The sequence below is a fragment of the Janthinobacterium sp. GW460-12-1-14-LB5 genome (assembly GCF_059423585.1).
The window spans coordinates 1-44,693 of record NZ_JBWKYD010000038.1; the positions used below are offsets into that span (position 1 = coordinate 1).

Genomic DNA, 44,693 nt, shown 5'->3' on the forward strand with positions numbered 1-44,693 from the left:
GGGCAGCATCAGCATCGGCGGGGCCGCCACTTCGCGCTTGGTGGCCGCCGTGTCCGACAGCAAATACCAGACCAGCGCGGCCAGACCAGCGGCCAGCAGCGCGCCGCCGGCCACGCCGCCCCAGCGGCGCCACCACTGCGCCGCGCCCGACGGTTCCGAGGCGGCCATCTTCATCATGTCGTCACGCTTCACCTTGTGCTCCTCATGCCGGCTTGCCGGTCACCAGGCCCACCTGGTTCAGGTCGATGCGGCGCAGCAAGTCGAGCACTTCGACCACTTTCGCGTATTGCACGGCGGCATCGCCGCGCACGATCACGGGAAAATCGGGCGTCAGGGCCTTTTCCGTGCGCAAGCGCTCTTCCAGCTCGGGCAGGGTGACGGGATAGGCGTCGAGGAAGACCTGGCCCGCGTTGTCGATGGTGATGGCCTTGGTCTTCGGTTTTTCCAGCGCCATGGCCGAACTGGCCTTGGGCAGGTCGACCTTGATGCCCGGAATGCTGGCATTGCTGGTCAAGATGAAGATCACCAGCACCACCAGCAGCACGTCGACGAAGGGCGTAATGTTGATGCCGCCGCTACGCTTGCGGGGGGTAAACTTGGCGGAGGTGGCCATGGTTATGCGCCCCTCACGCCTGTTGCAGCACGGGACGCATCTGGCGTCCGTCGCCCTGCTCTTCAGCCAGGCGCGTGGCAAATTCATCGACGAAGACGGCCATATCGGCGACGATAGCATCAGAACGCGACGACAGCCAGTTGTAACCGAACAGCGCGGGAATCGCCACGCCCAGGCCCGCAGCCGTACACAGCAGCGCTGCCGCCATGCCCGGCGCCACCGAGTTGATGTCCACGGCGCCGGCCATGGCCGCCACGACGAACACCAGCATGATGCCGATCACGGTGCCGAACAGGCCGACATACGGCGCGCCTTCGATGGTGGTCGAGAGCCAGATCATGCGCTTCGACATGCGCTCGCTTTCGCGCACCATCACGCCATCCATGGCGGCGCGGATGGCGCCGATGGTGGCGTTCGAAACGGCGTTCAGGTCGTAGCCGCGGTCGTGGCGGCGGCGCATCTCGTCAATGGCCACGTCATACAGGCGCCACAGCGAGGAATCCGTCTTCACGGAAGCGCTCAGCTTGCCGTTGCGCGCCAGGTGGTCCAGCGGTGCGCCGGCCGCTTCGTGGAACGATTGCATGAATTGCGCATTGGCGCGCGAGATGGCGCCATAGCTGCGGCCCTTGCCGATCATGATGATCCACGACAAGACCATCATCAGGCCCAGCACGCCGACGACGATCCAGGCGTCGAGCGGCATGGCGGCGATGATGAAGCCGAAATGGCTCTTGCCGGCCTGCTGTTCATCGGCGCCAAACACGGCCAGGCGCGATTCGGAACCTTGCGAGACGGCGTCGGCCAGCAGCAGGGCGTCGGGACGGGCCGTGCGCGACAGGCGCAGCTCGTCGATGGCGCCCGTGAAGTTGTTCAGGGTGGAAGTACCGGAAGCGGCCGGCGGCGCATCGGCGCCCACCGAGGCCGCCGTGCTGAACGCCGGCAGAGCGGTGGCCAGCGAGACGGCCGGACGGCCGCCCACGTACAGGGCCACGTTGTTCTTGTCGGCCTTGACGGCCAGGTGCGACCATTGCGCGGCCTGGATAGGCTGGCCCGGCTTGCTGCGCTGACCATTCACCTGCACGAAAGGCACGCCCTGGTCTACGCCGATCAGCAATTCACTGGCGCCATCGCGGCGCGCATACAGTACTTGCTGCGCGCCCAGGCTGTCCGGACGCACCCAGGCGGAAAAGGTGAATGGCGCACCGGCGGCCAGCGCCAGCGAAGGCGAGGCGGGCAGCATCAGGGGCGCCGTGCCCAGGCGGGCACCGGCACCGATGACGGAACCGTCGAGTGCCGGCACGGCCGTCTGGGCATGGTTGCCGTAGGCGGTGCTGTCGCGCGAAGGCACGCCAGGCTCGCTGAAGTGGTACACCAGGCTGTAGTCGGGGTCAAACGTGCGCTGGCCGTTGCCGGAAGCGGGCGCCTTCGGATTGCCGTAGTACATCCACAGCTGCTGCGGCGTACCGGCCGTCAGGGCCGGCACGTCGACCCAGATCAGGGCGATGCCCAGCAGCGGATTGAACTGTTCGATCTGGTGGTTCAGCACCGTTTTATCGTCGCCCGCCACGAAGCGCAGGTCGGCGCCGTTGTCGCTGACGCCTTCGAAGTTGAAGTTGCCCGAATGCAAGCGCAGCAGCACGGGAATGCGGCCGGGATCGCCGCCCACGGCGCCCGCCTTCGGGCCGGCATCGACGGTGACGGGTTTGCGGTAAGCCCAGTCGGGCTGCCACCAGGCATGCGCCAGGCCGGGAACGAGCGTGCCCAGGATCGTGAGCAGAAAAAGAAAACGTTGCATGACAGTGATTCTCCGAAGAAAAGTCTAAAAAAGTGCAGTGCTGTTGAGCTGGCCCGTCAGTAGCTGGCCGACAGGTTGAAATTGATGCGGCGCACGTGTTTGTGCGTGCGCGGGCCATCGCGCAGCGGATACGAAAAATCGATGCGGCCATTCAGGTAGCGCAGGAACTGGAAGCTGCTGCCCACGCCCACGGAGGCCAGGCCGAACAGGTCTTTCTGCTCGATCATCGGATCGCGCAGGCGCAGGCGCGCGCCATCGGCAAACGCATACAGGCGCCAGTTTTCCAGACGGCTGAAATACGTCAGCTGGGGCGTGCGCCATTCGACGGTGCCGGACACGCCGTAGTCGCCCGTCGCCTCGGCCGACAGGTAGCCGCGCACGGAGTTGGCGCCGCCGGCGGCCATCTGCTCGCCCGATACGAGTGCCGCGTCGGCCAGCTGGCCCGACATGCGCCCGTGCAGCTGCGCGCCGCTGCCCAGGGTGTAGGTGGCGTTGGCGTCGCCCTTCAGCACGAGGAAGCTGGGCGAGGCCTTGTAGCGCTTGTTGTCATAGGCGGCGCTGTCGCTGCCGTAGCCGAACGAAGCGCGCGTGCCGGCCACCAGCGACAGGCCCAGGCCGTAGGTTGCCGCCTCCGTCTGCGCAAAGCCGTTGTACGACACGCTCAGGGGCACGTACTTGAGCGGAATATTGCTGCCCGTGCCATTGAGCTTGAGCGCTTCCTGGTTATCCTTGAAGTCGATGCCGGCGGAAAAGCTGTGCCACCAGATGCCGCTGTTGGGCACCGTATAGTTGACTTTCATGCCCAGCGCATGGCCCTTGCCCAGCACGCTGGTGCCGCCCGTGCTGGCCACGTTGCTGTTCGACTGGTAGCCGGTCGCTTCCACGCTCCAGCCCTGCGTGCCGATCGGCGCCACGTACGAGGCGGACCACACCTTGGTCTGGTTCAGGTCGCCCGGCGTGCCGAAAAAGCTGATGGTGGCGCTATGCCCGAGCTGCCACAGGTTGTCGTGGCCGACCGACATGCTGGTACGCAATTTCTTCGTATCGGCGCTGTAATCGTTGTTCAAGCCCACGCTGGCGCGCCACGGGCTGCTGTCGTCGACTTTCAAATCCACGTCCATGGTGCCGGGCAGGCTGCCCTGCTTGACCAACGGCATCACCTGGCGCTTGGGACCGCGGTTCAGGGCCGTCAGCTCCACTTGCGCCTGCGTAAAGTCGGGCACCTTGCCTTCCGTCAAGGCCGGCACTTGCTGGCGCACATCGAGCGGCGAGTTGTATTGCGCGCCGACGACGCGCAAGCGTCCCACCTTCGTTTCGCTCACCTGCAGCACCACCACGCCCTGCTCCACCTGCTGCTCCGGCAAATCCACGTAGACGGACTGGTAGCCGCGGGCTTGATATGCCGCAACGAGGGCGTCGCGCGCCCCTTCCACGTCCTTCAGGGTGCGGCCCGGCCCCAGGAAGGGCGTCACCGCCTCTTCGATGGCACGCGCATCGAGCACGGTATTGCCGCGCACCAGGTATTCCTCGATCGTCACTTGCCGTTCCGGCGCGGCCACGGGGGCCGCCGCCGGGACGGCGTCCTGCGCGCGCGCCATGCCGGGCAGCGCCAGCATGGCCAGGCACAGCATCGTCAAGGCGGTCGCAGGGGCCGCTGGCGGCACGTCCCTGCCCTGTTTTTTCATCTCACGCATCTTCCATTCACCTTAAAATCAAACGGTTGCCCTGTGTTGCGGCGCTGGGCCGGCGTATTGTTTGTTGCTAATGCTGATCTACTGATGCCTAGACAGCCGCCGCGCGCGGCGACTGCCGAATGTCATCAAATGTTCATAAAACTCCGCTCAAGGCTGTAAACCGCGCCGTTCATTCGGCGTGAGCGCCTGCAGCTGCGGCGCCGTCAACGGCCCCGCCCCCAGCACCTGCACCACGCCGGCCGGCTGGTAGCTGGACGCCTGCGGTTCGCCGCCCGTGTGCTTGCCAACACCGGCTTCGTCCGCCTGCTCGTTGCCAAAACCCAACACTTTCACCGTGAACAGCGACGGCTGCGCCTGGCGCGTGGCGGCCCGTTCGCGCTGCAGCACGTCCTGCGCCGCCGTCACGGCTTGCGAGGCGGCCGCGCTGGCATTGCTGAGCGCGCCCACGTTCACCGAGGCGATGGTCGGGATGCCCGTCGACTTGCCCTGCACCTGGATGTTTTCCGCGTTGACCACCTGCAGGGCGGCCAGGTTGACGTTGCCCGAGACGCGGATGCCCGCCTCGCCCGCGTCGATGCTGCCCAGCGGGGCGATCAGGTCGATGTCGCCGGGCGGCACCTCCGGGATCGGGTTCAGGGTGGCGATGCCGGCGCCCGTGTTCGGCGTGGTCGGCGACAAGGTCACCATGCCGATGTCGTCGTAGACCCGGCGCTGCGGCGCAAACACCACGGTGGACTTGGAGCCGCGCCCCGCATTGATGTCGCCCTGCGCCGACCAGGCCAGGATGTTGCCGCCGAAGGTGGTGAAGATGCGGCTCTGGCCCAGCAGGATGCTGTCCCGGGCGTAGATCTGGATTTCACCGGCGCCCTGCGTCAGCACGCCCGAGCCTTCGCCCGGCACGAAGCCGCCATCGACGCCGACCAGGGTCCGTCCGCCCGGCGTCAGGATGTCGATGTTGCCGCCGAAATCGGTGTGGATGCCGGCATCGGCCAGGTCGAACACCGGCGCGTGGGTGTCGCCCAAACGCACATACTGCTCACGCGTCAGGTAATTGACGCCCTTGCGCGGCCGCTTGGTGCTGCCGCCTGAGGCGCCGTCCAGATAGTAGGTGGCGCCGCTGAACATGGTCAGGTCGCCCGCATAGGTCACGGGCTTGCCCTGCGCATCCTTGCTCGGGAACAAGGTGGCGATGGCTTCGCGACCGCGCAGGTAGCTGCCTTCGCGCACGCCGCCCGCTGCCGTGTACTCGCGCCCGCCAGCCTTGAGTTCGGCGAAATACACGTTGCGCAGGAAGACGCGCTGCTGTTCGGCCGGCAAGGCCGCGAAAAACTTGCGCGCATCCATGCTGGCGGCATCGAAGGTCAGCCCGGCGCCATTGCGCTGTCCGTCGCCATAACGGGTTTCCAGCCAGTTGACCAGGTGCAACTGGCTCGACAGGCCGTATTCGCGCTGCAGGTCGCGCCTGGCGCCGCCGCTGGCGCTGGCCTGGAGAGACTTGTCGAGCTCGCCTTGGCGCGCCGCCAGGAAGGCGGGCGCGCCCGCCGCGTCGCCGCTGTAGCCGAATTCCGCGCGCAACCAGTCGGCCAGGCCCAGGCGGCCGCCATACACGGCCACCGCTTTGCCGGGCTGGTCGGCCAGCGGCTTGCCTGGATCGATCAGGTTGGCAGCGTCGAGATAGCGCGCGGCAAAGGCGTCATAGTTGGGGCCATGCGCCCCGACCCCGGCCGCCACCGCGATGCTGGCGCCGCTGCTGCGGTCGCCAGCCGTGATATGCGTCACCGCGCCGATACTCTTCAGTTCGGCCTTGTCGGCCATGTCGATATCGCGCCCGGCCGTCACTTCCAGCGTGCCCGGACCGCCCACGTAGAACGTGCCGTAGCGGATGTCGCGGCCGGCACGCACGACCGATACCTCGTCCGGATTGTTGTGCAGTATCAAATTGCCGCGCGCCGAACCGACAAAGTTTTCCGTCGGCCGCAGCGGCAGCGACGGATTGGCGTACGCTATCTCAGACGTCCAGCCCAGCAATCCCTGTGGCGTGGCTTCGACCAGCCCCAGCGCCGTGCCGGAGTTGACGATATCGCGGCCGGCACGGATATCGACGGGACCGGCGCCCTCGTACCAGGTGCTGTGGCTGGCCGCATTGCCGCCGCCGCGCGTGATGATGGAACCGGTGCGCAAGCCGATGATGTCGCCCGCCAGCGCGTAATAGCGCGCCGGCAGCTGGTCTTGCACCGCGTAGCCCGAGGCGGTGGGCGGCGTCAGCGTGAACAGCGGATAACGCTGCGGTGAAGCGCCCGCTTCGCGCGACGCGAACAGCACGCTGGGCGCCTGTGCCTCCTGGTTGACGTTATGCGTGTACATGTCGCCATACGCGGTGGTGCCGGAAACGCCCGCGAAACCGGGATTGAACGGGCTTGGCAGCGCGGTCGGATCGGCGCCCGACGCCGTCACCGTATAGGCGCCGGCGTAGATCGAATCGGCGGCCAGCAATTCCAGCTGCCCCGGCGTGCGGCGGGTGAAATGCGCATTGACCGGCGATGGTGCCAGCAGCAGGCCGGTGGCCGGCCGCGCCGGCGCATTAGTGCTGGTGTCCATATCCCTCGCCCCTTGGGCGGAGTTGCCGACATACAGGCTGCCGCTGGCGGCCACGGCGCGCAATTGCGACGGCATCACGAAACGCCCGCCGCTGGAAGCCTGATTGCCGCTGGCGCGGTCGTCGCTCCAGGCCGTGGACGGCGTCAGGTTGCCGCCCGCGCTGAACAGGTCGATGGCGGTCGACGGCGTCCACAGCGAGAACCAGCTGTAGCCCTCGCCGTCCTGCGCCACGCCCTTCGCGGTGAACGGCGTGCCGTTGTTGATCTGGGTGACGCGGCCGGCGTCGCCCACGCCGCCCAGCACCAGGTCGCCGCGCGCATCGATGCGCACGCCGGAGTCGCCCGGCACCACCACCGGCCCGCCGCCCGCGATGGACGAGGTGGCCGTGTAGACCTGATAGGCGCGCGACTCCTGGCTGTCGCCCATGTCGAAGCGCAGCTCGATGCCGCCCACCGATCCCGCCTCCATGCGCAAGGCGCCGCGCAGGTTGACGAAGGTGCTATTGAGGTCGCCACGCGTGCCGGAAAAACGGGTATCCGGCGTGATCTCGCCGATCGTGTCGGCAAACGAGCGCACCTCGGCCACCGGATTGAGGCCGCCGCCAATGCGCACGTCGAGATCGCCGCCGCCCGTGAGCGTAAGCACGGAACCGTCGGCCGATACCCGGCCGGTGCTGGCCACCGCCAGGTTCAGGCCCTGGCTGCGCGAGACGAATTTCGCGCCTGGATCGGTACGCGGCGACAACATACCGGCGGCCCTGCCCGCCTCGAGTACCAGGTTGCCGCCGCCCAGGGTGCCGATGCCGGTAAAGCCGGTCATCACGGGCTGGGTCTCGTACAGGAAGTTCGTGCCAAGACCGCCAGCGACATAACTGCCAAAGTTGATCCACCAGGCGGTGGGCACGCCATCGCCCTGGGCGACCGCGCTGCCGGTGCCCTGGCGCCACAGCCAGGTGCCGACGGCGCTGCTGTCCTGCTGCGGACGCAAATAGCCCACATCGTCGGGACGACGCTCCGTGGTGTAGCCGCCACCCACCAGGTCGCCGGTGACGTCGCCCTGCGCGCGCACCAGCACGTTGCCGCCATGCTCGGGATACCAGGCCTGGTACAGGCTTTGCGCGCCACCATCGACGTAGGGCTTGAAGGCGTCGCCATCGGGGCCGAGGATGGAACCCTTGCGATCGGCCGCGCGCGGCAGCCGGTAAGCCGCCGCCACGTTGGCCGCCTGGGTACCGGCCGTGTACACGCCGTACGGCGAATTCTGGCTGAAGTTGCCGCCAGCAAGGAGGTCGAGGTCGCCCGTGCCCGTGCGCAGCACGCTGAACAGCTGTTGCCGCGCAGGCAGGGCTACCATCGGGAAACTGGCGCCTTCGGGCAGCCAGGTCACCAGATCGCCCACATCCGGGCCGAAATTATTGTATTCCAGCAAGGCTTCCACGCTAGTAAATTCGGCGAGATTAACCAGCGTGCCGGGAGGATAGCCGAACATCTCCGAGTTGCCCATCCAGTAGAAATTGCCCGCCACGCCGTCGATCGGCGGCGCCGCCACCTTCGGCAGACTGAGCCCCAGGACCGCGCCGTAGTGGTGGTCGGCCAGCAGCAGACTGCGGTTGTCGCCCATGGGGCGCAGCGCGCGGCTATCGGCCGCCTGCATATCGGCACCGGCCACCAGGCGCATCGACCACGACTGCGAACCGCTGACCAGCATCGGCGCCAGCGCCCAGTTGCGGCCCTGGTTGCCGTCGGCATCGGCCGGACGCAGGGCCACCGAATCAGCGCCGCCAGGCAGCCGCACCCAGGTTTCGCTCGGCACCAGCGCGCCCTTGCGCAGCTGCAGTTCGCCGGCCAGCGCCACGCCATTGGCAGGCGTATCGGGGGTGCCATCGCCATCGTAGTCGGGGCTCGGCGTGTCCCTGACCGCGCCCACCGGGTACGGCAGCGGTACGCCGCCGGGCCAGGTCATGGCCGCCACGGACATTCCCACGGGCAAGCGGGTGCCGGCATCGAGCCGCGTGCCGCTGCCCAGCGTGACGGCCTTCGCCAGCACGGTGCCCGCCGCATACACGATATCGCCGGCGGCATTGCGCACGGCGCCGCCCAGCACCGTGCCGGCCGGCAATTCCACGGCGGCAGTCAGGGTGGCTTGCGACGGCAGCGCCGTGCCCGCCCGCAAGCTCATCGGTTTCATCGGCAGGTCGTAGTTCAGGGTGCGGCCGGACTGGAAGAAGGTGTCGTCGGCCAGCGTGACCAGCTGGCCATGCGGCACGATGACGTCGGCGCCGAACGGCACCCGGCCCTTGGCCAGCATCCAGCCCTTGTCGTCCGGCGTGACCGGCAAGGCCTTGCCATCGAAGCCGTCATTGATGCTGCCGAAGACGTTCAGGTTGCCGCCGGCGCGCAGCACCAGCGCGCCCGCTTCGCCGGAGCCGGCCACGCCGGTCTTCTGCGTGTGCGGATTGACGCTGGCGTAGCGGTGGCCCGACAGGTCGATGTCGCCATCGACATGCAGGTCGCCGTCCGGCGTGGCGCTGAGGATGGCCACGCCCGGACGCAGGTGGAAGGCGTCCTTGTAGTTGCGCAGGCCGGACAGGCGGCCGTTCATCAGTCCGTCGTTGGCCAGGGCGCCCTTCATGAAATCGACGCTATCGTCGTGCTTGCGGTCCAGGTAAGCCTGGTCGATGACCTGGTAAGGGCGGCCGTCGGCCGTCGTTTCCGTGCCCGGGCGGGCGTCCGTGTACGACCAGAAACCGTTGACCGTGATGGCGCGGGCGCCGTCGATGGCCAGCGGACCGGCCGCATCGATGGCGACGTCGTTGCCGGTGGCGCCGCCGAGGCGCCGGGCGCTCAGTTCCAGCGTGCCCAGCGAGGCGATGCGCTCGGCCTTGCCGGCCGTGCCGGCGCGCAAGTCCATGCGCGCGCCGGTATCGAGCACCAGGCGGCCGCTGCCGGCATCGATGTCGATCACGGCGCGGTTGGGCGCCTCGATCACCTGGCCGTAGCTGTCGACCCGCAGCACGCTGCCGTGGGCGTCGAGCAGCGCGCTGCCGGCCACGCTGACGCCGTCGCGCGCGGCCAGGCGGATGCTGCCCACCTGCTCGCCGCTGGCGTCGACGGTGCCGTTGACGGCCAGACGGCCGCCATCCACCGAAACCGTGATTTCGCGCGCCTTCAATTCATTCTCCAGCACCAGGTCGCCCTGCTTGAGCTGGAAGCTGCGGCTGCCGAACACGCCGCCCTTGCTCAGGCGCTGGTTCAAGCCCTTGAAATCCTCGATATGCTGGCCGCGCACGTCGAGGCCGCCCGCCGCGAACGGCACGTCGGTGCCGCCCGCGTCGTAGTGGCCGCTGCTGCCGCCGGTGATGCTGCCCAGCAACGCCACGCTGCCCGCCTGCGCGTCCAGCGCGGTGGCGGTGAGCTTGCCGGCGCGGTTGGAGACAGCCGAGAAATCGATGCTGGACGCGGCCGCCTGGCGCACGTCGCCGTGGCGGCTGTCGAGCACCACGTCGCCGCCCCAGCTGTACTTGGGCACGCCGTTGAAATCGATCTTGCGGCCGGCCAGGTCGAGCCGGGCACCGTCGCCCAGCACCACGTCTTGCTCAGCGGACACGCTGAGCTTGCCGCTTGGCAACAGCACGGCCGTGTCGAGCGTCACGCTGCGCCCGTCCAGCGCCACTTCGGCGCCCAGTGCGCCGGCCAGCGCGGCCGCATCCGGGGCGGTGGCGGCCGCGCCGGACGGCCTGGCGACATGGATGTCGCCGCCCGCCTTGATCTTGTTGACGGAGCCGGCGGCGCCCGTGAGCAGCGCCGTGTTCAGCGCCAGGTTGCCGCCGCTGCGCAGATAGCCCTTGCTGGCCGTATCCCAGCCGCTTTGCGACTGGTACACCGACAGCGAACCCGTATGGTTGGCGGTGATGCGCTCGCTGGCATTGATGGCGACATCGGCAAAGCCGAGGATCAGGCGATCCATGCCGTGAATGGTGTCGGGCCGGCTGTTCGGGCCATAGCCGAACTCGACCTGGCGGGCGTCGACCTGCAGGCGTCCGCTGCCGCCGCCGGCACCGCCGCTGGCGACCAGGCCGGGCGCCGTCGTGGCGCCGTTCCATACCAGCACATCGGTCTTGATGCGCGCCACGGCGTCGCTGCCGCCGGCGCCGTAGATCGCCGGGGTGCCGATCACCAGCCGTTCCAGCGACGATTTTCCCGTGCTCGCATTGATGGTCGACAATTCGACGCTGTCATAGAAATTGATGGCGTCGCGCGCCGTCAGCGCCAGGCTTTCCAGCGCCGGCGCGCCCGCGCTGGCGTCGCCGCGCAGCAGGCGGTCGAGGATGCCCTGGTTCAGGGTCAGTCCGGCCGGCAACGCGTCGCGCGCAGCCATGGCGGCCAGCGACGCTTCGCTGCCCACATTGATGCCGCCCACGGCCAGCACCAGGTTGCGCGTGCCGTAGGTGGTGGCGTCGCGCAGGTTGAAGCTCTGGTCGGTGGCGGCGACAATGCTGCCTTCCGAATACAGCGGCGTGCTGCCGCTGCACACGGCGCCCGCCGCGCAGGCGCCGATGTCGATGCGGCCCGGTCCGGATCGCGGATCGGTACTCACGCCGGGCGCCAGCATGTCCAGCCGGCCATTCGACACGGCCAGCACGCTGGACTTGCCCGGCGCATACACATAGCCGTTGCCCGAATCCCAGGCGGCGGCGCCACGGCCCAGGGTATTGATGCCGCCCCCCTGCTCGATGACGATGCCGCCTGCCTTGCTATTGGTCACCAGGAACACTTCGCCAGCCTTGAGCACGGCGCCGTCGCGCACCACGATGTTATCGACGCCGCCCTGGAACTGGGCGATATTGGCTTGCTGGTTGCCGTTGGTGCTGCTGTAGTTGACGGTAGGCAAACCGCCGATGCCCAGGCGCGGGGCGCCGATGGCGTTCAGGGCGTCGACCCGCACCGCCATGCCCTTGAAGTCGACGGTGGGCGCGCTGGCGCCGCCGATAATTTCGTAGTTCTTGCCGGAGCCGCCCAGCAGCAGCGCGCTGCCGCCGAAACCGTCCTTGCCTGGCGTGTAGTTGGTCGTGCCGGCAAAGCGCAGCGCATCTTGCATCACGCCCGTGCCGCCAGCACCCGCATTGGACTGCACCAGTTCAATGTGCAGCGCCTTGGCGTCGCGTTCGAGCAGCGGCCGCGGCACGCCGTCGCGCACCGCCTGCGCCAGCGCGAATGCGCCGTAGCTCGTTTCATTGTATTGCGAATAGCTGCGCAGCACGTCGGCCGGCGTCAATACCGCCTGCGATGGCAGCGCCGCGCGCCGGTCGGTATTGCTGGTGCCCAGCTGCACTGCGGTGGCAAACGAGCCGTTGCGCATGGCCGTGGCCGACCCGACGGGCAAGCCGCCGGCGGCCAGGCCGTTCAATTCCACCCGGAACGCGCCGGGCAGCAGCGCAAAGCTCGACGGCAGCAAGGTATAGGTGCCGGCGGCCAGGCCCGGCACGCCGGCGCCGATGGTGATCTGGCGCCCCAGCGCCGGATCGCCGGCGCCATTCTCGGCCACGATGGGCGCATACCCCGGCTGCGCGCCCGGAACGATGGCGTAGACGGGATTGGTGGCCAGGCCCGGCAGCACGAAGCTGCCTTTGCCGGACGTCTGCACCAGCGGGTTGAGGCGGGCGTCCGTCGAGCCGCCGCGTCCGGCCAGGAAGGCCGCGCCGGTCAGGGTGCCGCCGCCTGACAGGTCAAGCACGGCGCCGGCGCGCACATCGACGTGTTTGCCGGTGAGCACGACGGCCGGGTCATTGCCCACGCCCTTGTACACGACGTCGACGCCGTCCATCATGTAGCTCAGGCCATCGAGCGAGCCGCCGTACGGCATCACCAGGCCGTTGGCGCTGACCGACGTCACGCTGCCAGGCAGCAGATTGGTGTGGCCGGTCACTGCGCCATTCGTATTCTGGCCCAGCGTGATTTTGCCCAGCGGCGCGCGCACCACGCCCCCCTGGTTCACCATGCCGGCACTCAGTTCAAGCGAACCGAACACCGAGTAGGGCAGGGCCGGCAACGGCGCGGCAGGGTCGCCGCTGCGCTCGATGGTCAGCCTGCGGGCCGGATCGAACTCGGTCGCCAATTGCCCGAATTCGTTGATCACGTTACGTTTGCCCACCTCCACCTTGCCGGTAGCGCCGCTCACCGGATAGATTTGCGCGCCCGCCAGGGTCAGATTGCCGGGCGTGTACAGCGCGGCCGCCGTGCGCATGCGGATGTCGCCGCTCGAACGCAGCGCCAGCTCGCCAAAGGCATCGCGCTTGACGTCCAGGTCGGCGGCGGCGTTTTGCCCGATCACGCCGTTGCTGCCGACATTGACGGCATTGGCGAGGTCGATCATCGCGGCATTCAGCGTCAGGCTGGCGTGGTCGTCCACGTTGGGCACGCCCAGCTTGCCGGCGCCGACGCCGCCGTTGCCGGAGCCGCGCACCGGATTGGGCATCAGGTGGTCGTCGCTCTGGGTGCGGCTGGTGCCGGCCAGGCGGATGTAGGGCGCCGCCAGCTTGACTTGCGCGCTGGCGCCGTCGGCATGCCCGGCCAGGGCCAATGCACTGGATGTCAGGCGCAGGCTCTGCCCCAGCGACAGGTCGAGGTTGCCATCAAAACTGATCAAGCCGTTCGACAGCAAGGCCAGGTGGTCGAAGCCGCCGGCGGCCACGCGATCCGCACCGAGGCGGGCCACGCCGTAGCGCAGCGCAGGATCGCTGTCGCCCACCTGCAGGTCGGCGGCCAGGCTGCTTTCGCCCTGCAGGCGCGACAGCACCAGCTCGCGCGGCACGCGCACCGCGTCTTCCACGCCCAGGCCCTTCAAGTCGAGCTTGCCGACGATGCCGTAGTTCGGCGCTTCGAGGTTGAGCGCCAGCGTGCCGCCGGCAGCGCCTGTCCCGCCCGCTGCCGCATGCATGGTGCCGTCAAGCAACAAGCCGCGGAAGGAGCTCAGCGCGATGCTGCCGCCGTCGCTGGCCACCTGCACGCTGCCCTGACCGGGCAAGTCGAGCAAGGCGGCGGCGCCGGACGCTTCCAGGCGCGCGCCGGGGCGCACGATGACAAAGGCGTCGGCCGCCTCGACCTGGGTGGCGTCGAGGTTATGCCTGGCGCCGATCTCGATGGTGCCGCCGGCGCCCACATGGCCATACACGCCGCCCTGGGCGTCGGTGGCGGTGGCCGCCCGTCCGGCCACGTCGAGTACCGCGCGCTCGCCGATCCAGATCGACTGGGCATTGGCGCTGCCGTCTGGACGGTTGATCTCGCCACCGGTGATCAGCATGCCCGGCAACACGGAAATGCGGCCGCCGGCCGCGCTCAGCGTGCCTTCCACGGTGATCTGGCCATTGCCGGTCAGGCTGATGCTCTTGCCGTCATCCACGCGCAGCGTGGCGCCCTGGCCCACCACCAGCGGCGCCTTGGCGCTGCGGGTGCCGGCCGACAGCGCGATATCGGCGCCGGCGCGTTGCTTGAGCACGCCTTTTGCGGCATTTTCCTGCCACAGCGGGGCCAGCCACGGTTGCAGGACGGCGGCGGAATCGGCGCCGGTCGGCAATTGCGCCGCCAGCGCCAGGTCGGCGCGCAGCAAGGGCATGCTGACGTCGATGGTGGCGCCCTGCGCCACCTGCACGCCCTGCTGGCCGTTGATGTTGTAGTGCGCGAAGCCGCGCTGGAACAGCTCGTTGTCCAGCACCAGCAGCGGCTTGACCACCAGGTCCTGCGGCGCACGGTTGCCGGCCAGCAAGCGCTCGCCCGCCTGCAAGGTCACATCAAACGCGAACGCGGTACCGGCGGCCACCCTGGCGTTGAAAGCGGGCACCGGCATGCCGTTCGGGAAGGCGTTGGCCGGCACCAGGTAGCCGGAACCGAGCTTGCCGCGCGCGCCCGTGAGCGTGACGCCGGCCGGCACGGTCATGCCGCTGGTGTAGACGATGCCTTTGCTGTCGGTGATGAAGATGAATTCATAGCTGATCGAGGCGGGCGGCACCACCCAGGCGACCGGCAGGGTGTAGGGGCGCGCCGCGCTGAAATCCGGCAAGTCCAGCAAGGGCTGGCCGGCAGGGACCAGGGTACTCACATAGCTGAAGTCGGCATCAAGTACGGTGCCGGCCTTGATGGTGAAGGCTTCCGCCAAGGTCAGGTGCACAGGGACGGACTGGCCTGCAAGCAACACGCCATTGCCGGCCAGCACGCCGCCGCCCAGCGCCACGCCGGTACCGCTGTCGATGGTCAGCGTGCCGCCGCCGTTGACGCCGTAGCCGCGCAGTTCGCCATCGAGCACCAGCGTCTCCGACTTGACGCCGTTGGGATCGTTCTGATTCGAGCGCAAGCTGATGTCGCCGCCGCGTCCGCCCTTCAGTTTGCCATCGGCCAGCACGGCCGCGCCCGAGGACGTGTCGATCACGCTGCCGGCCGCCAGGTTGACGGTGCCGCTGCTGACCAGCGCCACCGCGCCGCCGTTGACATAGGGCAAGCCGGACGTGTTGCCCGGATCCAGCTTGAGCTGGCTCCACAGGCCGCGCGTGTCGAGCGTCACGCCGGCCGTCACCTCGATGCCCACCTTCGCTCCGGCCGCCGGCGTGGCGACCGGCGTATCGAGCCAGGCGGCGGTGCCGGTGGTCGGCTTGCTGACGATGTCGCCCAGCGCAATGCTGCCGCCGCGCGCCGTCAGCCCGGCGTTGACCTTGACCTGGGGCGCATGCAGCGCGATTTCGCCGCCCGGCGTGACCTGCACCGCCGCATCGACCTCGATGGCGCTGCCGGCGTAGGCCTTGATGCCGCCCAGGTGTTGTGCGTTGAGCCAGCCGGCGTCCAGGTAGGTCTTGCCGACCAGATTCTCGGGCAGCGCGTCTTCGCGCAGGAGATCGCCGGCGCTGGCGCCGCCGGCGCCGATATGGATGGCCTGCAGCAGCGCCGCGGGATTGTCGCGCAGCTGCGCGCTGGCGGCGTCATACACGGGCGCCAGCTGGCCCAGCACCAGCTGGCCGCTACGGGCGGCGGCCAGTTGCGACTGGCGATAGCCGTCGAGGGTGGCGTCGCGCGCATCCTGCTGACGCTCGCCCTGGAATACGCTCGATTCGATCGCGCCTTCGAGCACGGCCGATGTGGTTCCCACCACCACGCGGCCCGCATCGCGGCCCACGGTATAGCCGTTTTCCAGCCGTTGCTGGGCGCCGATCAGGGGATTGGCGAAATTTTCCGTCGTTTCCGCGCCCCAGCGCTGGTGGTGCGCGGCGTAGCCTTGGTACACGCCCGTATACAGCACGTCGCCGGGCGCCGTCGACAGCCTGTACAGCTGGCCATCCTTGCCGCTGAGCCAGCTCTGGCGAATCATGCCCGTCTGGACGTCGAAAGTGCCGCCGGACACGTTGAGCTTAGAGCCGGCCTGGGTCACCAGTTCGCCGCCCTGGAAGGCCACCGTGCCGCCCTGCGCCGCCCATTCGCCGATGCCGTGGCCGCTGGTGTTCAGATAGCCGCTCACTTCGAGCAAGCCGCCGCCCGTGTACCAGCGGTCGGTCGGATAACCGTTGGTGCCGGCCGCCACCCGCACCAGGTCGCGCCGGTCGACCCACAGGTCGGTGCTGTTGAGGGCCTTGCTGTCGCGGTTGCCGGGCGCATCGCGCTGCTCATTGCCCTGCGCATTGATCAGCACGTTGTTCGAAGCCATCGCCACGTTCACGCCGACGGCGCCGGAAACGTCGATGCTGGCGCCGCGCGCCACTTGCGTGCGGCGCGTGGCCAGCGCATTCACCTGGCCGCCGGTGGCCAGGGTCAGCGAGCCGCTGTCGAAGGCGATATCGCCGCCGGAGGCAATCTGGATCAGCGACAGGTCGCGGCGGTTGTAGGCGCCGTCGCTGGGCAGCGCCGAATCCTTGATGAGCGCGTCGCGCTGCACGTCCAGCGCGGTGGCGCCGCTGTCGTCAAGCAGCACCGTGGTAAGGCTGTCAGGGGCCAGCGTGACCAGGCCTTCGCTGCCGTCGGCCTTCAGGTGCACGGTGCCGCGTGTCGTCACGCTGGTGCTGCTGAGCAACACACCGGCCTGCTTCACGTCGCGGCCCGTCAGGGTGACGTCGCCGGTCAGCGCCTGCACCAGACCCGCATTCGTCACCTTGCCAGCGCCGCTTTGCGCGTTGAACTTGACGTCGACCTCGTTGCCGCGGGTGCTAGAAGTCTGGTTGGCGTCCGTCCCCAGCCCCTTGCGGATGACGAAGCTGTCGCCGGCGGCCAGCGTGACTTGACCGTTCGGCGCCGACAGGCTGCCGCCGTTATGCACTTCGCGGCCGGCCAGCAGCACGTAGCCGCCGCCTTCCGTCACCGTCTGCGGCTTGCGCGTGCCGATCTGCGCGCCGGCCTGCACCACCACGTCGGCCGTGGCGTTGGCGTGCGTGACCACGCTGCCGTTGAGCACCAGGTCATTGGCCAGCGTGGGCTTGAAGCCCGAGCCCTGCGTTTCGCTGTAAATACCCTTGCGGAATTGACTGTCGCTCATGCCCACGGCGGCGGCCACCAGGCTGCGCGTGTCGACCTGGCTGCTGCCCGTAAACACGATGCCGTTGCGGTTGACCAGCATGACCGTGCCGTCGGCCTTGATCTGGCCACGCACCTGGCTGGGACGGGCCAGCGGATCGTTGACGCGGTTGAGTACGGACCAGTTCGCCAACTGGTCAAATTGCAGGGTGGTATTCTGGCCGATATTGAACGTTTCCCAGTTCAGGATCGCCTTGTCGGCCGTCTGCTTGACGGTCACGACGGTCTTGCCGTCGGCCTGCGCCTGCGTGGGGCCATTCGCATTGAACCAGCCGGCCGTCAGGCTGTTGCTGTCGACTTTCAAGCCGCCTTCGGCCAGGCCTTCCGGTACCTTCGAGCCGGCGGCGATGGCCGCCTGGCGCGCCGCCTGCTGGGCCGCCTGCTGCACGGCGATGGCGCGCGCGGCCAGTTGCAGATTGTTCAGCGAACTTTGCAGCTGCGCATTGGCTTTTTGCTGCTGCGCCTGCTTATTGTCCGTCGCGATGATCGGCTGGCCATTCGGCAAGCGTCCCGAACTGGCGGCAGCACCCTGGTTGGCGCCCTTGCCCGCAAACCAGGCGCCGCTGAACGGCTGCTGCGCCTGCGCGCCGCCCGCCTGCAGCAGCATGGCGATGGCCAGCGCCAGCGGTTTCAATCGCACCGGGCGACCGCTCCGGTTGCCCGCCATGGCGGAGGAGGATGCGTGTTTCGTGACCGACTTGCTTCGCTGCATGGCGACATTCCCTTTTCATGTTCCGTTGCTGACCGATATCGCGAGGCGGCGCGCACCACGCACGAGGGCGGGCGGCAAGCACTGATTCGCGGCTTCCAGCAGCATTGACAGGGAACAAGGTCCGGGACTGCAAAAGGTCATCAAAATGTCATAATTGGCGAGATGCCATCGGCGTGCATCGCTAGCCAAACAGCACGATGCCGCCCGGCAAACGCGTCACGCGCGCGCCGTACGCGTCCTGGATCAGGGCGATCACGTCATCGAGGCGGTCGAGCGAAAAGCTCGCTTGCACACGCGTCAGTTTCAAGGCGTCGCCATTGAGGATCAGCTTGCCGGGACGGTAGCGGTTCACCTCGTCCACCACCTCGGCCAACGTGCTTTGCTTGAACACCAGCAGCCGGTGGCGCCAGGCGCTGACGTCGCTTTTTGCCACCGCGCGGGCGATGCCGAAATGCTCGGGCCGGTAGCGCAGCTGCTGGCCGGCCGCCAGCTCCGCATCGTTGCCGGCCTGCGCCACGCGCAAGCGGCCCGCCAGGCACGTCACGCACACTTCCTGGCCAAACAGGCGGATATTGAAGCGCGCGCTGCCGGCCGACACCATGCCATCGCCCGCCTGCACGCGCACGCGCGCCGCGCCGCGCAAGCCGGCCTGGAATTCCGCCTCGCCCGCCAGCAGCACCAGCGACGCGGCGCCGTCCTGCACGGGCGCCGCATCGAGGCGCGTCTGCGTATTCATCTGCACCAGCACGCCGCCGTCGAGCGCCACTTCGCGCTGCTCACCCGTGCCCGTGGCATAGTCGGCGGCAAGACCCGCCACGGCCGGCCACAGGTCCGTCGGCGGGCGCAGCACCAGCAAGCCCAGCGAGGCTGCCACGGCACCGCCCAGCCAGGCGCGGCGCGCCACGTTCACGGGCGGCTGCGCCCGCTTGACGGCGCGCGCGGCCGGCGCCATCGCGCCCCACACGGCGCGCGCCTCGGCAAAGGCATTGGCATGCCGGCGGCTGCGCGCGCACCAGTGGCGAAACACTTGCGCATCGCGCTCGCTGACCTGGCCCGAGGCCAGGCGCACGACCCACGCCTGCGCTTCCTTCTGGATGACACCCATGTCGTCTTCCGCTTGTTCAGTCATGATGTTTAGACGTTTTTCCCGCGCCGGGACCGAAGCGCTGGATGAAATCGCGTCCCATGCGCTCGCAGCAATGTTCGAGGCCGGCGCGCAATTCCTTCTCCACGGTGCGGGCGGAAATGCCGAAGCGCTCGGCGATGTCGCGGTGCGGCAACTGGTCGACGCGGGCGGCGATGACGATGGCGCGCCGGCGTTTCGGCAACTCCTGCAAGGCCCGCTCCAGTTCTTCCAGTTCGGCACGCGCGCTGAAGGTGCGGGCCGGGTCGGCCAATTCGTCGGCCATCTCGTACAGATCGTCGATATCGGGCAGGCTGAGCAGGCGCGCATTGTCGCGGCGTTGATCTTCCGCAATATTGATGGCGATGCGCATCAAATACGCGGACGGATAGCTGATCGCTTCGGGCGCGTTCATCCGTTCCACGCGCAGATACGTTTCATGCAGCGCGTCATTGGCCAGGTCTTCCGAGCCCAGGCGGCGCTGCAGGTGGCGGCGAAACTGTCCGTAGCGTTCCAGGAACAGCTTGCGCAAGGAGGTCTTGAGTAATTCCGGCATGCTCAGGGCGCCCCGGCCAAGGCGAGATACGGTGCGCAATCGGCGTCCGGGTCGGGCCGCGGCGTCAGCAGGATCGTCAGCGGCTGCGGCAAGCCCGCCGGCGGCGCGCCATCCATCAGCAGGCTGCGCAAGCGCTGCAACACGGCGCGGTCGCGCTGTTCCACGCCGCTCGCTTCGAGCACGTGGACGGCGCGCACCTTGCCCCGCTCGTCGAGCCACAGCTGGAAAGCCAGGCGGTAGCGGCCGAAGGCGTCCGGATGCAAGCGGCACAGGGCGCGCGTAAGCGAACGCTGCAGGATGGCCGCATAGCCTTGCAATGGTGCGGTGGCGGGGGCAGCTTCGGCCGGCGCGGGCGCCGGCGCCACGGGAGCGTCGGCCAGCGCCAGCAAGGTAAACGCATTGCTGCCGCTGAAGCGCGCGCCCAGCTGGGTACCGGCCAGCAGGCGCTGCAGCGCCTCGGCCGGCGTGTAGTCGCCGCGCACGGGCGCCGCCGTGCGCCCCGCCGCCAGCTGGCTGCTGACGAGCACGGAATACCCGGTCACTTCGCCGAACGCCACCAGGGCCGCATCGAGCGGCTGGGCAGGCAAGTCGAAGCGCACGGTGGCCGGCGCGCCCGCATCATTACCGGCCGCGCCCGCCGCCGGCCGCATGAATGTCATGAATGTCATCAGCAAACAAGCGGACAGGGCCAGGGCATTGCCTGTTGCGGTGCGGCGGTGAGTTCGTGTCATTTTCCAGGGGAATCAACGAAAAATCCTGCTCATGAAGTGTCTTGACTGCAATGTTGTCTGCAGAATGGCAAGATGGTAGCTTCGTAAAATGACAACTGCATGACATCGGTCACATAGTTGGCGGGCTGGCGTGTCATCACTGCGACACATGGCTTTGCTATGCTGAACGCTTCCCCACCGCTCCGGGAGCCGCCATGGCACGCCTGTTATCGCTGTTGCTGTTGACCTGTGCCGCCCTGCCCGCGCAGGCGGACGAGCACACCGTCGTCGTGACGGCCGCCGCACCGCAAAAGGGCTGCGTGGAAGTGGAAGTCGATGGCAAGCGCGCGCAATCAATGTCTTGCCTGAGCGAAAAATTACTGCCGCCGGCCAACGCCGCAGCGAGGCCGCCGCCCGCCCTGTCCGGTGCGGAAGCGACCATGCAGCGTCCGTCCAACCAGCTGGGCCTGTACAACCGCGCCGCCCTCGAACACCGCATGGGCAATGCCTTCGGCAAGTCCGTCACGCCGCAGAGGCCGGCACCTCCGCCGCCCGCCAGCCCGCTGCTGCCGCCCCGTTAAAGGTGTTGTCAACGCACAGTCCATTTGCGCTGTCAAGATTGCGCAATCGCGCCGATTGCGTATCATTCCAGGCTTGATCGCTCTGGAAACAACCATGCTGCCCACTATCGAACAACGCCTTGCCCTTGAACTTGCCGCCAAACCGGTGCAGGTTGCCGCCGCCATCGAACTGCTCGACGAAGGCGCCACCGTGCCCTTCATCGCCCGTTACCGCAAGGAAGCGACCGGCGGCCTCGACGATATCCAGCTACGCCTGCTCGAAGAGCGTTTGCGCTACCTGCGCGAACTGGAAGAGCGGCGCGCCGCCATCGTGGCCTCGATCACGGAACAGAACAAGATGACGCCCGAACTGCTCGACGCCGTCATGCACGCGGAAGACAAGACGCGCCTGGAAGACCTGTATTTGCCATATAAACAGAAGCGCCGCACGAAGGCGCAGATCGCCATCGAAGCGGGCCTGATGCCGCTGGCCGACGGTTTATTGGAGAACCCGGAACTGACGCCGGAAATGGAAGCGGGCAAGTTCCTGCGCGAGGCGTTTACGAGTGCCGACGGCAACAACCCGGGCGTGGCCGACACCAAGGCGGCCCTCGACGGCGCGCGCCAGATCCTGATGGAGCGCTTCGCCGAAGACGCGACCCTGCTGCAAACCTTGCGCGAATATGTGCAGGAACACGGCATCGTCGAATCGAAAGTGGTGGAAGGCAAGCAGGACGAAGGCGAAAAATTCGCCGATTATTTCGACTACTCGGAAACCATTTCCACCGTGCCATCTCACCGCGCGCTGGCGCTGCTGCGCGGCCGCCGCGAAGGCATCCTCGACGTCACCCTGCGCCTGGACACGGAAGCGGAAAAACCGAAATGGGATGCGCCGCACAACCCGTGCGAAGGCCGCATCGCCGCCCGCTTCGGCATCAAGCAGCAAGGCCGCCCGGCCGACAAGTGGCTGGCGGACACGGCGCGCTGGACCTGGCGCGTGAAAAGCTTCATGCACCTGGAAACGGAACTGATGGGCGCGCTGCGCGAACGCTCGGAACTCGACGCGATCAACGTCTTCGCCACCAATCTGAAGGCGCTGCTGCTGGCCGCGCCGGCCGGCCAGCGCGCCACCATGGGCCTCGATCCCGGCCTGCGCACGGGCGTCAAGGTCGCCGTCGTCGATGCCACCGGTAAAGTGGTCGACACGGCCGTGATCTACCCGCACCAGCCGAAGAACGACTGGGATGGCTCCTTGCACACCCTGGGCCGTCTTGCTGCCAAGCACAATGTGTCGCTGATTTCGATTGGCAACGGCACCGCCTCGCGCGAGACGGACAAGTTGGCGCAAGACCTGATCAAGCAGCACCCGGAAGCGAAGATGACGAAGATCGTCGTCTCGGAAGCGGGCGCGTCGGTGTATTCGGCGTCCGAATTCGCTTCGAAAGAGTTGCCGGACATGGATGTGTCCCTGCGCGGCGCCGTGTCGATCGCGCGCCGCCTGCAAGACCCGCTGGCCGAACTGGTCAAGATTGACCCGAAATCGATCGGCGTGGGCCAGTATCAGCATGATGTAAGTCAAAGCCAGTTGGCCCGCTCGCTCGATGCCGTGGTGGAAGATTGCGTGAACGCCGTGGGCGTGGACGTGAACACGGCGTCCGCTCCCCTGCTGGCGCGCGTGTCCGGCCTGTCGGCCAGCGTGGCGCAAAGCATCGTCACCTACCGCGACATGAAGGGCGCGTTCACCTCGCGCGCGGCGTTAAAGGCCGTGCCGCGCCTGGGCGACAAGACCTACGAACAGGCGGCCGGCTTCCTGCGCGTGATGGGCGGAGAGAACCCGCTCGATGCCTCGGCTGTCCACCCGGAATCGTACCCGCTGGTGGAAAAGATTTTGGCGGACATCAAGAAGGATATCAAGGCCGTCATCGGCGAAACGGCGCTGCTGAAAACCCTCAGCCCGGCAAAGTACGCGGATGAAACCTTCGGTGTGCCGACCATTAGCGATATTCTGAAGGAACTGGAAAAGCCGGGCCGCGACCCGCGTCCGGAATTTACCACCGCCACCTTCAAGGAAGGCGTGGAAGAAATCCGCGACTTGCGCCCGGACATGATTTTAGAAGGCGTCGTCACCAACGTGGCCGCCTTTGGCGCCTTCGTCGACATCGGCGTGCACCAGGATGGCCTCGTGCACATCTCGGCCCTGTCGAACACCTTCGTCAAAGACCCGCACACGGTGGTCAAGGCCGGACAAGTCGTGCGCGTCAAAGTGCTGGAAGTCGACGAGAAGCGCAAACGCATCGCGCTGACCATGCGTTTGACGGACAGCGCGCCGCAGGCGGGCAGCAAGCCGGAGCAGCGTGGCGACCGCAACGACCGCCGCAGCATGGCGCAGCACCAGTCGCAGTCGCGCAACGCGCCGGTGCCGGCCGGCAGCATGGCCGCCGCCTTCGCCAAGCTGCGCGGCTAAGCCCATGGCCGCCGGGCATGACCTCGTCATCCTGGCGGTGGATGCCGCCGGCCCGGATGCCCGGCTGCTGCTCGACGCATTGTCGGACGCGCTGCTGCGCATCAATGGCGACAGCGGCCGCTCCTCCTTCGACGTGGAGGCGGCAACGCCGCGCGGCGGCTTTTATCTGGCCCGCGACAGCGCCGGCACCCTGCTCGGTTGCGCCGCCCTGCGGCCGCTGGGCGAAGCGGACAGCGCCATAGGCGAACTCAAGCGCATGTATGCGCACCCCGGCCAAGGTGGCCTGGGCGTGGGCGCGGCCCTGCTGGCCCATGTGGAGGCGCAGGCGCGTGGACATGGCTACCAGGCACTGCATTTGTCCACCCGCGTGGCGAATGGCCGCGCGGTGGCGTTTTATGCCAGGCACGGCTATACACCCGTCGTTGCCTGGGGCAAATACGTGGGCGCGGCACAATCGACCTGCCTGGGCAAGACCTTATAAGCGTCAACGTGGCTGACTTGCCCGATTTATGACCTGAGCGCATACCCGTGCCGTCGTTTTCTTATAAAATGACGGCATCTATTTATTTACCCATCAGAGGCAGCTATGAGCGACGTACAAACCTGGATCAAAGAAACCGTGACGAACACGCCAGTCGTGCTGTTCATGAAGGGCACGGCCCAGTTCCCGCAGTGCGGCTTTTCCGGCCGCGCCATCCAGATCCTGAAAGCATGCGGCGTAGAAAACATCGCCACCGTCAACGTGCTGGACGACCCGGAAGTGCGCCAGGGCATCAAGGATTACTCGAACTGGCCAACCATTCCACAGCTGTATGTCAAAGGCGAGTTCATCGGTGGTTCCGATATCATGAATGAAATGTTTGAATCGGGCGAACTGAAGTCCCTGCTGGATGCCTGATAGCCAAACGCAGCGGCCGCGCCGTATCGTCGTGGCCATCACGGGCGCCACGGGCGCCGTGTATGGCTTGCGGCTGCTGCAATTGCTCGGCGCCATCCCCGGCGTCGAGACGCATCTGATCCTGTCCGATGCCGCTGTTTTGACCCTGCACCAGGAAACGGGCGTGGGGCGCAAGGACATCGAAGCGCAGGCGCACGTCGTGCACAAGCTGCGCGATATCGGCGCGTCAATCGCCAGCGGCTCGTTTCAATCGGATGGCATGGTCATCGCGCCGTGCTCGATGAAGACCCTGGCGGCCGTCGCGCATGGCTTGTCGGATAATCTGATCACGCGGGCAGCCGATGTGGTGCTCAAGGAGCGCCGGCGCCTGATCCTGATGGTGCGCGAAACGCCGTTCAACCTGGCGCACCTGCGCAATATGACGGCCGTGACCGAAATGGGCGGCATCATCTTCCCGCCATTACCGAGCTTTTACCACCACCCACAGAGCATCGCGGACATGGTCGACCATACGGTGGCGAGGGTCATCGACCTGGTCGGCATCGAGCATAGCCTGGCACCGCGCTGGAATGGACTTAAGTCCGCTGGCGACACCCCTATCCTCTAGTTGGCATCACGAATTAACTGGCATCACGATGCCTGACAAAAGCGTAGCGAGCGGCAGTGAGGCTCGGCGCCCCCTTGTGGCCAAGAAACGCAACCGTGCTCTAGCACGGTGAGCATCGCAGACTACCTATGCCAACGCGCAGCAGCTTTGGTCAGGCATCCACCACTAGCGTTTTTCGAACTGCAGGGCACTGGCCTGCTTCAAATCCCTGGCTTCTTCAACCATCCTGCGGTGGGCGATCCGTTTGCGCATCACTTCCGCATGTTGCGCGGCAGTCATGGGGGGCACGGTCATCAAGTCTTTCAGCTGCGCGGTATTGCTGTAGTTACTTTTCATAAGACGGCTCAAATGCTCGGCTCCGTAGTGGATGAACTGGCTGCTTCTGATGTGATTATGCGCTGGTATTGGCCGCTGCGCCGCTGCGTGCGGGATTATTGTCAAATAATTCCGCTGCAGCGCAACATGCGAGGTCTTATTGTGCGGCAAAATCATGTCTCCAGTATGACCTTGCGCAAATAAAAGAACAGGAAGAGCACCGTCAGCAAAAAGCGGACGGCGCCGGCCGGGGATGGCCTGAATGCTTACTTTTGGTAGTTGACTCTCACCAGCATGCGAATAAATTCTCGCGCGATTTGACGATGATGTTCATCTAATCTTTGCAAATCGGCAATTAATTTCACATCAGCGGACTCAAAACGCGACAAAGCGCTGCCCGCTTCGCCATTCGGCGTGGCGCTTTCCGGACCGCCAAAACGCAACCATTCCGCCGGAACGCCCAACCATTGGGCAATCATGCGCAATTTCTCTTGCGTGGGAATTGCTTCACCTACTAACCATTTCCTAGCTGCATGCACAGTAATCGGGCGTCCGTCGAAACGGATGTTGAATTCCCGGGCCAGTCTGGTCGGGCTGTCTGGAGAGTAATGGGCGTTTTTGAGAGCCAACTGAAGTCGCTGGCTGAAGCTTTCGCGTTCGTTAGAAGAATTCATAGGTGTACTATTTCATGTTGTAACATGAAAGTCAGTTTCTTGAATGACCATACAGATTGTTACATTTGAAAAGAGTATCAATTAACAATTAACACTCCGGCCGGCCTTTCCGGGTGAAAATGTGGGCCGAATTTTCTCTTGCGATTCTGTGTGGCTTCGGGTCAAATTCGCGGCTAGCCTTGATTTTCGCACTGCAGCACGATTCAAAGCCTCGGTTTGGCATTACAACGTACGGTATCGGATAATGCCCTCCTCTATCGATACGCGCAATGCCTATGCCATACAATTTCTTGTAGACAAAGTTTTCAGAAGGGCCATTTTGTTTTCAATATAGAAACAATCTGAACAGCGTGCTCATAGTGGAACGTTGTTTTTTGATCGTGCCTAATGGAAAGAATCTGCGCCAAAAAAATTTTACTGCCATCGTAGCGAAAAGAATGTCGCAGTTATGCCAGGAAAGCTCTTTTTGGTGTCATCTTGGCCACCAACTCTCGATCTTAAGCGCGTTTGCGCAAGAAGAATCAATTTATTTTCAGTAATTGTTGTCTTATTCGCCAAATAGCCCTCTCTGCGCCTTCTTTTGTTGCAGCACGGGCAGGGCACGCTACAATAGTATTGACGTTGACGTAAACGGCACTTTGCCCCCTTTTCTCGCAGTACCCATCGAGCTACCGATCACCCATGCAACCGACACCGCCCGCCCCCATGACGACCTATACCATCACCGAACTGGCGCGGGAATTCGACATCACGGCGCGCGCCATCCGTTTCTATGAAGACCAGGGCTTGCTCAGCCCGAAACGCGAAGGCGCGGGCGGGCGCAGCCGCGTCTACACGCCGCGCGACCGCACCCGCCTGAAGCTGACCCTGCGCGGCAAGCGCCTGGGCCTGGCGTTGTCGGAGATCAAGAGCCTGGTCGACATGTACGAGTCGCCGAAGGACACGCGCGCGCAGATGGACCGCTTCCTGGGCGTCCTGGCGCAGCACCGCCAGACCCTGGAGCAGCAGCGCATCGATATCGAAATGGCACTGGCGGAAATCAGCGCGCATGAAGACGCGTGCGCGCGCATGCTGGCGGACTTGAACCTTGATAAGGCGCAAACAAACTAAAGACGCAGGCAGGTGACAGTTGCCGCGCGCAGCGCTTTACGTTTACGTAAACGTCACAACTGAGTATCATAGCTTCACTGACCCGGCACCCATGACCGCCACACTCATACTTATAACGACGACGAGGACGACATGCTCCATCTCCCAGGCTTGACCTTTGACCACGGCGACGACATCGCCTCGCTGCGCGAAGCGATCCAACAATTTGCCGCCGCCGAAATCGCGCCGCGCGCGGCCGACATCGACCGCACCGACCAGTTCCCCATGGATCTGTGGCGCAAGATGGGCGACATGGGCTTGCTCGGCATCACCGTCAGCGAAGAATACGGCGGCGCCGGCATGGGCTACCTGGCGCACATCATCGCCATGGAAGAAATCTCGCGCGCCTCGGCTTCCGTCGGCCTGTCCTACGGCGCCCACTCGAACCTGTGCGTGAACCAGATCAAGCGCAACGGCACGGCCGAGCAAAAAGCCAAATACCTGCCGAAACTGATCACGGGCGAGCACATCGGTGCGCTGGCCATGTCCGAACCGAACGCCGGTTCCGACGTCGTCAGCATGAAGCTGCGCGCCGACTTCAAGGGCGACCGCTGGGTCTTGAATGGCACCAAGATGTGGATCACCAACGGCCCCGATGCGGACGTGTTGGTGGTGTACGCGAAGAACGACCTGGAAGCGGGCCCGCGCGGCATGACGGCTTTCCTGATCGAAAAGAATTTCAAGGGCTTTTCCATCGCGCAAAAACTCGACAAGCTGGGCATGCGCGGTTCGCACACGGGCGAACTGGTGTTCCAGGATTGCGAAGTCCCAGCCGAAAACGTGCTCGGCGGCCTGGGCAAGGGCGTCAATGTGCTGATGTCGGGCCTCGATTTCGAGCGCACCGTGCTGTCCGGCGGCCCGCTGGGCATCATGCAGGCCTGCATGGATCTGGTCGTGCCCTACGTGCATGACCGCAAGCAATTCGGCCAACCCATCGGCGAATTCCAGTTGATGCAAGGTAAGCTGGCCGATATGTATTCGACCATGATGGCGTGCAAGGCCTATGTGTATGCCGTGGGCCAGGCTTGCGACCGCGCCACCACGCCGGAAGCCGTGCGCCAGCTGCGCAAGGATGCGGCCGGCGCCATTCTGTATAGTGCGGAGAAGGCAACCTGGATGGCAGGCGAAGCGATCCAGGCCCTGGGCGGCAACGGCTACATCAACGAGTATCCGGCCGGCCGCCTGTGGCGCGATGCCAAGCTGTACGAAATCGGCGCCGGGACCAGCGAAATCCGCCGCATGCTGATCGGCCGCGAACTGTTTGCGGAAACCAAGTAAGCACGGGCGCGCGGCGATCGACTGGGTGAGGAGCCATTCATGCGAGCACAGCTATGACGCACATTGCCTTCCCCAAATTGCTTTCTTCCCAGATTGCATTCGATATCGCGCGCACCATCCGCGACGGCTTCGACAAGCATTACCGCCTGTTCCGCGCAACGAGCCAGCAAGCCAAGCAGTATTTCGAGCAAGGCGCCTGGAGCGCGGCCCAGACGGCGGCCCGCGAACGCATCGACTTTTATGACAAGCGCGTGCAGGAATGCGTGCAGATGCTCGAAGATGAGTACGAAGAGTCGGAGTTGAGCGACGAAGTGTGGCGCGAACTCAAGCTGCACTACATCGGCATGCTGACGGAACACAAGCAGCCGGAACTGGCGGAAACCTTCTTCAATTCCGTCTGCTGCAACATCCTGCACCGCACGTATTTCAATAACGACTATATTTTCGTGCGCCCCGTCGTTTCCACGGAATACATCGAAACACAAGACCCCGCTCCTACTTACCGCGTGTATTACCCGGGCAAGGATGGCTTGCGCCACACCTTGCAGCGCATGGTGAGCAACTTCCAGCTGGACTGCGCATTTGCCAACCTGGAGCGCGACGTGGCCCAGGTGGAAGCGCGCCTGCGGCAGCTGTTCGGCAGCGACCGGCTGGAGCCGAACCACCAGCTCCAGGTACTGACCAGTTTGTTCTACCGCAACAAGGGCGCCTACCTGGTCGGCAAGGCCATCAACGGCAACCGCGAATACCCGTTCGTCGTGCCCATCTTGCACAACCGCCACGGCAAGCTGGTGCTCGACACGGTGCTGTTCGAGCAGCAGCAAATCGCCGTGCTGTTTTCGTTTACGCGCGCGTATTTCCTGGTCGATATGGAAGTGCCGTCCGCCTACGTGCAATTTCTCCGAAGTTTGCTCCCGCGCAAGCCTCGCAGTGAGATTTATACGATACTGGGCTTGCAAAAGCAGGGCAAGACCTTGTTTTACCGCGACTACCTGCAGCATTTAAAACACTCGTCGGACCACTTCGAGAGCGCGCCCGGCATTCGCGGCCTGGTGATGCTGGTATTTGCCCTGCCGTCGTTTCCGTATGTCTTCAAGGTGATCAAGGATTTCTTTCCTCCTCCCAAGGAAACCACGCGCGCGCAAGTCCAGCAAAAGTATTTGCTGGTGAAACACCACGACCGCGTGGGCCGCATGGCCGACACGCTCGAGTATTCCAATGTGGCTTTTCCCCGCGCCCGTTTTGCCGCGGAACTGCTGGCAGAACTGAAGCAGTTCGCCCCCTCGCTGATCGAGGAAGAGCACGGGCAGATCATCATCCGCCACCTGTACATCGAGCGGCGCATGGTGCCGCTGAACATGTGGCTGAGCAATGCCGAAAAGGAAGGCCGCGACGACCTGGTCGAACACGCCATCGTCGAATACGGCAACGCCATCAAGGAATTGGTGGCGGCAAATATTTTTCCGGGCGACATGCTGTACAAAAACTTTGGCGTGACCCGTCATCAGCGTGTCGTATTTTACGATTACGATGAAATCGAGTACATCACCGATTGCCAGTTCCGCGCCATCCCGCAAGCCCGCACGGAGGAGGAAGAAATGTCGGCCGAACCGTGGTATCCCATCGGCAAGCACGATGTGTTTCCCGAGCAATTCGGCACCTTCCTGCTGGGTAATCCCCGCATCCGTAAATATTTCATGCAGCACCATGCCGACCTGCTGACGGCGCAATATTGGCAGGCGCGCAAGCAGCGCATCGAAGACGGCCATATCGAGGACGTCTTCCCGTATCCGCAGCACCTGCGTTTTTGTATGCAGTCACCTTCCCTACCCTCAACCGGAGATCCAACATGAATGATCCAGTCGTAATCGTCGGTGCCGCGCGCACCCCCATGGGCGCCTTCCAGGGCGACTTTGCCAACGTCACCGCCAGCGACCTGGGCGCTGTCGCCATCCGCGCCGCCGTCGAACGGTCCGGCGTGGCGCCGGATGCCGTGGAACACGTGTTTTTCGGCAATTGCCTGATGGCTGGCCAGGGCCAGGCGCCCGCGCGCCAGGCCTTGCGCAAGGCGGGCTTGCCCGATTCCACGGGCGCCGTGACCCTGTCGAAAATGTGCGGCTCGGCCATGCAGACGACCATGTTCGCGCACGACACCTTGCTCGCCGGCAGCGCCGATGTGGTGGTGGCGGGCGGCATGGAATCGATGACCAACGCCCCCTACCTGGTGCCAAAGGCGCGCGGCGGCTACCGCATCGGCCACGGCATGATCTATGACCACATGATGATGGATGGCCTGGAAGACGCCTACAGCCGCGACGAAAAGGGCAATGCCCGCTCGATGGGCACGTTTGCCGAAGAATGCGCCAGCCAGTACCAGTTCACGCGCGAAGCGCAGGACGCGTTTGCCATCGAATCCGTGAAACGCGCGCAAGCGGCCACCAAGGATGGCAGTTTCGAATGGGAAATCGTGCCAGTCACCGTTTCCGGCCGCGGCGGCGACACCGTCGTCAGCATCGATGAAGGCCCGCAAAAAGCCCGCCTGGAAAAAATCCCGACCTTGAAGGCGGCCTTCAAGAAGGATGGCACCATCACGGCCGCCTCGTCTTCGTCGATCAACGATGGCGCGGCAGCCCTGGTGCTGATGCGCGAATCGACGGCGAAAAAACTCGGCTGCACCGTCATCGCGAAAATCCACGGCCACGCCACGCACGCGCAGGCGCCGAACGAGTTCACCACGGCCCCCATCGGCGCAGTGAAAAAACTCTACGCCAAGACGGGCTGGAGCAGCAGCAACGTGGACTTGTTCGAGATCAATGAAGCGTTCGCCGCCGTGCCCATGGCTGCCATGCACGACCTGGACATTCCGCACAGCAAGATCAACATCCACGGCGGCGCCTGCGCGCTGGGCCACCCGATCGGCGCCTCGGGCGCGCGCATCATCGTCACTCTGCTGGGCGCCCTGAAAAAAACCGGCGGCAAGCGCGGCGTGGCGGCCCTGTGCATCGGCGGCGGCGAAGCGACGGCGATGGCGATCGAACTGGTATAAGCTCTTCCCGAGCACGGGCGCGCACGGCAGTTCACGGTGCGCGCCTTTCATTTTATTTTCAGGGAGAAAATATATGCCAACCGCATTGATCATCGGCGCCTCGCGCGGCATCGGCCACGAAATCGTCCGTCAATACCGCCACGACGGCTGGCGCGTGATCGCCACGGCGCGCACGCCGGACGCTTGCGACACCCTTGCGCAACTGGGCGCGGAAGCGCACCAGCTCGACGTGACGGATGTGGAAGGCTGTGCCGGCCTGGGCTGGAAGCTCGACGATGAAAAGCTCGACGTGGCGATCCTCAACGCGGGCGTGTACGGCCCCCGTCACGACGGTTTCCCTGCGCAAGCCGATTTCGACCTCGTCATGCACACCAACGTGCTGGCGGCCATGCGCCTGCTGCCGATATTGGCGCCGCTGGTGGCGAATGCCAAGGGCAAGCTGGCCGTGCTGTCCTCGCACATGGGCTCCCTGAGCGAACGGGGCAACCCCAGCGGTTCGCTGTACCGCGCCAGCAAGGCGGCCTTGAATTCCGTGCTGATCGACACGTCCCTCGTGCATGGCCCGCAAGGCGTCAGCTGCGTGGCCTTCCACCCGGGCTGGGTACGCACGGACATGGGCGGCGCCGGCGCCGATATTTCCCCCGAGGAAAGCGCAGCCGGCATCCGCGCCACGCTGGCCAGCCTGCCGGCCACGGACAAGGCCGTGTTCCGCAACTACGACGGCAAGCCCATCGCCTGGTAATTCCCTGAATCCACCATAAAAACAAACGAGACGACGTCCCATGATACTCAATGAAGAACAAACGATGATCCAGGAAGCGCTGCGCAGTTTTTCGCGCGAGCGCCTGGCGCCCAACGCGGCCCGCTGGGACAAGGAACATCATTTCCCGAAAGAAGAATTGCAGGAACTGGCCGCGCTGGGCGCCTTTGGCGTGGCCGTGCCGGAAGCGCTCGGTGGCGCCGGCCTCGACTACGTGTCCTTGGCCCTGGTGCTGGAAGAAATCGCCGCCGGCGATGGCGGCACCTCGACCATCATTTCCGTGAATAATTGCCCCGTGTGCAGCATCGCCATGATGTACGCCAACGATGCGCAAAAGGAACAATGGCTGCGTCCGCTGGCGCAAGGGACCATGCTGGGGGCGTTTTGCCTGACAGAACCGCACACGGGCAGCGACGCCTCGGCCCTGCGCACCACGGCCAGCCGCGACGGCAATGAATACGTGATCAACGGCACGAAACAATTCATTACCAGCGGCAAGTATGCGGACGTGGCCATCGTCATGGCCGTCACCGACAAGGCGGCCGGCAAGCGCGGCATCAGCGCCTTCTGGGTGCCGACGAACACGCCGGGCTACATCGTGGCGGGGCTGGAACAAAAGATGGGCCAGCATTCGTCGGACACGGCGCAAATCCTGTTCGAGAACTGCCGCATCCCGGCGGAAAATCTGATCGGCGAAGAAGGACAAGGCTACAAGATCGCCCTGTCCGGCCTGGAAGGCGGACGCATCGGCATCGCTTCTCAAGCCGTGGGCATGGCGCGCGCCGCGTATGAAGCGGCCCTGAGCTATGCGCGCGAACGGGAAAGCTTCGGCAAACCCATCTATGAACACCAGGCCGTGCAATTCCGCCTGGCAGACATGGCCACGCAGATCGAAGCGGCGCGCCAGCTGATCCGCCACGCGGCGGCCATGAAGGATGCGGGCCTGCCCTGCCTGAAGGAAGCGGCCATGGCCAAGCTGTTTGCGTCGGAAATGGCGGAAAAAGTGTGCTCGGACGCCATCCAGGTGCACGGCGGCTACGGTTATGTGTCCGACTTCCCCGTCGAGCGCATCTACCGCGACGTGCGCGTGTGCCAGATTTACGAGGGGACCAGCGATATCCAGAAGATACTCATCGCCAGGGCTTTGTAAACCCGAGGCAGATGCTGGGGTCGTACCCTGCAGGGTACGACCCAAGGGTTACGCCCTTGGGTTTTCAATAGACGAAAAAAAAGCCCGCTAGCGCGGGCTTCGTTCCAATGTATTACCAATGCTTTAATCGTGTCATGGACGCCAGTGCTATCTGCAAAGTGCCTCCTGATTTTCGGACTCCCATGCTATCTGCATGGTGACTCCAAGTGTAAAATCGACCATCGTATCCGGAATTACAAAATCCATTTCTTCGCACTGTCACGCCATCGACATTACACCTGTCGGTCGCCGCGCTGAAACTGGATGGTGAGATGATTTGTTGCCAAATCTCAATCACTGAACGGAGTATAGCACAGCTTTTTGTGCGGTGCAACAACGAATTGAAGCCATACTTTAAATCAAGTCCTTAGCGCCAGCGGCTTGTCCTCTTCGCCGCCACGGGCCACTCTTTCGTATTCGGAAATCACTTGCGCGCCCAGCAACAGCAAGGTGGCGCCGATTTCCAGGCTGAACATGACGACGATGGCCGTCGTCATCGAGCCATACACGACATTGACCTGCGACAAGGTGGAAAAATACCAGACCAGCACGTGGCGCGCGATTTCCCACAGCAGGGCCGCCGTCACGCCGCCGATCAGCGCATGCGTGATCGACAAGCGTCCGACCGGCATGACCAGGTAAATCGAGCTGAGCACGAGAATCTCTCCCGCCAGCCCCAGCAGATACAACAGCACGCCGGACACGCCTTCCAGGCCCCAGTCGTGGCGCAGGAAGCGCACGCTTTCCTCACCCATCACCTGCAGGCTGCCCGCCACCAGGGTAATGAGCAAGATGCCCACGCCCAGGCACAGGATGTAGCAGTAGGGCAGCACGGCGGAAATGAGGAAATGGCGGCGTCGGATGGCGACGCGGTGGACAAAGATCACGCTCATGGCGTTTTCCAGCACGGTAAACGCCAGCGAGCTGAAAAACAGCATGGTCAGCAACAGCAGCCAGCCGATCACGCCCCGGTTGTCGAGAAAATGCGCGATCTCGCCCACGATGGCCTTCGATTGCCCCGGCACCAGCCATTCCAGGTAATGGCCGATTGTCTGCAGCAATTCATCTTGCGCGATCACGTGCGACAAGGCCACCACCACCAGCATCAGCAGGGGCACGATGGACAGCAGCGAGTAATACGCAACGGCGCCCGCCAGCAGCAAGCCCTGGTTGGCGCGGAAACCCTTGAGCACCTGCAGCGCGAAGGCCAGCGGGTGGCTGAGGATGTAGGTACTGGCGTGGCGGTTGATCATGTCGGGAGCGGTGTAGAAGGCGGCGCGGCCTCGTGCCACGCCTTATCACACTAGCATACTGACAATCGCCCCGCTGCACCGTGCGCTAGCAGACGGCCGGCTCCAGCAGGGTCAAGGTTTGCCGGTCCGCATCCAGGGTCGCCAATATGCCCATCGGTAGCGTGAACTGGTGGCGGATGTGGCCAAACGAATAACCGCTGACGGCCGGCACGCGCAAAGGCTGCAGATGCTGGTCCAGGGTAGCATCGAGGGTCAGCGCCGTATCGCCCTCGGCCGCCTCGCAATGCTCGAAGATGCCCAGCATCAAGGCCGCCGCGTGCTTGAAACCGATGGACAGGTCGAGCTGGCACAGCATGCGGTCGATGCGATACGGCACTTCATTGATTTCTTCGAGGAAAAGGATGCGCTCGCGGAAATCGGCCGCATACGGCGTGCCGGCCAGCGCGCTGACCAGGCACAAGTTGCCGCCCGTCAAGCGTCCCGTCGCCTGGCCGCCGTGCACGGTGCGGATGGCGAAGTTCGGCTGCGTCTGCGCGCGTCGGTGATTGTCCAGCGCCATCGGGATCGTGTAGCTGTCTTGCGGCGTCATCAGCACATTGCGCAGCTGAGTCACCGTGTAGTCGGAAAACGTTGATGACGCCACGGGGCCGTGGAACGTCACCAGGCCCGTCTGGCTGGCGATGGCCAGGTGCAGGGCCGTGATGTCGGAATAGCCGATCAGCACTTTCGGATTGCGCTGGATCAAGGCGTAGTCGAGCAGCGCCAGCAGCGAAATGCAGCCGGAGCCGCCGCGGATGGCCCAGATCGCCTTGACCTCGGGATCGGCGAACGCGGCGTGCAAGTCGTCCAGGCGCTGCTGCACCGTGCCAGCATAGTTGCCGTGCACGGCGCGGATATTCGCGCCCAGGCTGGCGCGCAGTCCCAGCGATTCGATGTTGCGCTGGGCCCTGGCGATGGCCTCTTCATCCGTAAAACCGCCCGGCGCGATGATGCCCACCAGGTCGCCGTCGCGCAGGCGCGCCGGTTTGATCAATGCGTGTTGCTGTTGCATGCGTTTGCCCTTCCCTTGCGCGGCCGCCGCCCACGCCGGTGTGCCTGCCGCCCCCACGGTGGCGGCCAGTAAGCCGCCGAAACGGCGCCGGCTGAGATTGGTCTGACTGGACATGCGGCCCTTTCCTGGAATAAAAACGGCGACGCCAGGCGCCGCCGCACGAGGTTAGCATGCCAGCGGGATCACCGCCGGCAGCGCCGCCTTACATGAACTTGTACTTCAGCTGGAAGGTGAAGGCGCGGCCGCGCGGGTCAGCCACGCGCGGATCCCAGCCGGCGCCCACCACTTCATCCACGTTATGCGCGGTGAACGGCGGATCGCGGTCGAACAGGTTCTGGATGCCCAGGGTCAAGGTGGTATTCTTGAAGCCCGTGTAGCTGCCCGACAAGTTATACGTGGTGTAGCTGGACACATCGGACTTGAAGCCCGGCGGCGGCATGCCCTTGCCGTCATTCGGTACCTGATCCTTGTAGCCGGAAGCAAAACTCTGGATCAGCAAGCCGCTCCAGTCGCCGCGCGACACGCTGAAGCTGGCATTGTGTTTCCAGCGCAAGTACAAATCACGCGTGTAGAAATTGCCAACCAGCTCCTTGTATTCTTGCCCCTTGTATTCGGCAAACTTGAAGCTGTCCATGTACGTACCGTCCAGGGTCGCCGTCCATTTCACTTCCTTGACATTGCCTTCGCCGCGCAAGCTGACGTCCAGGCCGCGCACGCGGCTACCCCCCGCATTGAACCAGCCCGCCTGTACATAATCGATGACGCCATCGGCCTTGCGGAAAATATACTGGTTCAGCGCCTGGTAATTGGCCAGCACGACTTGCGGCGTGCGTTTCAGCAGCTGGTCCTGGGTATTGATGGCCCAGTAATCGAACGAGGCAGAATATCCCTTCACCGGTTCGATGACGATGCCGACGCTGCCCTGCTTCGACGTCTCCGGCTTCAGGTTCAGGTTGCCGCCCGTCGTGTAGCTGAGACGATCGATGCTGCAATATTCCTTCACGCCGGGATGCTTGATACAGCCTTCCGGATCTTTCACACCATTCGGCAATTCCTGCGTCAATACACCTGAATAGAGCTGGTCGAAACTCGGTGCCAGGAAGCCCTTGCTGGCCGAGGCGCGGAACAGCACGAAGTCGGCCGGCTGGTAACGCAAGGCAATCTTCGGATTCGTGGTGGCGCCCACCTGGCTGTAATCGTCACGACGCACGGCCAGCTGCATTTCCAGGTCTTTCATGATGGGTACCAACAACTCGGCATACACGGCCTTGACGTTGCGGCTGACATCCTTCAATGCGGCATTTCCTGGCGCCAACAGAATCAGGTTGGCATCGACATCCTGTCCGAAACTGTAGCCCTCGCGGCGCAAATCAAAACCGGCGGCCATCGCCACGGCACCGGCCGGCAGCTGGAACAGCTCGCCCGAAACGGAACCGTCGATCTGGGTGAGAGTGGTCTTGCCGTGCTGGAAGGCGCCACGGAACTTGGTCGACTCGATCAACTGTTTGGCCGCTTCCGTCTGGCTCTGGCCCGCGCCTACCCAGGGATTGATGATGCCTGTCCCCAGGGCCGCGTACAGCTTGTCCGTGTAGGAATAGCCATCCGTCAGCTTGGTCTTGGTGGTGCTCTGCGCATAGGAAACACCGGTCTTGTAATCCCATTTGCCGAAGTTGCCTTCAAAACCCAGCAGTACGCGGGCGTTATCGGTCGTATTTTCCTGCGTGCGGTTGCCCACGTCATTCGCGCGCCATTTGTAGGCAATCGGCTTGGTCTTGTCGAAAGACGGGATATAGGCCGACAAATCCTGGTAATACGCGCCACCCACGGGGTAGACGGCCTTGTTGGCGATGCTCGTCTGCACCTGCATCGGCGTCAAAATCGCCGTGGCCTTGGTGCGCGAACCGAGCGCTTCGACAAACATGCGGTGGTCGGGCGCCAGCTTGAACGTGCCGCGCGACAGGAAATTGGCCCGTTCGACAGGGAATTGCAGCACATAGTCGGCGCCATAGTCGTAGGCGCACGAATACTTGGTGCGCAACGGCGAGGTCACGTCTTTCCACAGTGCCGTCTGGTATTGCGACATGCCGGCGACGCTGTCGCACTTGCCCTGGAAGCTCAGGGGATTGGCTTGCAGGTATTGATTCGCATCGCCAGGCAGCTGGAACGCGGTGCCCAGCGCCGTGTTGGCTCCCGCCATCTGGTTGGCAAACGGCGTACCCGTGGTGTCGGGCGACAGGCCCCGGCCAGGCTGGTAGCCGTTGACGAAGGAGCGGTCACGGCCATTGAGCTGTTGCGCTTTATCAACGGTCAAGCTGGCCATGAGGTTGTAGCCGTCCTCTTCCAGCGAGCCCGTGCCGGCCAGGATGGAAGCGCGGCGCGTGGCGCCGCCGCCTGCCTGCGTATCGTTGGTGGAAACGGACGCTTCCACGCCGCTGTAATTGGTTTTCAGAATGAAATTGATCACGCCGCCGATGGCGTCCGTGCCATAGATGGCCGAAGCGCCATCCTTGAGGATTTCCACGCGCGAGATTGCCCCCAGCGGAATGGAATTCAAGTCGACGGCGCGGCCACTGGCACCATGCGTGGCCACGCGGCGGCCATTCAGCAGTACCAGGGTCGCGCCCGGTCCCAGCCCGCGCAGCGAGGCGAACGAGGCGCCGCCGGCCAGGCGGTCCGCATCGGCGCCAAACACGTTATTGCCCGAAGTCATGTTCTCGGCGCCCGTGCCATTCGCCGACAGGGTGCGCACCAATTGCTCGGCCGTCGTGATGCCCTGCTTTTCCATCTGCTCAAAGGTGATGACTTGCACCGGCAGCGCGCCTTCCTTGGCGACGCGCTTGATGCTGCTGCCCGTCACTTCGACCCGTTGCATTGCTGGCGGCGCCGCTTCCTGTGCCACTACCGGCCCCACTACCCCCATCAATGCCACCAACTGCGCTAGTTTCTTCAATTTCACTGGTCTCTCCTTGTTGGGCAATCGAAACTTGAGTTCTCAAGTCCAGGCTGTTTTGTAAGGTCGCGGCGTCTGTCTCGCGGTACATTTTTTTATGACGCCAGCGCTTTACTTTATTTGTTTTCATTTTCAGAGTAGCGCGATGCAACCAGGCCCAGCCAATGAAAAATGCTTTCCTAACCATAACTTTTTGGAATGAATGCCCTTTTCAGCGACGTGGTCACTTGCCTGCGGGGCGGCCCTTGGCGGGATCGACGTCCAGATAGCGCCAGGACGTGAATTCCACGGGGTGGCGCCTGTAGTTTTTTAGCCACGGTTGCTGCAGGTCGGCAGAGATGGGATGCGTCAGCAGCACCCACGGCGTGTAAGCGTGGATCAGCTGAAACAGGTCGAAGTACAGACTGCGTCGGCGCGGCGTATCGGATAGCAGGCGCGCCTCCTCATAGCGTTTATTGTAATCGGGCAAGTTGAAGCGGGCATAGTTGGCGCGGCCAACGTTGCCGCCATACAACAATTGCATAAAGTTATCGCCATCGGGGAAGTCGGCGATCCAGTTGGTCTCGAACATCTGCACCTTGCCCAGGCGCGAGGCCTTGATGATTTCCGTCTTCTTGTCGCTTTTAAATTCCACGCGCAGGCCGATGGCGTTCAGGTTACGCCGCCACAATTCGTCGCGCAGCCGTCCCACCGTGCTCGGTTCCGTATGCATGGTGAGCAGCAAGGGCGTGCCGTCCGGCTGCGTGCGGAAACCGTCGGGGCCCGCCTTGTAGCCAAAGCGCTCCAGCAAGGCGCGCGCCAGCGCCGGATCGTAGCCGACGGGGCTGCGGTAGCTCTTGTCGTAACCAAGCACATTCGGCGGCAGCGGCGATTGCGCGGGCAAGGCCAGCCCCTTTTTTAATAAGGCGATGTCTTCGCGGCTGTTGTAGCTGAGGGCGATGGCGCGCCGCAGGGCCAGCTTGTCCTTGCTCGTGCCGCCCAGCACGGGATCGTCCATGTTCATCCACATGTAATACGTCTGCAGCACGGGAAAGCGCGTCAGCTGCAAGCCCTTGGCGGCCAGCGCCGGTTTCAGGGCGCCGTTTTCCAGCACCATGTCCGTCATCGATTCCGGCACTTGCTCCAGATAATCGAATTCGCCTTTCAGAAAACCCAGCATCCGCGATTGATATTCCTCAACGATGCGCACCTCGATGCGCTCGACCAGCGGTAATTGCTTGCCTTCCAGCGCGGCGGCGATGGCGCGCGCATCGGCCGGCAAGGCGGCCAGCGCCTTGGTTTCCGTATGGAACACGGTGGCACGGAAAGTCGGATTGGCTTGCAGCACGATCTTGTCGCTGCGCTTCCACTCCTTCACCAGGAACGGCCCCGTGCCCACGGGGTGACTACCGATCTGCCCTGCCGCCGGGTACGCTTCGGCCACTTCGCGCGCCACCACGGCAGTGGCCGGCATGGCCAGGTAGAACAGGAAATTCGGGTCGATGGCGTTCAGGCGGATGCGCAAGGTGTATTTGTCCAGCGCCTGCAAGCCGGCGATCGGCGTGTCGTAGCTGAATCTGGCTTTCAGGGCCGCATCGCCGACCAGCTTGTCTTCCAGCAAGAACAGCCACGGCGACTTCAGGGCCGGGTCATACAGCCGCGTCAGGCTGTACACATAATCCTGCGCCGTCACTTCGCGCGGCCGGCCCTTGAAGGCGGGATCGGGGGTGAAGAAAATGCCGGGCTGCAAGTGAAAGGTATACGTGCGGCCGCCATCTTCCACGGTGGGCAAGCCGCGCGCCGTATTGCCCTGCAGCTGCACCGGGCGCGCCAGGTAGTCATAGCGCAGCAGCGGGTCAAAGATGTTTTCCATCAAGTTCAGGCTGGCCAGGTCCGAGGCTACGGCCGGGTCCAGGCCCGTCTCGCTGGTGCTCAAAAACAGGTGCAGGGTCTTGTTCGCGCGGGCGGTGCTGGCGGACGCAGCCTCGGCGGCGTGGGCCGGTACAGTGAACAGCGTCAACAGGGCCAGGCCGGCGGCGCAGGCGGTTTTACGTAACAACATCATCAGTGGTCCAGTGCAGACAAGGGTAAGGAACGGCGATAAGCGGCAGGCATCCCCCACACTACGCGGGCACGCGACGGGGCGCCAATGAAAACAGGCTGCCAGCTTATAACTTTTTGGCATGCGATTGCTGCATTCTTTCATCAACTCGTATCGGGCTGCCTCTATACTTTGCTTGCAGCACCTTTTCACCTCCCCGAAATACAGAACTGATCGCATATGGCACTTAATTACATCTGGTCCGGCTTTTTCCTCGTTGGCTTCCTGGCCGCAGTGCTGCAGTGGCTGTTTCTCGGCGATACCGATATCTTCAAGCGCATCATCGACGGCACCTTCGAAACGGCGCGCATGGGCGTGATGGATATCGCCCTGCCCTTGGCGGGCGTGATGACCTTGTGGCTGGGCATCATGAACATCGGCGAAAAGGCGGGCATCGTCGGCTGGCTGGCGAAAGTCATCGCGCCGTTCTTTTCGCGCATCTTCCCGGAAATTCCGAAAGACCATCCGGCCACGGGCCACATGGTGATGAATTTTTCGGCCAATCTGCTGGGCCTGGACAATGCGGCCACGCCGTTCGGTTTAAAGGCCATGGAAAGCCTGCAAACCTTGAACCCGAACAAGGAAGAGGCGACGAATGCGCAAATCATGTTCCTGGTGCTGCATACCTCGGGCCTGACCCTGATTCCGCTGGCCATCATGGCGCAGCGCTCGATTCTCGGCGCGGCCGACCCGTCCGACATCTTTATCCCCTGCATGATCGCCACCTACGTCGCCACCATGGTCGGCATCATCACGGTGTCCATCAAGCAACGCATCAACTTGCTCAACCGGGTCGTGCTGGGCTGGATGGGCGGCATGACGAGCGCCATCGTCGCCATGATCTGGTATTTCACGCAATACCTGACGAAACAGGAAATCGAACTGGTCTCGAAAGTGGTCAGCAATCTGGTGTTGATCAGCGTCATCGCCATTTTCATCATCGGCGCCCTGCGCAAGAAGGTGAACGTGTATGACGCCTTCATCGAAGGGGCAAAGGGCGGCATCCAGACCTCGATCACCGTGATTCCCTACCTGGTCGGCATGCTGGTGGCCATCAGCGTGATCCGCAATGCGGGCGTGTTCAATTTCCTGATGAGCGGCATGAACTGGTTCTTCGCCAACCTGGGCATCAATACGGACTTCGTGCCCGCCCTGCCGACGGCCATGATGAAGCCGCTCAGCGGTTCCGGCTCGAAAGCCATGATGATCGATGCCATGAATACCTACGGCGTCGACTCGTTTGTTGGCCGCCTGGCCTGCGTGTTCCAAGGCTCGGCCGACACCACTTTCTATATCGTGGCCCTGTATTTCGGCTCGGTGGGCATCCGCAAGACGCGCTATGCCATTACGGCCGGCCTGATCGCCGATCTGGCCGGCGTGATCACCGCCGTGTTCGTCGCCTACGTCTTTTTCCACTAAGGAGAGCCATGTTCCGTCCCATCCTCATCGCCGCCTTGCTGGCTGGCATCGGCTTGTCGAATGCCCAGGCGCAATTGCCCGAATCCGTCAGCCTGCTGCTGCGCAGCGCGAATATTCCGGAAGACGCCATGGGCGCCATCGTCTTGCGCGGCAACACCACCGTGCTGTCGCATGGGGCGGAGCGCAGCATGCAGCCCGCATCCACCATGAAGCTGGTGACGACGGCCGTGGGCCTGGAGCAGCTGGGCCCCATCTTCCGCGGCCGCACGGAACTGCGCACCAGCGCCGACGTCATCAATGGCGTGCTGAAAGGCGACCTGATCCTGCGCGGCGGCGCCGACACGGATTTCAACGCGGACGTGCTGGCGCACATGCTGCAAACCCTGCGCAACCAGGGTATCGTGAAAATCAAGGGTGATTTGATCCTCGACCGCCAGCTGTTCCAGCCGGCCCGGCCCGACATCGGCGCGCCGCCGTTCGATGAATCGGCCGAGTTCCGCTACAACGTCATCCCCGATGCCTTGTTATTGAACACCAATTTGCTCGATATCAACATGAACTCGACGGACCGGCAATTGAGCATCCTCATGCAGCCGCCGCTCGAGAACGTCAGCATCAGCAGCGACATGAAACTGGTCAAGGGCAGTTGCGCGCGATGGGAAGATGGCTGGCGCCCGCCCGAATACCGGCGCGATGCGAGCGGCAAGCTGCAGGTGATACTGCACGGCACCTTCCCGCAAAATTGCAGCAAGGCTACCAGCATCAATGTGCTCGACCGCAATGATTATGCGGACCGTTTATTCCGCGCCACCTGGAAACGCCTGGGCGGCACGATCACGGGCACCGTGCGCGAAGCGCCGTTTACGGGCTTGCCGCCGACGGCCGAACCGGTCGGCACGCGCATGCTGGCCGACCACGTGGCGCGCGCCTTGCCGGAGGTCTTGCGCGATATCAACAAGACTTCCGACAACACTCTGGCCCGCACCCTGTTCCTCAGCCTGGGCAGCCTGCAAAGCGATGGCTGGCTGGGCAGCCGCCCCGTCGCCATGGCCGCGCCGGAAGACACGGCCACGCGCGCGCGGCAAGTCATCCAGGAATGGTTCCAGCGGCACCATATCGACACCCAGGGCATGCTGGTCGACAACGGTTCCGGCTTGTCGCGCACGGGACGCATTGCGCCAGCGCAAATGGCCGGCGTGCTGCAGGCGATGCAGCAAAGTCCGTGGGCCCCCGAGTTCCAGTCCAGCCTGCCCATCGTGGCGCTGGACGGCACCATGCGCAAGCGCCTGTTGAACAGCCCCGCAGCCACGCGGGCCCGCATCAAGACGGGAACATTAAAGAATGTGGTGGCCATCGCCGGCTACGTGCCTGACGCCAACAACCAGTTATGCGTGGTGGTCGCCATGATCAATAGCGACCTGGTGGGCAACGGCAACGGCCGCGCCGCCGTCGATGCCCTGATCGAATGGGTGGCCAGGAGCGGCGTCGCGCCGGTGGTCGCCGGTCAATAGACTAGTCCCGTGCCGTGCGTGGTACGCTGGCGAACGCCAGGCGCAGCACGTAGGCGGCGACGGCGCCGATCAGCAAGACGGTCACCAGCGACGCTTCCACGCCGAAGGCGCCGCCCGTCAGCATGGCATTGCCCACCAGTTCCCCCCGCAGCAGGCCGTCCGTGGCCGCATGGCCCGATACCGTCGAGGAAAACACCTGGCTGACGCAATAATTCCAGCCGACATGCGTGCCAATGCAAACCCACAGGCGGCGCGTCTGCATGTACAGGGCGGCTTGCAACACGCCATACGCAGCAATCGCGATGATGGCCAGCAGCGAAAAGCCGGCATTGGGCAAATGGGCCAGGGCGAACACCAGCGATGAAATCACGATGGCGGCCTTGCTGCCCAGCGCACGTGCCGTCACGCCGAACAGGATGCCGCGAAACATCATCTCCTCGGCCATGCCGACCAGCACCAGTTCAGCCAGCGGCAACAGCAACATCAAGCTCAGGGCGTTGACGCCGCTAAACTGATAGACGCCCAGCGCTGCCAGCACGACAAAGGTGAGAAAGACCAGTCCGGCGCCGAGCAGCAGGCCACGCCCCAGTTCCCCCGCCATGCCCGGCATTGCCAGTTCGGCCGGCTGGCGCTTTTCGATGCGCCGCACATAGAAACGGTAACCGAACCACACCAGTACCGCCGCCAGCAGCTGCGGCCACAGGACGCGGTAAGGCTTTTCCACCAGTTGGGAGGCAGTCCCCATCACCAGCGGCACCGCAGCAAAGGTCAGCACCATGCCCAGCACAATCTGCACCAGTGGATAGGCCATCAGGCGCGCCAGGGGGGATTTTTTCGTTGCCATGCTCAGGGTGTTGTCCATCATCGCTTTCCTCGTGGGTTGTCAGGGTATGGTTGCTAGTTGTTTCATACAGCGATAGTAGCAGTATTTATATAAGCACTTATATAAATATCGAAAGATGTTGTATTTTATGCACCCGTGGGGGAATGAGTGAAAGCGGGAAAAGGATGGCGAGGAATCAGCGGACGAAAAAAAACCCGACCATTGCTGATCGGGTTTTTCTCTCCTGCGAATAACAAGCCTGACGATAACCTACTTTCACACTGGTTGCAGCACTATCATCGGCGCAAAGTTGTTTCACGG

General features: G+C 64.3%; 27 protein-coding genes and 1 pseudogene. 13 read left to right on the forward strand and 15 right to left on the reverse strand.

The window, feature by feature from the left end:
- The 8 genes and pseudogenes from AC07X6_RS26880 to AC07X6_RS26915 form a co-directional block, all read right to left on the reverse strand.
- Nucleotides 1-192 (reverse strand): annotated as a pseudogene (locus AC07X6_RS26880) (energy transducer TonB family protein); the annotation flags it as partial.
- 10 nt (nt 193-202) lie between these two features.
- Nucleotides 203-613, reverse strand: a complete 411-nt coding sequence (locus tag AC07X6_RS26885; RefSeq protein ID WP_034753784.1) for an ExbD/TolR family protein — start codon at nt 611-613, stop codon at nt 203-205.
- A gap of 13 nt (nt 614-626) precedes the next feature.
- Entirely contained in the window at nt 627-2,408 is a 1,782-nt protein-coding gene (locus tag AC07X6_RS26890) for a DUF2341 domain-containing protein (RefSeq protein ID WP_494792993.1), read from the reverse strand.
- A 56-nt stretch (nt 2,409-2,464) separates the two neighbouring features.
- Nucleotides 2,465-4,102 carry a ShlB/FhaC/HecB family hemolysin secretion/activation protein gene (locus AC07X6_RS26895; protein ID WP_494792994.1) on the reverse strand — a complete coding sequence of 546 codons (1,638 nt, stop codon included), beginning with the start codon at nt 4,100-4,102 and terminating at the stop codon, nt 2,465-2,467.
- Between the two features lie 147 nt (nt 4,103-4,249).
- Nucleotides 4,250-17,956: a filamentous hemagglutinin family protein gene (locus AC07X6_RS26900; protein WP_494792995.1), complete on the reverse strand. Its 13,707-nt coding sequence runs from the start codon at nt 17,954-17,956 to the stop codon at nt 4,250-4,252.
- A gap of 181 nt (nt 17,957-18,137) precedes the next feature.
- Nucleotides 18,138-19,085 carry a FecR family protein gene (locus tag AC07X6_RS26905; protein WP_494792996.1) on the reverse strand — a complete coding sequence of 316 codons (948 nt, stop codon included), beginning with the start codon at nt 19,083-19,085 and terminating at the stop codon, nt 18,138-18,140.
- Entirely contained in the window at nt 19,078-19,635 is a 558-nt protein-coding gene (locus AC07X6_RS26910) for an RNA polymerase sigma factor (protein WP_230542042.1), read from the reverse strand. Before AC07X6_RS26910 ends, AC07X6_RS26905 begins: the two co-directional genes overlap by 8 nt.
- Nucleotides 19,636-19,637: 2 nt before the next feature.
- Nucleotides 19,638-20,294, reverse strand: coding sequence for a secretin and TonB N-terminal domain-containing protein (locus AC07X6_RS26915; protein WP_494792997.1), 657 nt, complete (start codon nt 20,292-20,294; stop codon nt 19,638-19,640).
- Nucleotides 20,295-20,560: 266 nt separating this feature from the next.
- Between AC07X6_RS26915 and AC07X6_RS26920 the strand changes: the two genes are divergently transcribed.
- The 5 genes from AC07X6_RS26920 (at nt 20,561) to AC07X6_RS26940 (ending at nt 24,874) form a co-directional block, all read left to right on the forward strand.
- Nucleotides 20,561-20,926 carry a hypothetical protein gene (locus AC07X6_RS26920; protein ID WP_494792998.1) on the forward strand — a complete coding sequence of 122 codons (366 nt, stop codon included), beginning with the start codon at nt 20,561-20,563 and terminating at the stop codon, nt 20,924-20,926.
- Nucleotides 20,927-21,020: 94 nt separating this feature from the next.
- Nucleotides 21,021-23,369, forward strand: a complete 2,349-nt coding sequence (locus AC07X6_RS26925) for a Tex family protein (RefSeq protein ID WP_494792999.1) — start codon at nt 21,021-21,023, stop codon at nt 23,367-23,369.
- A gap of 4 nt (nt 23,370-23,373) precedes the next feature.
- Nucleotides 23,374-23,850 (forward strand): GNAT family N-acetyltransferase, encoded by a 477-nt coding sequence (locus tag AC07X6_RS26930; protein WP_494793000.1) that lies wholly within the window; start codon nt 23,374-23,376, stop codon nt 23,848-23,850.
- A 105-nt stretch (nt 23,851-23,955) separates the two neighbouring features.
- Complete coding sequence (gene grxD / locus AC07X6_RS26935; RefSeq protein ID WP_034753766.1) at nt 23,956-24,267, forward strand: Grx4 family monothiol glutaredoxin; 312 nt, start codon at nt 23,956-23,958, stop codon at nt 24,265-24,267.
- A complete protein-coding gene (locus AC07X6_RS26940; RefSeq protein ID WP_494793001.1) occupies nt 24,260-24,874 on the forward strand; it encodes a UbiX family flavin prenyltransferase in 615 nt (204 codons plus the stop codon). Before grxD ends, AC07X6_RS26940 begins: the two co-directional genes overlap by 8 nt.
- A gap of 165 nt (nt 24,875-25,039) precedes the next feature.
- Here the strand turns inward: AC07X6_RS26940 and AC07X6_RS26945 are convergent, their stop codons facing one another.
- Nucleotides 25,040-25,366, reverse strand: coding sequence for a hypothetical protein (locus AC07X6_RS26945; protein ID WP_494793009.1), 327 nt, complete (start codon nt 25,364-25,366; stop codon nt 25,040-25,042).
- A gap of 89 nt (nt 25,367-25,455) precedes the next feature.
- Nucleotides 25,456-25,863 (reverse strand): hypothetical protein, encoded by a 408-nt coding sequence (locus AC07X6_RS26950; protein ID WP_034753756.1) that lies wholly within the window; start codon nt 25,861-25,863, stop codon nt 25,456-25,458.
- A 705-nt stretch (nt 25,864-26,568) separates the two neighbouring features.
- Between AC07X6_RS26950 and AC07X6_RS26955 the strand changes: the two genes are divergently transcribed.
- From AC07X6_RS26955 to AC07X6_RS26980, 6 genes are all read left to right on the forward strand, one after another.
- Nucleotides 26,569-26,973, forward strand: coding sequence for a MerR family transcriptional regulator (locus AC07X6_RS26955; protein ID WP_034753754.1), 405 nt, complete (start codon nt 26,569-26,571; stop codon nt 26,971-26,973).
- 132 nt (nt 26,974-27,105) lie between these two features.
- On the forward strand, nt 27,106-28,290 hold the full coding sequence (locus AC07X6_RS26960; RefSeq protein ID WP_086137446.1) for an isovaleryl-CoA dehydrogenase: 1,185 nt from the start codon (nt 27,106-27,108) through the stop codon (nt 28,288-28,290).
- 53 nt (nt 28,291-28,343) lie between these two features.
- Nucleotides 28,344-30,143, forward strand: coding sequence for a bifunctional isocitrate dehydrogenase kinase/phosphatase (aceK, locus tag AC07X6_RS26965; protein WP_494793002.1), 1,800 nt, complete (start codon nt 28,344-28,346; stop codon nt 30,141-30,143).
- Nucleotides 30,140-31,336, forward strand: a complete 1,197-nt coding sequence (locus AC07X6_RS26970) for an acetyl-CoA C-acyltransferase (protein ID WP_474293612.1) — start codon at nt 30,140-30,142, stop codon at nt 31,334-31,336. The genes aceK and AC07X6_RS26970 overlap by 4 nt, the downstream gene beginning before the upstream one ends.
- A 73-nt stretch (nt 31,337-31,409) precedes the next feature.
- Nucleotides 31,410-32,078 carry an SDR family oxidoreductase gene (locus AC07X6_RS26975; protein WP_474293614.1) on the forward strand — a complete coding sequence of 223 codons (669 nt, stop codon included), beginning with the start codon at nt 31,410-31,412 and terminating at the stop codon, nt 32,076-32,078.
- A gap of 40 nt (nt 32,079-32,118) precedes the next feature.
- Nucleotides 32,119-33,246 (forward strand): acyl-CoA dehydrogenase family protein, encoded by a 1,128-nt coding sequence (locus tag AC07X6_RS26980; RefSeq protein ID WP_494793003.1) that lies wholly within the window; start codon nt 32,119-32,121, stop codon nt 33,244-33,246.
- 398 nt (nt 33,247-33,644) lie between these two features.
- Here AC07X6_RS26980 and AC07X6_RS26985 read toward each other — a convergent pair whose 3' ends face one another.
- The 4 genes from AC07X6_RS26985 to AC07X6_RS27000 all read right to left on the reverse strand — a co-directional run bounded on the left by AC07X6_RS26985 (nt 33,645) and on the right by AC07X6_RS27000 (nt 40,580).
- Nucleotides 33,645-34,538 (reverse strand): YihY/virulence factor BrkB family protein, encoded by an 894-nt coding sequence (locus AC07X6_RS26985; RefSeq protein WP_230542061.1) that lies wholly within the window; start codon nt 34,536-34,538, stop codon nt 33,645-33,647.
- An 85-nt stretch (nt 34,539-34,623) separates the two neighbouring features.
- A complete protein-coding gene (locus AC07X6_RS26990) occupies nt 34,624-35,703 on the reverse strand; it encodes a S66 peptidase family protein (RefSeq protein ID WP_494793004.1) in 1,080 nt (359 codons plus the stop codon).
- An 88-nt stretch (nt 35,704-35,791) separates the two neighbouring features.
- Nucleotides 35,792-38,545 carry a TonB-dependent receptor gene (locus AC07X6_RS26995; RefSeq protein ID WP_494793005.1) on the reverse strand — a complete coding sequence of 918 codons (2,754 nt, stop codon included), beginning with the start codon at nt 38,543-38,545 and terminating at the stop codon, nt 35,792-35,794.
- 217 nt (nt 38,546-38,762) lie between these two features.
- Entirely contained in the window at nt 38,763-40,580 is a 1,818-nt protein-coding gene (locus AC07X6_RS27000) for an ABC transporter substrate-binding protein (RefSeq protein WP_494793008.1), read from the reverse strand.
- Between the two features lie 219 nt (nt 40,581-40,799).
- Between AC07X6_RS27000 and AC07X6_RS27005 the strand changes: the two genes are divergently transcribed.
- Nucleotides 40,800-42,038 (forward strand): nucleoside recognition domain-containing protein, encoded by a 1,239-nt coding sequence (locus AC07X6_RS27005; protein WP_034753725.1) that lies wholly within the window; start codon nt 40,800-40,802, stop codon nt 42,036-42,038.
- Between the two features lie 8 nt (nt 42,039-42,046).
- Complete coding sequence (gene dacB / locus AC07X6_RS27010; RefSeq protein WP_494793006.1) at nt 42,047-43,549, forward strand: D-alanyl-D-alanine carboxypeptidase/D-alanyl-D-alanine endopeptidase; 1,503 nt, start codon at nt 42,047-42,049, stop codon at nt 43,547-43,549.
- A gap of 1 nt (nt 43,550) precedes the next feature.
- On the opposite strand, the gene AC07X6_RS27015 is transcribed toward dacB, so the two are convergent.
- On the reverse strand, nt 43,551-44,414 hold the full coding sequence (locus AC07X6_RS27015; protein ID WP_494793007.1) for a CPBP family intramembrane glutamic endopeptidase: 864 nt from the start codon (nt 44,412-44,414) through the stop codon (nt 43,551-43,553).
- Nucleotides 44,415-44,693: the final 279 nt, after the last annotated feature.

What these genes read in the sequence shown, in the direction of transcription:
- AC07X6_RS26885 (WP_034753784.1), bottom strand. Translation starts at nt 613, where the DNA reads ATGGCCACCTCCGCCAAGTTTACCCCCCGCAAGCGTAGCGGCGGCATC.
- AC07X6_RS26890 (WP_494792993.1), bottom strand. Translation starts at nt 2,408, where the DNA reads ATGCAACGTTTTCTTTTTCTGCTCACGATCCTGGGCACGCTCGTTCCC.
- AC07X6_RS26895 (WP_494792994.1), bottom strand. Translation starts at nt 4,102, where the DNA reads ATGCGTGAGATGAAAAAACAGGGCAGGGACGTGCCGCCAGCGGCCCCT.
- AC07X6_RS26900 (WP_494792995.1), bottom strand. Translation starts at nt 17,956, where the DNA reads ATGCAGCGAAGCAAGTCGGTCACGAAACACGCATCCTCCTCCGCCATG.
- AC07X6_RS26905 (WP_494792996.1), bottom strand. Translation starts at nt 19,085, where the DNA reads ATGACTGAACAAGCGGAAGACGACATGGGTGTCATCCAGAAGGAAGCG.
- AC07X6_RS26910 (WP_230542042.1), bottom strand. Translation starts at nt 19,635, where the DNA reads ATGCCGGAATTACTCAAGACCTCCTTGCGCAAGCTGTTCCTGGAACGC.
- AC07X6_RS26915 (WP_494792997.1), bottom strand. Translation starts at nt 20,294, where the DNA reads ATGACATTCATGCGGCCGGCGGCGGGCGCGGCCGGTAATGATGCGGGC.
- AC07X6_RS26920 (WP_494792998.1), top strand. Translation starts at nt 20,561, where the DNA reads ATGGCACGCCTGTTATCGCTGTTGCTGTTGACCTGTGCCGCCCTGCCC.
- AC07X6_RS26925 (WP_494792999.1), top strand. Translation starts at nt 21,021, where the DNA reads ATGCTGCCCACTATCGAACAACGCCTTGCCCTTGAACTTGCCGCCAAA.
- AC07X6_RS26930 (WP_494793000.1), top strand. Translation starts at nt 23,374, where the DNA reads ATGGCCGCCGGGCATGACCTCGTCATCCTGGCGGTGGATGCCGCCGGC.
- grxD (WP_034753766.1), top strand. Translation starts at nt 23,956, where the DNA reads ATGAGCGACGTACAAACCTGGATCAAAGAAACCGTGACGAACACGCCA.
- AC07X6_RS26940 (WP_494793001.1), top strand. Translation starts at nt 24,260, where the DNA reads ATGCCTGATAGCCAAACGCAGCGGCCGCGCCGTATCGTCGTGGCCATC.
- AC07X6_RS26945 (WP_494793009.1), bottom strand. Translation starts at nt 25,366, where the DNA reads ATGATTTTGCCGCACAATAAGACCTCGCATGTTGCGCTGCAGCGGAAT.
- AC07X6_RS26950 (WP_034753756.1), bottom strand. Translation starts at nt 25,863, where the DNA reads ATGAATTCTTCTAACGAACGCGAAAGCTTCAGCCAGCGACTTCAGTTG.
- AC07X6_RS26955 (WP_034753754.1), top strand. Translation starts at nt 26,569, where the DNA reads ATGACGACCTATACCATCACCGAACTGGCGCGGGAATTCGACATCACG.
- AC07X6_RS26960 (WP_086137446.1), top strand. Translation starts at nt 27,106, where the DNA reads ATGCTCCATCTCCCAGGCTTGACCTTTGACCACGGCGACGACATCGCC.
- aceK (WP_494793002.1), top strand. Translation starts at nt 28,344, where the DNA reads ATGACGCACATTGCCTTCCCCAAATTGCTTTCTTCCCAGATTGCATTC.
- AC07X6_RS26970 (WP_474293612.1), top strand. Translation starts at nt 30,140, where the DNA reads ATGAATGATCCAGTCGTAATCGTCGGTGCCGCGCGCACCCCCATGGGC.
- AC07X6_RS26975 (WP_474293614.1), top strand. Translation starts at nt 31,410, where the DNA reads ATGCCAACCGCATTGATCATCGGCGCCTCGCGCGGCATCGGCCACGAA.
- AC07X6_RS26980 (WP_494793003.1), top strand. Translation starts at nt 32,119, where the DNA reads ATGATACTCAATGAAGAACAAACGATGATCCAGGAAGCGCTGCGCAGT.
- AC07X6_RS26985 (WP_230542061.1), bottom strand. Translation starts at nt 34,538, where the DNA reads ATGATCAACCGCCACGCCAGTACCTACATCCTCAGCCACCCGCTGGCC.
- AC07X6_RS26990 (WP_494793004.1), bottom strand. Translation starts at nt 35,703, where the DNA reads ATGTCCAGTCAGACCAATCTCAGCCGGCGCCGTTTCGGCGGCTTACTG.
- AC07X6_RS27000 (WP_494793008.1), bottom strand. Translation starts at nt 40,580, where the DNA reads ATGTTGTTACGTAAAACCGCCTGCGCCGCCGGCCTGGCCCTGTTGACG.
- AC07X6_RS27005 (WP_034753725.1), top strand. Translation starts at nt 40,800, where the DNA reads ATGGCACTTAATTACATCTGGTCCGGCTTTTTCCTCGTTGGCTTCCTG.
- dacB (WP_494793006.1), top strand. Translation starts at nt 42,047, where the DNA reads ATGTTCCGTCCCATCCTCATCGCCGCCTTGCTGGCTGGCATCGGCTTG.
- AC07X6_RS27015 (WP_494793007.1), bottom strand. Translation starts at nt 44,414, where the DNA reads ATGATGGACAACACCCTGAGCATGGCAACGAAAAAATCCCCCCTGGCG.